This is a genomic window from Micromonospora arida (genome assembly GCF_042873195.1).
In the GTDB taxonomy this organism is placed as follows: domain Bacteria; phylum Actinomycetota; class Actinomycetes; order Mycobacteriales; family Micromonosporaceae; genus Micromonospora; species Micromonospora arida.
In genome coordinates this window covers 693,844-748,968 of the sequence record NZ_JBIALC010000002.1, presented here as the reverse complement: position 1 = coordinate 748,968, position 55,125 = coordinate 693,844, and the positions used below count along the sequence as shown (strand labels likewise).

Annotated in this window: 56 protein-coding genes, 1 tRNA gene and 2 pseudogenes (1 of these 59 only partly in view); 35 read left to right on the top strand and 24 right to left on the bottom strand. The window is 71.1% G+C overall.

Annotated elements, in window-relative coordinates:
• Nucleotides 1–395, bottom strand: partial view of a D-arabinono-1,4-lactone oxidase gene (locus ACFYP0_RS10180; protein WP_386995352.1) — the 5' end (the start) only. Its footprint begins 922 nt before the window's first position; only the first 395 of its 1,317 coding nucleotides appear in the window; its start codon is at nt 393–395; its stop codon lies off the left edge, out of view.
• A 226-nt stretch (nt 396–621) separates the two neighbouring features.
• Between ACFYP0_RS10180 and ACFYP0_RS10175 the strand changes: the two genes are divergently transcribed.
• Nucleotides 622–1,227: a TetR family transcriptional regulator gene (locus ACFYP0_RS10175; protein WP_386995349.1), complete on the top strand. Its 606-nt coding sequence runs from the start codon at nt 622–624 to the stop codon at nt 1,225–1,227.
• 49 nt (nt 1,228–1,276) lie between these two features.
• On the opposite strand, the gene ACFYP0_RS10170 is transcribed toward ACFYP0_RS10175, so the two are convergent.
• On the bottom strand, nt 1,277–2,485 hold the full coding sequence (locus tag ACFYP0_RS10170) for an amino acid deaminase/aldolase (protein ID WP_386995347.1): 1,209 nt from the start codon (nt 2,483–2,485) through the stop codon (nt 1,277–1,279).
• Between the two features lie 316 nt (nt 2,486–2,801).
• Between ACFYP0_RS10170 and tmk the strand changes: the two genes are divergently transcribed.
• The 6 genes from tmk to ACFYP0_RS10140 all read left to right on the top strand — a co-directional run bounded on the left by tmk (nt 2,802) and on the right by ACFYP0_RS10140 (nt 8,811).
• On the top strand, nt 2,802–4,892 hold the full coding sequence (tmk, locus tag ACFYP0_RS10165) for a dTMP kinase (RefSeq protein WP_355501547.1): 2,091 nt from the start codon (nt 2,802–2,804) through the stop codon (nt 4,890–4,892).
• The gene (locus ACFYP0_RS10160) at nt 4,892–6,154 is read left to right on the top strand and encodes a DNA polymerase III subunit delta' (protein ID WP_355501436.1); all 1,263 of its coding nucleotides are present in this window, start codon (nt 4,892–4,894) and stop codon (nt 6,152–6,154) included. Before tmk ends, ACFYP0_RS10160 begins: the two co-directional genes overlap by 1 nt.
• Nucleotides 6,155–6,276: 122 nt before the next feature.
• Nucleotides 6,277–6,606 carry a YbaB/EbfC family nucleoid-associated protein gene (locus ACFYP0_RS10155; protein WP_007454690.1) on the top strand — a complete coding sequence of 110 codons (330 nt, stop codon included), beginning with the start codon at nt 6,277–6,279 and terminating at the stop codon, nt 6,604–6,606.
• A gap of 1 nt (nt 6,607) precedes the next feature.
• Nucleotides 6,608–6,913, top strand: coding sequence for a type VII secretion target (locus tag ACFYP0_RS10150; protein ID WP_124854206.1), 306 nt, complete (start codon nt 6,608–6,610; stop codon nt 6,911–6,913).
• Complete coding sequence (locus ACFYP0_RS10145; protein WP_124854205.1) at nt 6,913–7,593, top strand: hypothetical protein; 681 nt, start codon at nt 6,913–6,915, stop codon at nt 7,591–7,593. Before ACFYP0_RS10150 ends, ACFYP0_RS10145 begins: the two co-directional genes overlap by 1 nt.
• A 378-nt stretch (nt 7,594–7,971) precedes the next feature.
• Nucleotides 7,972–8,811, top strand: coding sequence for a PSP1 domain-containing protein (locus ACFYP0_RS10140; protein ID WP_124854204.1), 840 nt, complete (start codon nt 7,972–7,974; stop codon nt 8,809–8,811).
• Nucleotides 8,812–8,966: 155 nt separating this feature from the next.
• Here ACFYP0_RS10140 and ACFYP0_RS10135 read toward each other — a convergent pair whose 3' ends face one another.
• Complete coding sequence (locus tag ACFYP0_RS10135) at nt 8,967–10,709, bottom strand: metallophosphoesterase family protein (protein WP_355502419.1); 1,743 nt, start codon at nt 10,707–10,709, stop codon at nt 8,967–8,969.
• A gap of 144 nt (nt 10,710–10,853) precedes the next feature.
• Here ACFYP0_RS10135 and ACFYP0_RS10130 point away from each other — a divergent pair.
• Nucleotides 10,854–10,927: transfer RNA gene (locus ACFYP0_RS10130), tRNA-Thr, on the top strand.
• A 17-nt stretch (nt 10,928–10,944) separates the two neighbouring features.
• Here the strand turns inward: ACFYP0_RS10130 and ACFYP0_RS10125 are convergent.
• Nucleotides 10,945–11,106, bottom strand: coding sequence for a hypothetical protein (locus ACFYP0_RS10125; protein WP_208741167.1), 162 nt, complete (start codon nt 11,104–11,106; stop codon nt 10,945–10,947).
• A 175-nt stretch (nt 11,107–11,281) separates the two neighbouring features.
• Here ACFYP0_RS10125 and ACFYP0_RS10120 point away from each other — a divergent pair, with 175 nt between their 5' ends.
• The 7 genes from ACFYP0_RS10120 to ACFYP0_RS10090 all read left to right on the top strand — a co-directional run bounded on the left by ACFYP0_RS10120 (nt 11,282) and on the right by ACFYP0_RS10090 (nt 17,684).
• The gene (locus ACFYP0_RS10120; RefSeq protein WP_355502422.1) at nt 11,282–11,656 is read left to right on the top strand and encodes a PadR family transcriptional regulator; all 375 of its coding nucleotides are present in this window, start codon (nt 11,282–11,284) and stop codon (nt 11,654–11,656) included.
• 92 nt (nt 11,657–11,748) lie between these two features.
• Entirely contained in the window at nt 11,749–12,588 is an 840-nt protein-coding gene (locus ACFYP0_RS10115; protein ID WP_355502425.1) for a hypothetical protein, read from the top strand.
• A gap of 445 nt (nt 12,589–13,033) precedes the next feature.
• Nucleotides 13,034–13,408 (top strand): hypothetical protein, encoded by a 375-nt coding sequence (locus ACFYP0_RS10110; protein ID WP_355502427.1) that lies wholly within the window; start codon nt 13,034–13,036, stop codon nt 13,406–13,408.
• Nucleotides 13,409–13,855: 447 nt separating this feature from the next.
• Entirely contained in the window at nt 13,856–14,599 is a 744-nt protein-coding gene (locus ACFYP0_RS10105; RefSeq protein WP_355502430.1) for a hypothetical protein, read from the top strand.
• Nucleotides 14,596–15,813 (top strand): hypothetical protein, encoded by a 1,218-nt coding sequence (locus ACFYP0_RS10100; RefSeq protein WP_355502433.1) that lies wholly within the window; start codon nt 14,596–14,598, stop codon nt 15,811–15,813. The genes ACFYP0_RS10105 and ACFYP0_RS10100 overlap by 4 nt, the downstream gene beginning before the upstream one ends.
• A gap of 4 nt (nt 15,814–15,817) precedes the next feature.
• On the top strand, nt 15,818–16,474 hold the full coding sequence (locus ACFYP0_RS10095) for an ABC transporter ATP-binding protein (RefSeq protein ID WP_355502435.1): 657 nt from the start codon (nt 15,818–15,820) through the stop codon (nt 16,472–16,474).
• Nucleotides 16,461–17,684, top strand: a complete 1,224-nt coding sequence (locus tag ACFYP0_RS10090) for an ABC transporter permease (RefSeq protein WP_355502438.1) — start codon at nt 16,461–16,463, stop codon at nt 17,682–17,684. The genes ACFYP0_RS10095 and ACFYP0_RS10090 overlap by 14 nt, the downstream gene beginning before the upstream one ends.
• A 133-nt stretch (nt 17,685–17,817) precedes the next feature.
• On the opposite strand, the gene ACFYP0_RS10085 is transcribed toward ACFYP0_RS10090, so the two are convergent.
• The gene (locus ACFYP0_RS10085; RefSeq protein ID WP_355502441.1) at nt 17,818–18,693 is read right to left on the bottom strand and encodes a patatin-like phospholipase family protein; all 876 of its coding nucleotides are present in this window, start codon (nt 18,691–18,693) and stop codon (nt 17,818–17,820) included.
• Nucleotides 18,694–18,759: 66 nt separating this feature from the next.
• Nucleotides 18,760–19,381 (bottom strand): annotated as a pseudogene (locus tag ACFYP0_RS10080) (class I SAM-dependent DNA methyltransferase).
• An 86-nt stretch (nt 19,382–19,467) separates the two neighbouring features.
• On the opposite strand from ACFYP0_RS10080, the gene ACFYP0_RS10075 reads away from it, so the two are divergent.
• Nucleotides 19,468–19,860 (top strand): VOC family protein, encoded by a 393-nt coding sequence (locus ACFYP0_RS10075; protein WP_386995337.1) that lies wholly within the window; start codon nt 19,468–19,470, stop codon nt 19,858–19,860.
• Nucleotides 19,861–19,891: 31 nt separating this feature from the next.
• Nucleotides 19,892–20,440 carry a DUF4240 domain-containing protein gene (locus tag ACFYP0_RS10070; protein ID WP_355502446.1) on the top strand — a complete coding sequence of 183 codons (549 nt, stop codon included), beginning with the start codon at nt 19,892–19,894 and terminating at the stop codon, nt 20,438–20,440.
• Between the two features lie 90 nt (nt 20,441–20,530).
• Here the strand turns inward: ACFYP0_RS10070 and ACFYP0_RS10065 are convergent, their stop codons facing one another.
• Both ACFYP0_RS10065 and ACFYP0_RS10060 read right to left on the bottom strand, forming a co-directional pair.
• Nucleotides 20,531–21,253, bottom strand: a complete 723-nt coding sequence (locus ACFYP0_RS10065) for a methyltransferase domain-containing protein (RefSeq protein WP_355502449.1) — start codon at nt 21,251–21,253, stop codon at nt 20,531–20,533.
• Between the two features lie 52 nt (nt 21,254–21,305).
• A complete protein-coding gene (locus ACFYP0_RS10060) occupies nt 21,306–21,956 on the bottom strand; it encodes a pyridoxamine 5'-phosphate oxidase family protein (protein WP_355502452.1) in 651 nt (216 codons plus the stop codon).
• Nucleotides 21,957–22,122: 166 nt separating this feature from the next.
• Here ACFYP0_RS10060 and ACFYP0_RS10055 point away from each other — a divergent pair, with 166 nt between their 5' ends.
• The 3 genes from ACFYP0_RS10055 to ACFYP0_RS10045 are packed head-to-tail and all read left to right on the top strand — an operon-like array spanning nt 22,123 to nt 24,292.
• A complete protein-coding gene (locus ACFYP0_RS10055; protein ID WP_355502455.1) occupies nt 22,123–22,626 on the top strand; it encodes a DUF2231 domain-containing protein in 504 nt (167 codons plus the stop codon).
• Nucleotides 22,626–23,177: an Hsp20/alpha crystallin family protein gene (locus ACFYP0_RS10050; protein WP_124857537.1), complete on the top strand. Its 552-nt coding sequence runs from the start codon at nt 22,626–22,628 to the stop codon at nt 23,175–23,177. The genes ACFYP0_RS10055 and ACFYP0_RS10050 overlap by 1 nt, the downstream gene beginning before the upstream one ends.
• Before the next feature lie 8 nt (nt 23,178–23,185).
• Entirely contained in the window at nt 23,186–24,292 is a 1,107-nt protein-coding gene (locus ACFYP0_RS10045) for a glycosyltransferase family 9 protein (protein ID WP_124857535.1), read from the top strand.
• 1 nt (nt 24,293) lies between these two features.
• Here ACFYP0_RS10045 and ACFYP0_RS10040 read toward each other — a convergent pair whose 3' ends face one another.
• Both ACFYP0_RS10040 and rfaE2 read right to left on the bottom strand, forming a co-directional pair.
• Nucleotides 24,294–25,172 (bottom strand): glycosyltransferase family 2 protein, encoded by an 879-nt coding sequence (locus tag ACFYP0_RS10040; RefSeq protein ID WP_355502458.1) that lies wholly within the window; start codon nt 25,170–25,172, stop codon nt 24,294–24,296.
• Complete coding sequence (gene rfaE2 / locus ACFYP0_RS10035; RefSeq protein ID WP_355502461.1) at nt 25,169–27,037, bottom strand: D-glycero-beta-D-manno-heptose 1-phosphate adenylyltransferase; 1,869 nt, start codon at nt 27,035–27,037, stop codon at nt 25,169–25,171. Before rfaE2 ends, ACFYP0_RS10040 begins: the two co-directional genes overlap by 4 nt.
• A 170-nt stretch (nt 27,038–27,207) precedes the next feature.
• Between rfaE2 and ACFYP0_RS10030 the strand changes: the two genes are divergently transcribed.
• Both ACFYP0_RS10030 and ACFYP0_RS10025 read left to right on the top strand, forming a co-directional pair.
• Nucleotides 27,208–27,750: a type 1 glutamine amidotransferase domain-containing protein gene (locus ACFYP0_RS10030; protein WP_355502464.1), complete on the top strand. Its 543-nt coding sequence runs from the start codon at nt 27,208–27,210 to the stop codon at nt 27,748–27,750.
• A 155-nt stretch (nt 27,751–27,905) separates the two neighbouring features.
• Nucleotides 27,906–29,582, top strand: a complete 1,677-nt coding sequence (locus tag ACFYP0_RS10025; protein WP_355502467.1) for an MDR family MFS transporter — start codon at nt 27,906–27,908, stop codon at nt 29,580–29,582.
• 63 nt (nt 29,583–29,645) lie between these two features.
• Here the strand turns inward: ACFYP0_RS10025 and ACFYP0_RS10020 are convergent, their stop codons facing one another.
• Nucleotides 29,646–30,278 carry a TetR/AcrR family transcriptional regulator gene (locus ACFYP0_RS10020; RefSeq protein ID WP_355502470.1) on the bottom strand — a complete coding sequence of 211 codons (633 nt, stop codon included), beginning with the start codon at nt 30,276–30,278 and terminating at the stop codon, nt 29,646–29,648.
• 125 nt (nt 30,279–30,403) lie between these two features.
• On the opposite strand from ACFYP0_RS10020, the gene ACFYP0_RS10015 reads away from it, so the two are divergent.
• A complete protein-coding gene (locus ACFYP0_RS10015; RefSeq protein WP_355502473.1) occupies nt 30,404–31,438 on the top strand; it encodes an aldo/keto reductase in 1,035 nt (344 codons plus the stop codon).
• Nucleotides 31,439–31,472: 34 nt separating this feature from the next.
• Here the strand turns inward: ACFYP0_RS10015 and ACFYP0_RS10010 are convergent, their stop codons facing one another.
• On the bottom strand, nt 31,473–31,964 hold the full coding sequence (locus ACFYP0_RS10010; RefSeq protein WP_030334282.1) for an NUDIX domain-containing protein: 492 nt from the start codon (nt 31,962–31,964) through the stop codon (nt 31,473–31,475).
• Between the two features lie 71 nt (nt 31,965–32,035).
• Here ACFYP0_RS10010 and ACFYP0_RS10005 point away from each other — a divergent pair, with 71 nt between their 5' ends.
• The gene (locus tag ACFYP0_RS10005; RefSeq protein ID WP_386995510.1) at nt 32,036–33,670 is read left to right on the top strand and encodes a fatty acid--CoA ligase; all 1,635 of its coding nucleotides are present in this window, start codon (nt 32,036–32,038) and stop codon (nt 33,668–33,670) included.
• Between the two features lie 184 nt (nt 33,671–33,854).
• Here the strand turns inward: ACFYP0_RS10005 and ACFYP0_RS10000 are convergent, their stop codons facing one another.
• The 6 genes from ACFYP0_RS10000 to ku form a co-directional block, all read right to left on the bottom strand.
• A complete protein-coding gene (locus ACFYP0_RS10000; protein WP_355502476.1) occupies nt 33,855–34,865 on the bottom strand; it encodes an NADPH:quinone reductase in 1,011 nt (336 codons plus the stop codon).
• A gap of 28 nt (nt 34,866–34,893) precedes the next feature.
• On the bottom strand, nt 34,894–35,547 hold the full coding sequence (locus ACFYP0_RS09995; protein WP_355502479.1) for an HAD family hydrolase: 654 nt from the start codon (nt 35,545–35,547) through the stop codon (nt 34,894–34,896).
• Between the two features lie 32 nt (nt 35,548–35,579).
• Nucleotides 35,580–36,404 (bottom strand): SCO6745 family protein, encoded by an 825-nt coding sequence (locus ACFYP0_RS09990; protein ID WP_355502517.1) that lies wholly within the window; start codon nt 36,402–36,404, stop codon nt 35,580–35,582.
• A gap of 189 nt (nt 36,405–36,593) precedes the next feature.
• A complete protein-coding gene (locus tag ACFYP0_RS09985; protein ID WP_355502482.1) occupies nt 36,594–37,265 on the bottom strand; it encodes an FKBP-type peptidyl-prolyl cis-trans isomerase in 672 nt (223 codons plus the stop codon).
• A gap of 146 nt (nt 37,266–37,411) precedes the next feature.
• Nucleotides 37,412–38,050: a DUF4241 domain-containing protein gene (locus ACFYP0_RS09980; RefSeq protein ID WP_355502484.1), complete on the bottom strand. Its 639-nt coding sequence runs from the start codon at nt 38,048–38,050 to the stop codon at nt 37,412–37,414.
• A gap of 73 nt (nt 38,051–38,123) precedes the next feature.
• Nucleotides 38,124–39,152 carry a non-homologous end joining protein Ku gene (ku, locus tag ACFYP0_RS09975; protein WP_355502487.1) on the bottom strand — a complete coding sequence of 343 codons (1,029 nt, stop codon included), beginning with the start codon at nt 39,150–39,152 and terminating at the stop codon, nt 38,124–38,126.
• A gap of 85 nt (nt 39,153–39,237) precedes the next feature.
• Between ku and ligD (ACFYP0_RS09970) the strand changes: the two genes are divergently transcribed.
• Both ligD (ACFYP0_RS09970) and ligD (ACFYP0_RS09965) read left to right on the top strand, forming a co-directional pair.
• The gene (gene ligD, locus ACFYP0_RS09970) at nt 39,238–40,179 is read left to right on the top strand and encodes a non-homologous end-joining DNA ligase (protein WP_355502490.1); all 942 of its coding nucleotides are present in this window, start codon (nt 39,238–39,240) and stop codon (nt 40,177–40,179) included.
• Entirely contained in the window at nt 40,169–41,083 is a 915-nt protein-coding gene (ligD, locus tag ACFYP0_RS09965; protein ID WP_355502493.1) for a non-homologous end-joining DNA ligase, read from the top strand. The genes ligD (ACFYP0_RS09970) and ligD (ACFYP0_RS09965) overlap by 11 nt, the downstream gene beginning before the upstream one ends.
• 418 nt (nt 41,084–41,501) lie before the next feature.
• On the opposite strand, the gene ACFYP0_RS09960 is transcribed toward ligD (ACFYP0_RS09965), so the two are convergent.
• The gene (locus ACFYP0_RS09960) at nt 41,502–42,593 is read right to left on the bottom strand and encodes a hypothetical protein (protein WP_355502496.1); all 1,092 of its coding nucleotides are present in this window, start codon (nt 42,591–42,593) and stop codon (nt 41,502–41,504) included.
• 141 nt (nt 42,594–42,734) lie between these two features.
• Here ACFYP0_RS09960 and ACFYP0_RS09955 point away from each other — a divergent pair, with 141 nt between their 5' ends.
• From ACFYP0_RS09955 to ACFYP0_RS09945, 3 genes and pseudogenes are all read left to right on the top strand, one after another.
• On the top strand, nt 42,735–43,487 hold the full coding sequence (locus ACFYP0_RS09955) for a TIGR03089 family protein (protein WP_355502499.1): 753 nt from the start codon (nt 42,735–42,737) through the stop codon (nt 43,485–43,487).
• Between the two features lie 152 nt (nt 43,488–43,639).
• Nucleotides 43,640–43,861 (top strand): annotated as a pseudogene (locus ACFYP0_RS09950) (M43 family zinc metalloprotease); the annotation flags it as partial.
• A 159-nt stretch (nt 43,862–44,020) separates the two neighbouring features.
• The gene (locus ACFYP0_RS09945; protein WP_355502502.1) at nt 44,021–44,734 is read left to right on the top strand and encodes a hypothetical protein; all 714 of its coding nucleotides are present in this window, start codon (nt 44,021–44,023) and stop codon (nt 44,732–44,734) included.
• A gap of 162 nt (nt 44,735–44,896) precedes the next feature.
• Here the strand turns inward: ACFYP0_RS09945 and ACFYP0_RS09940 are convergent, their stop codons facing one another.
• Nucleotides 44,897–45,268, bottom strand: a complete 372-nt coding sequence (locus tag ACFYP0_RS09940; protein WP_355502505.1) for a DUF4267 domain-containing protein — start codon at nt 45,266–45,268, stop codon at nt 44,897–44,899.
• Between the two features lie 89 nt (nt 45,269–45,357).
• Here ACFYP0_RS09940 and ACFYP0_RS09935 point away from each other — a divergent pair, with 89 nt between their 5' ends.
• Nucleotides 45,358–45,930 carry a TetR/AcrR family transcriptional regulator gene (locus ACFYP0_RS09935; protein ID WP_355502508.1) on the top strand — a complete coding sequence of 191 codons (573 nt, stop codon included), beginning with the start codon at nt 45,358–45,360 and terminating at the stop codon, nt 45,928–45,930.
• A 32-nt stretch (nt 45,931–45,962) separates the two neighbouring features.
• Here ACFYP0_RS09935 and ACFYP0_RS09930 read toward each other — a convergent pair whose 3' ends face one another.
• On the bottom strand, nt 45,963–46,229 hold the full coding sequence (locus tag ACFYP0_RS09930) for a hypothetical protein (protein WP_355502511.1): 267 nt from the start codon (nt 46,227–46,229) through the stop codon (nt 45,963–45,965).
• Between the two features lie 476 nt (nt 46,230–46,705).
• Between ACFYP0_RS09930 and ACFYP0_RS09925 the strand changes: the two genes are divergently transcribed.
• On the top strand, nt 46,706–46,933 hold the full coding sequence (locus ACFYP0_RS09925) for a winged helix-turn-helix domain-containing protein (protein ID WP_181545459.1): 228 nt from the start codon (nt 46,706–46,708) through the stop codon (nt 46,931–46,933).
• A gap of 339 nt (nt 46,934–47,272) precedes the next feature.
• Here the strand turns inward: ACFYP0_RS09925 and ACFYP0_RS09920 are convergent, their stop codons facing one another.
• Entirely contained in the window at nt 47,273–48,952 is a 1,680-nt protein-coding gene (locus tag ACFYP0_RS09920; RefSeq protein WP_124854244.1) for a DNA repair helicase XPB, read from the bottom strand.
• Nucleotides 48,953–49,124: 172 nt separating this feature from the next.
• Between ACFYP0_RS09920 and ACFYP0_RS09915 the strand changes: the two genes are divergently transcribed.
• The gene (locus tag ACFYP0_RS09915) at nt 49,125–50,003 is read left to right on the top strand and encodes a L,D-transpeptidase family protein (protein ID WP_355493666.1); all 879 of its coding nucleotides are present in this window, start codon (nt 49,125–49,127) and stop codon (nt 50,001–50,003) included.
• A 97-nt stretch (nt 50,004–50,100) separates the two neighbouring features.
• Nucleotides 50,101–50,337, top strand: coding sequence for a hypothetical protein (locus ACFYP0_RS09910; RefSeq protein ID WP_091395293.1), 237 nt, complete (start codon nt 50,101–50,103; stop codon nt 50,335–50,337).
• Nucleotides 50,338–50,367: 30 nt separating this feature from the next.
• On the opposite strand, the gene ACFYP0_RS09905 is transcribed toward ACFYP0_RS09910, so the two are convergent.
• Nucleotides 50,368–52,851 (bottom strand): helicase-associated domain-containing protein, encoded by a 2,484-nt coding sequence (locus tag ACFYP0_RS09905; RefSeq protein ID WP_355493667.1) that lies wholly within the window; start codon nt 52,849–52,851, stop codon nt 50,368–50,370.
• A gap of 83 nt (nt 52,852–52,934) precedes the next feature.
• On the opposite strand from ACFYP0_RS09905, the gene ACFYP0_RS09900 reads away from it, so the two are divergent.
• Together ACFYP0_RS09900 and ACFYP0_RS09895 are read left to right on the top strand one after the other, a co-directional pair.
• Nucleotides 52,935–53,558, top strand: a complete 624-nt coding sequence (locus ACFYP0_RS09900) for an HAD family hydrolase (protein ID WP_091395288.1) — start codon at nt 52,935–52,937, stop codon at nt 53,556–53,558.
• A gap of 27 nt (nt 53,559–53,585) precedes the next feature.
• Nucleotides 53,586–53,972, top strand: a complete 387-nt coding sequence (locus tag ACFYP0_RS09895; RefSeq protein WP_074316242.1) for a cold-shock protein — start codon at nt 53,586–53,588, stop codon at nt 53,970–53,972.
• Here ACFYP0_RS09895 and ACFYP0_RS09890 read toward each other — a convergent pair.
• Nucleotides 53,933–54,781 carry a 1,4-dihydroxy-6-naphthoate synthase gene (locus ACFYP0_RS09890; RefSeq protein ID WP_124853393.1) on the bottom strand — a complete coding sequence of 283 codons (849 nt, stop codon included), beginning with the start codon at nt 54,779–54,781 and terminating at the stop codon, nt 53,933–53,935. The genes ACFYP0_RS09895 and ACFYP0_RS09890 overlap by 40 nt on opposite strands.
• Nucleotides 54,782–55,125 lie beyond the last annotated feature (344 nt).

Below are 55,125 nucleotides of genomic sequence, written 5' to 3'. Positions count from 1 at the left end.
GCTCCGGTGCCGTGGGTGCCGGTGGAGATCGCCCCGGCGACGGTCTGCGCGTCGATGTCACCGAGGTTGGGCAGCGCGAGGCCGTGCCGGGCGAGCAGGCCGTTGAGCGCGTGCAGGGTCATTCCCGCAGGCACGGTGACCAGTCGGTGTGCGACGTCCACGCTGACCAAGGTGTCCAGGTCGGACAGATCCATCCGACGGTCGTCGGCGAGCGCGACGGCGGTGAACGAGTGGCCGCTGCCCGTCACCCGGATCCGACCGCCGTCGGCGGCGGCAGATCTGACGGCTTCTGCGACGTCGGTCGGCGAGCCTGGGCGCAGGATCGCGCTGGCGCTGCCACGCTGGTTCCCGGCCCAGTTGGACCATCCAGCCCCGAGCGGTGCGGTGCGGACCATGCGCGCTCCTCATTCATGAATATGAACTGACTTCATATCAGGAACGTTCTAGCTGGTAAATACCGCAATTGCGATCCGCTCGTTGTACCGGTAGTCACGGACTCGTGACGTGGAGATATGTTCATCCGTCGAAGGGGGGTGGCGCAGAGTGTCCACACCAGCCGCCACGACCGGGCCGCTGCGCCGCGTACCGGTGCAAGGTCGAAGTGTCGCGCGGGTACAGCGCATGTTGGATGCCTGCGCCGAACTCGTCGACGAGGTGGGGTACGAGGGGCTGACCACCACCCTGCTCGCCGAGCGGGCCGAGGTGGCGATCGGGTCGGTCTACCAGTTCTTTCCGGACAAGCGGGCGATCGTGCAGGCGTTGACCCTGCGGACCATGGAGTCCTACCTCCAGCGCCTCGACGAGCGGTTCGCCTCCGACGAGATGACCCACTGGTGGGACGGCGTCGACGCGGGCATCGACGAGTACATCACGATGCACCGCACCGTCCCCGGCTTCCGTACCCTGCACTTCGGCGACGTGGTGGACCTGCACCTGCTCGACGAGCAGCGGGACAACAACGGCGTGATCGCCGACCAGTTGGCCCGGGTGCTCACCGAGCGTTTCGGGCTCACCGACGTGCCCAAGCTGCGCTTCGTGCTGGAGATCGCGGTCGAGGCGGCGGACGCGCTGATCAAGCTCGCGTTCCGCCGGAAGCCCGAGGGCGACGAGCGGGTGCTGCTGGAGGCGAAGGCGTTGATCCGGGAGTACCTGCACCGCCAGGTGGACGGCCCGGACAACGGCCGGTCCACCGTCGGCAACCATGCTGAGGCGCCCCAACCGGCCTGAGTCGACGTGGGCGCGGGCCCCGACCGGCGGTGAGGGCGGCTGTCCGGTCTCAGAGGAAGGCCTGCCCCTCACCCCGGTAGGTGGGGACCGTCGCCACCACCGCGTCCCCCTCGATCAGGTGCAGCTCGTTGATCCGTTCACACAGCTCACCTGCCTTGGCGTGCCGGAACCACACCCGGTCGCCGACGTTCAGCCCGGCCGCCGCCGCTCCGGACAGCGGAGTCTGCACCTCGCCGGCGCCCTCGGTGCCGACAAGCTTCAGCCCCGCCGGTAGCCACGGCCGGGGCAGTCGACTGTCGGCGGCCGGGCCGGAGGCGATCCAGCCACCGCCGAGCACCGTCGCCAGCTCCGGCGTCGGTCGGCGGACCACCGTGCAGGCGAAGAACGCCGCAGGGGTGGGCCGCCAGGCGCGGTACGCGTCGAACAGGGTCGGCCCGTACAGGCCCGATCCCGCGGTGACCTCGGTGACCGCGGGATCGGCGCTGGTCGCGGCCACGCTGCCGGTGCCGCCGCCGTTGACAAACTCCAGGTCGGCGTGCTCGCGTACCGCGGCGACCGCCGCACCACGGCGGGCCAGCAACTCGCGGTACGACCCGCGCTGGGCCAGCCTGATCGCGCCGGCCAGCAGCGTCTGCCCCGGCGGCGCGTCGCCCAGGCCGGCGATCTGCGCCTCGTACGACATCAGCCCGACCAGCCGGACGCCGGGCCGACCGGCGACGGCGGCGGCGAGCGCGCCGGCCGCCCGAGCGCTGTGCACCGGTGAGCGGCGGACGCCGACGTGCACCCGACCGCGCAGCGGTCGCCAGGAGGCGTCCAGATCCAGGCAGAGCCGTAGATCGGCGCGCTGCCCCGGTGCCGTGATGGCGTCGATGAGGTCGAGCTGGCCGGTGCCGTCGATCATCAGGGTGATCGCGGCGGCGAGCGTCGGGTCGGCGCCCAGCTCGGCGAGGGCGGCCCGGTCCGCGCTCGGGTACGCGACCAGCACGTCGTCGCTGACGCCGGCGCGGACCAGCCAGATCGCCTCGGGCACTGTGAACGCCATCACGCCCTGCCAGCCGGGCCGCGCGAGAGCTCGACTGATCAACTCCCGGCTGCGGACCGACTTGCTGGCGAGGCGGACCGGTTTTCCCGCGGCGCGCTCGGCCAGGGCGACCGAATTGGCGTCGAAGGCAGTGAGGTCGACCACCGCGTACGGGGGGTCGAGGTGGGCAGTCGCCCGATCCAGGCGCTCGCGAAGTTTGTCGCTTTCGATGGCCACGTCTGCACGCTAACTGTCCGACGGAGAATGCGAAATACCCTCGCGTACGTCCGGGCTGCGGTCGGTGCCTTCGGCGGCCTAGGCTCAGCGAGCAGGAGAATGTCGCCCGGGGGGTGGCCCCCACCGGGTCTAGAGTGTTGCACCGGAGGTGCCCAGCGATGGGCCGGCACGTGGAGGTACGGCCATCGAAAGCCAGAACAGCGGCGAGTCGCCCGGCGTGTCGCGCTCGGGTGACCAGTCGGGCAACGCCGCCAAGCAGCCCAACGGCGGGCAGGTTGATCCGTCCGGTTATGCCGCGATCCGGTCCGTCCTGCGCATCCGGCCGTTCCGCCGGCTCTGGATCGTGCTCGGCGCCGCCTCCTTCGGTGACTGGCTCGGCCTGCTGGCCACCGCACTCTTCGCCGCCTCGCAGGTGCAGGGCAGCACCGCCCAGGGCGCCGCGTTCGGCGGGGTCACCGCGATCCGGCTGCTGCCCGCGCTGGTGCTCGGCCCGGTGGCCGGCGTCTTCGCCGACCGGTTCGACCGGCGCTGGACGATGGTCATCTGTGACCTGCTGCGCTTCGTGCTCTTCGCCTCCATTCCGCTCTACGCCCTCAGCGGCGCCGCGGGCGGCCTGGTGGTCGGCTGGGCGCTGATCGCCACCTTCCTGATCGAGTCGCTCACCCTGCTCTGGATCCCGGCCAAGGAGGCCGCGGTCCCGAACCTGATCCCGCGGGCCCGGCTGGAGGCGGCCAACCAGCTCACCCTGATCACCACCTACGGCCTCACTCCGGTCGCCGCCGCCATCGGCCTCGCCGTGCTCGACCGTGGCGTCCGTGGTGCCGCCGGCGGCGACCTGCCCTCCTGGGCCGAGCCGGCCCAGCTCGCACTCTGGTTCAACGCCTTATCCCGGCTCGCCACCGCACTGGTGGTGGCATTCGGGATCAAGGAGATCAGCGAGGCGCAGCGCGGCGAGGCGGAGCGTGCCGAGCAGAGCATGTTCCGGCAGTTCTCCGAAGGCTGGAAGTACATCGGCCAGACCCCGCTCGTCCGCGGCCTGGTGCTGGGCATCTTCGGCGCGTTCGCCGGGGGCGGCATCGTGGTCGGCACTGCCAAGTTCTTCGCCAACTCACTGGGCGCCGGTGATGCCGCGTTCTCGCTGCTCTTCGGCGCGATCTTCGTCGGTCTGGCGCTCGGCATCGGGCTCGGCCCGATGGTCGTCAAGGAGATGTCCCGGCGTCGCTGGTTCGGCATGAGCATCGTGCTGGCCAGCGCCGCCGTGATGACCCTCGCCTTCGCCATCCACCTGTCCATGGCGATCGTCGGCGCGGTGCTGGTCGGCGCCGGTGCCGGGATGGCCTTCCTGGCCGGCACCACGCTGCTGGGCGGGGAGGTGGCCGACGAGGTGCGCGGCCGGGTCTTCGCGGTGGTGCAGATCGGCACCCGACTGGTGCTGATCCTGGCCATCGGGCTGAGCAGCGTGTTGGTCGGCGTCGGTGGCTCGCGCAAGCTGGAGATCGCCGACCTCGGCATCTCCGTCTCCTCCACCCGACTGCTGCTGCTCGCCGCCGGTGCCGCCGGCATCTTCGCCGGGATCAGCGCGTTCGGCCAGATGGACGACAAGAAGGGCGTCCCGGTCCTCGCCGACCTGTGGGGCTCCATCCGGGGCCGTCCGCTGATGCCCGCCGAGCCGTTCGTCTCCGCCGGGCTCTTCGTGGTCTTCGAGGGCGGCGAGGGCGCGGGGAAGTCCACCCAGCTCAGCGCGCTCTCCGAGCGGCTGCGCGGTCACGGCCGAGAGGTAGTGGTCACCCGCGAGCCGGGGGCCACCGGCGTCGGCCGGCGAATCCGGTCGCTGGTGCTGGACACCTCCGGCGACGACGCACCCTCCCCCCGGGCCGAGGCGCTGCTCTACGCCGCCGACCGGGCGCACCACGTGGCAACCGTCGTCCGGCCCGCGCTGGTCCGGGGCGGCGTGGTGATCAGCGACCGGTACGTCGACTCGTCCCTGGCGTACCAGGGCGCCGGCCGGACACTGCCCGTCGACGAGGTCTCCTGGCTCTCCTCCTGGGCGACCGGTGGGCTCAAGCCCGATCTGGTGGTGCTGCTGGACGTCGAGCCGCGCACCGGCCTGTCCCGGGTGGCCTCGCGCAACACCGGCACCGACCGGCTGGAGGCCGAGTCGATCGCCTTCCACGAGCGCGTCCGGTACGCGTTCCTCGACCTCGCCGCCGCCGACCCGAAGCGCTACCTGGTGCTCGACGCGTCCCGGCCGGCCGACGAGATCACCGGGCTGGTGGTCCGGCGGGTCGAGGAGATGCTAGGCAAGCCGGGCGGCATCGTGCACCCGCGGCCGGCGCAGGGCCCGGACACCTCGGTGCAGCCTGAGTTATCCGACGCGGAGCTGGTGACGATGGAGCACAAGACCTGATGCCGGACGTCTTCGCCGACCTGGTCGGTCAGGACGAGGCGGTGGTCGAGCTGCGGCGCGCCGCCGCCGCGGCAGCCGCCGTGCTGCGTGCTGGCGCGGCCGCGTTGGTCCCCGCCGGCCCGGCCAGTGGTAACGGGTCCGCGGCCGACGACGCCGCGACCGGCGGGCTCGACCCGGCCGCCGGGATGACGCACGCGTGGATCTTCACCGGGCCACCCGGCTCCGGCCGCTCGGTCGCCGCACGGGCGTTCGCCGCCGCACTCCAGTGCGTGCACGGCACCGGCTGCGGTGAGTGCCCCGGTTGCCACACGACAATGGGCGGCAGCCACGCCGACGTGCGGATGGTGGTGCCGGAAGGGCTCTCCATCGGCGTCGGCGAGATGCGCGCGCTGGTGCTCCGCGCGGCCAGCACCCCGTCCGGCGGGCGCTGGCAGGTGGTGGTCATCGAGGACGCCGACCGGCTCACCGAGGCCGCCGGCAACGCGCTGCTCAAGGCGATCGAGGAACCCCCACCGCGGACGGTCTTCCTGCTCTGCGCCCCGTCCACCCACCCGGACGACATCTCGGTGACCATCCGGTCGCGCTGTCGGGTCGTACCCCTGCGGCAGCCGCCGGCCGCCGCGGTGGCCGAGGTGCTGGTTCGTCGGGACGGCATCGCCCCCGACGTGGCGCAGTGGGCGGCAGCGGCCGCGCAGGGCCACGTGGGTCGGGCCCGCAGGCTGGCCCGCGACCCGGAGGCCCGCAAACGACGCGAGGCGGTGCTCGGGGTGCCCCGCCGATTGACCGGGGTCGGCGCGGCGTTCGACGCGGCGTCGGCGCTGATCGAGGCGGCCGAGGCGGAGGCCGACGCGTCGGTCACCGAGGCCGACACGACCGAGCGGGCGGCACTGGAGACCGCGCTCGGCGCGGGCGGCACCGGCCGGGGCGCGGCCGGCGCCATGCGAGGCGCTGCCGGGCAGCTCAAGGAGCTGGAGAAGCGGCAGAAGTCCCGGGCCACCCGGGCCCAGCGGGACGCACTGGACCGGGCGCTGGTCGACCTCGCGGGCTTCTACCGGGACGCGCTCACCATGGCGCTGCGCGCACCCGTCGCCCCGGTGCACACCGACACGGCCGCGCTGGCCGGCGCCGGCGCGCAGAAGTGGGACGCCGAGGGGGCGCTGCGCCGGTTGGAGGCCGTGCTCGCCTGCCGTGCGGCGATCGAGGCGAACGTCAAGCCGCGGATCGCGGTCGAGGCGATGATGCTCGCCCTCTGGAAGGGCTGACCCGCGCTTCCCGGCCGTTGTCCACAGGCATCGACAGGTCCGATTGCGGTGCGGTACGGTCCGTGTGCCGTGGTAACGGTGGCACCACACTGAGTGACGGATCACCCGGGAGGAGTCGGCCGATGCCGCGGGGGGAGATCGACGAAGCCTGGATCGAGGAGGCGGTGCGACGCTACCGCCGGATCGAGTCCCTCCAGGCCGAGTTCGACCAGGCGGTGTCGACCGTCGAGGTGACCGTCCGCTCGCCGGACGGTCTGGTCGAGGTGGTGGTCACCGCCGGTGGACGGATCACCGACGTCCGGTTCCTCGGGCCGCTGCACACCCGCAGCCCCCGCGACGTGGCCGGTTCCGTGCAGGCCGCGGTCACCGCGGCGGCCGACGCCGCCGAATGGGCCCGGGAAAAGCTGCACAACGAGACGTTCGCCGCCTACCGACCGCTCGCGGGGGCCTGAAATGGACACACTGCGCGCGCTCTCCGCCCGACTGGACGAGGCGAGCGCCACGCTCACCGTCGTTTCGCACACCGTCACCGCCAGCGATCCCGCCCATGCCGCGTTCGGCGCCGACGCACCGGGCCGCCCGGGCGAGATCGGTCGGGCGCTGCACCGGCAGTGGACCACCGCCACCGACGACCGGGCCCGGGAGGCCCGCGCCGCTGCCGGTCGACTGGCCGCCGCCGCGGCCGCCGTGCGGGAGGCCGCCGACCGCTACGCCGAGGTCGACCGGGCGGCCCGCCGCCGGCTCATCGGGGAACCGTGATGGACGCGCTGGACCGGCTCGCCGAGCCCGGCCTCGACCTGCTCCGCCGGGTGGACAGGCTGATCGCGGCCGGCGTCCCCGAGGGGCACCGGGTCTGGCCGCTGCTGCGCCGCATGCAGGTGCTGCCGGGCGACGCGGTTCGCGGCTTCCTCGACCTGCACCCGGTGCCGCTCGCCAGCGCCGGCCACGCGGTGCGCCGGCTCGTCCGGGGGTACGACGACGTCTCCGCCGCGCTCACCGACTCGGTGCTCTGGTCCGGTGCGGCCGCCACGGCGTACGGGCAACAGCGGGCGGCGCTGCTGCGCCACCTCGACGAGGGGCCGGACAGCCTGGTCGGGCGACTCGAATCCACCGCCGGTTACGCCGACGCCCTCGCCGACTGGGTGGAGGGCAGCCGACTCGCACTGGCCCGCACCCTGGCCGACGTGCTCCGCTCGGCCGAAGCGGTCGCCGTGGTCGCCGCCACCGCCACCGGTCCGTCGACGCGCCCCGGGCCGGTCGGGCCCGGTGTGGCCGACGCCGCCGAGATCGCCGCACGGGTGCTGGCGGTGCTCTGCGTCGCGTACGACGGTGCGGAAACGCTGCTGCGTCAGTGGGCGCCGAGTCTGGCCGAGACCGCGTGGCGTCCGCCGACGGACGGGCGGCCTCGCTACGACCAGCCCACCCGGGTCGGCTGGTAACCGAACCCGGCCCTCCGGCCGTGGCGGTGTTGCCCCGGACCTCGGTCCACCGGCCGTGGCGCTGTGGCCCCCGGATCCCGGTCCTCTGGCTGCGGCGGTGTTGCCCCGGACAGGCCACGGCGTCGCTCGCGGGCGCCTGACCTGAGCCGGCGTCCACGGCGACGCCGTGGTCTTCCCCCTGCACCCCCCGCAGGTCTGCCTCCACTCAACGCCGCCGAGGCCCGTCTTGTCTCCTGCCCGGCCCCGGATTCAACCGTCCGGGCGAGCAGCAACGGCACGACGGGACGCCCTGCAATAGGTCAAGTCGACGGTCATGAATGGCAGCGGGGCGTAGCCGGCCGGTGCGCCTTGCACCGTAACCCGTCGTAGGGTGGGGGGATGGGCATGCTCTGCGCGGTCAGCTTCAACCGGTACGGGCGGCTCTACTACCTCGACCCGGGCGAGTTGCGTCCGCAGGTGGGCGACCGGGTGCTGGTGCCCACCGATGACGGGCCCGAGGTGGCGGAGTGCGTGTGGGCCGCGCAGTGGGTTACCGAGGAGACCGACGGGTTCCCCCGCCTGGTCGGGCTGGCCGGTGACGACGACCTCCTCCGGGACGAGGCGTTGCGTCGGCGCAAGGCCGAGGCGAAAGTGGCCGCGAAACGGCTGATCCGCGCGCACGGCCTGCCGATGAAGGTGGTGGCGGTCGACCATGTGCTGGGCTCCGCCGAGAGCGGCGGTGAGCGCAGCACCGTGTACTTCACCGCCCCGCACCGGGTGGACTTCCGGTCCCTGGTCCGCGACCTGGGCGCGACCCTGCACTGTCGGGTGGAGCTGCGTCAGCTCTCCGCACGCGACTCCGCACGGGTGCAGGGCGGCATCGGCTCCTGCGGTCGGGACCTGTGCTGCGCCACGTTCCTCACCGACTTCGAGCCGGTGACCATCCGGATGGCGAAGGACCAGGACCTACCGCTCAACCCGTTGCGCATCTCCGGCGCGTGCGGTCGGCTGATGTGCTGCCTCAAGTACGAGCACCCGCTTTACCAGCGCTTTCAGGAGACCGCCCCGGCGGTCGGCAGTCGGGTCTCCACCCCTGAGGGTGACGGCCGGGTCGTTGGCCACAGCGTCCCGAGGGACGCGGTGACGGTACGCCTGGACGCCGACGGCTCCCGCTGCTCCTGCTCCCGAGCCTCCGTCTGCGCCCCCCGCCAGGCCCACGACCAGCACTACACCCCCTAACCCCGCCCAGCCCCCAAGGGCTCCCCGCCGCCCCCCGCCCAGCCCGGTTGATCAAGAGGTTTGCGTCAGGAATCGGGTCCGTCGTGACGCAAACCTCTTGATCAACTTGGTCGTGGGTGGGTGGGTGGGTGGGTGGGTGGGGTGGGGTGGGTGGGTTAGTTGAGGACTGTGGGGGGTTCGGTCAGGTGGGGGGTCAGGGGGGACTTGGGGATCAGCCAACTTTGGGTGGGGGACTGGTCGGGGTTCACCTGCCAGTCGCGGGAGACCCGGTCCACCCCCAGCGGGTAGATGGTCAACGTGCCGTCCGGGTCGATGCGCAGTCGTAGGAACGACTTCGAGTCCTCGATGCCCTGGCCGGCGAAGAGTTCGTTGACGTTCACGCCGAAAGAGCCCGCCACCAGCAGGTACGCCGCGACCAGCTGGCTGGCGACCAGACCGATCACCGGGCCGTAGAGCACCGCCGCAGCGACCGCAGGCAGCGGCCACGGCCAGTCGTAGAACGGCAGCGCCAACCAGACCCAGGTGCCGGCCGCCGCCAGAGCCACCTGCGCCACGCCGTGGCCCACGCCGAGGATCCAGTGCCGAGCGTGGCGTTTGCCGCTCGCGCTCGGCGGCTTGGCGAACAGGGCCGCCGCGATCACCGTCACGAGCACCATCACCACCAGCGGGACGCTGAACAGCCGCTGGTTGGTGCTGTCGGCCCAGTTCGCCGTCGCACCGGCCATGGCCAGCATCAGCAGGGTGTGCAGGGTGCCGAGCAACGTGGTGAAGCCGGGATTGCGCAACGGCAACCGGGGGAAGATGCCCCAGCCGTAGCGGCGCGACCGCGCGGCGTCCGGGTAACGGGCCACCAGGTCGTACGGCTGGGCGGAGCTGGCCTTGCGGGTCAGCGTGTCCCGCGGTGGCACCTCGATGCGCTCCGGCAGCTTGTGTGTGGGGTAGAGGTACGCGCCGCCACCACCGCAGGTGATCAGCTCCCGGTCCGGCCCGGAGTAGCGGGCGTAGTGGTGCAGGTCGCCCGAGAGCAGCAGTCGCACCCGCGCCCCGGTCGGGTCGATGATCGTGCGAATGAAGTAGTCGATCGAGTCGTACGCCGTGGGGTTGTCGGCGGCCTTGACCCAGGTCGGCGCAGGCGCCGCGATGATCACCTTGGACTCCGGCCCGAGCTGTCGGGCCACCTCGTCGAAGTAGGCCAGCTGCGGGTCGTCCAGGTACGAGCCCGACTGGTCGTCCACGCCGAGCAACCACCAGTCGGCCGGCAACTCCACAGCGAAGTACGACCGGGACTGCCCGGTGCCCCAGCCCGCGAAGTTGCGGTCCCGGGAGCGGACGAACAACCGCAGGAAAGCGGTGAGACCGTCGTACCAGTCGTGGTTGCCCGGCACCGCGAAGAGCGTCGGCTTCTCGGCCGGCGCCACCGGCAGGGCGGCCTGGTAGGGGCCCTTGCACCGGTCCTCGTACGCCTCGTAGGCCGCCGACGGGTACACCTGGTCGCCGCCCATCACCAGGGTCTGTGCCCGGGGCAGGCGGTGCCCGTCGACGGTCAGCTCGGGCTGCGCCAGCAGGTACGCCACCGAGTAGGTGGCGTTGAAGCCGTCACCGAGGTCGGCCACGTAGTCGAGCCACAGCCCGCCGTCCGGCCCGACCTGGCGGAAGACGCCGTCGCCGAACGCGTTCTGCAACTCGCGCTTGTCGAGGTACGCCCCGAAGAGCACCGCCAGCAGCGTCCGGATGCCGGTGCTGATCAACAGGAACGGCGCCAGCCACGGCACCGGCTTGCGCGGCGTGAAGCCCAGCTCCAGCGGGTCGGTGCTGCGCGGCCGATGGGCGGCGCGTTCACCGGCCGGCGCACGGTCAGGACGCTCCGGGTGGGGGGAATCGTCGCGTTCGTCGCTCACCCGCCGCAGCGTAGTCCCGGACCCGATCATCCGCTGTCCGGTAAGCGTCTAGATGGCGGCCGATGTCCGGTTGGTGCTGGCGGGCGCGACGGGGGTATCCCGTTCGGTCGGTGCCGCCGGGGTGCCGTACACTTGCTGATCGTTGCCGCCTTAGCTCAGTCGGCTAGAGCGACGCACTCGTAATGCGTAGGTCGACGGTTCGATTCCGTCAGGCGGCTCGGTACAGAAGCCCAGGTCATCGGCCTGGGCTTCGCCGTTTCCCGAGGTCGACGACACCGCCACCGGCCGTGCCGGTCCGCAAATAGTCCGCATCCCGCGCCGCGACCGCCTCGTCCAGCCGGTTGGCGACCGCGTCCAGGTCGTCACCGAACAGCCCCGCGTACACGTCCAACGTCATCGACGCCGAAGCGTGCCCGAGCATCCGCTGAACCGCCTTGACGTTCGCACCCGCCGCCGAGTCAGCTGTCGCAGCGCGGTCAGTAACGCCTGCCGGTCGTCCGGCCCCGATGGCACCAGCCAGCCGACCCAATATCTTCGTTGCGAAGATATCCTCCCGCGGATAAGGTCGGTGCATGAAGACACCGCTACAGGAGCCCACATTCCTGATCCTGACCGCCCTGGCGGACGGGCCCATGCACGGTTACGGGCTGATCCTGACGGTGACCGAGTTGTCGCAGGGTCGGTTGTCGCTCCGGCCCGGCACGCTGTACGGCTCCCTTGACCGGCTGGCCGACGACGGGCTGGTGACAGTGGACCGGAACGAGATCGTCGATGGCCGCGCCCGCAAGTACTACCGCCTCACCAAGGAGGGGTTCTCATTGCTGCGCGCGGAGACGGAACGCATGCGCCGGGCCGTCGAGGCGGCAACCAGCCGCCTCAATGGTCGTGCGGCCGCGCAACCCCTGACCGCACCGCTCCGTCCGAACCTCGCCGGTGGTGTCGCGTGACGTCCGTGTTGCGTCATCGCTACACCAAACTCCTGTGCTGGTACCCCGCCGCCGACCGAGGCGACCGGGGCGTCGAGATTGTGGAGACGTACATGGAACTGTCATCTGCCGGCCAGCGTCGGCCGCGTCCCGGTGATGTCGCCGACCTGGTCGCTGGTGGCCTGCGCCAACGCCTCCGGGCTCGCAACGCCGGCGGCCTCGTCGACGCCCTGCCGCTCACCGGCACCATCGCTCTGGTCACGGCCATGACGATGGCCACCGTGGGATTGATCCTCACGGAGGTGTTCCCGGATCCTGATCAGTACGGTGTCGGGGCCCCGATGCTGGGGCCGTTCCACACTCTCGGCGCGCTGGCGTGGATCGCCTGGATGCTCGTCCTGCCGGCCGGGCTCGCCGGGTTAGGCCGATGGGCGGTCGCGGTCGCGACCGTCGTGACGATCGGCGTGGCCGTGGTCGTCGCGGTGGTCCCGGCAACAGAGTTGACCTCACTTCACAAGCCGGGCCTGTTCGTGCTCGTGCCGCAGATCGCGCTCGGCCTGTTCGCGCTGGCGATGCCCCCCCGACACGGCTACCGAAGCACCGCGGTCACCGCTTCCGTCATCGCGGCTGCGGCGACGGTGGTGCTGGTCGGCTCGCGATACGGCCTTCGGTACGACGTACTTCTCGGCATGATGCTGCTCCTGGCGCTCATCGTCACCGGGGTGGTCCTCGCCGCCCGGCGCGACCGGCGTGCCTGGTGGCCTGCCATGCTGCTACTCGGGCCAGTGCTGCTGCTCGGGCCGAAGATCGGTCTGGAGGCCATGGACGACAGCAGGCGCGGGGCACTCGGATGGGCCGCGATGTCACTGTTGGTGGCGGTGGCCGCGCTGCTGGTCGCGGTGATCTGGCAGACCCAGCGCGCCCGGCGGCGGGCGGCGCAGATCGAGCAGTAGAACCACCGGTACGCCTCGGCCCGACGTCGGCGGGCGGGTCGCGAGTAGGGGCCGTCCGCGAGAGCGACCGACCACTCGCCCCCGGCTTCCTCCCCGCAGCGCCTTTTGCCAGGTTCTGCCCGGCCGTGTCCCGGGCTCCCGTGGTGCACCTATTTAAACGAGCGGCCCGACACCAAGACGTGACCAATATCACAAGTGAATCGGCTTATATTGGACTTTTCAGTGCTGCCAATCTTTGCGAAGAGGACATCCGAGCATTATCGGTCGACCTGACGGGGCAGCGCGGAAAGTTTACGAACGCTAATCTCGCATTGCTTCAAGAAAGCGATTCACTTAGTCGGTCTGTCGATGGCGCGCCGCGCCGGATCAGTAATGGCGTCTGCCACCCTGCTGGCCGCTCGCGCGACTCGAGATCGATGGGCTCTGTCACGGGGAGGTAATGCAAATGAAGGTAGTGCGATCCGTGGTCCTCGGGGCCTTGGCGGCCGCATTTGTGACGGTCGGGGTGGCCTCGCCGGCGATGGCGGTGGACCGGACCTGCTATGACGGCTATTTCTGCGTGTACAAGGATCTGAACTTCAGCACCGGCAACTCGATGTACCGATTCAACTACTCCGATAACGACTGGAGCAGTGGTGAGTCGGCGATCTACCACGCTGACAGCTCCTGGCGGAACTTCTACTCGCGGACAGCCAACGTGTGCGATTACGGCAGCTTCGGCCTCCACAAGACGATGGCCGTGCTGGGTGACGGATGGGAGCTGAGCTACAGCTCGAGCTGGAACGACAAGGGCGAGGGGCACAAGTGGAGCACTTGCTGATTCGCGGCAAGTGGCGGCCTCCGTTCTGTTGAGGTTCTGTCATGTCACGTTGATGGCGTGGTCGAGCTCCGTGCTTTGCCTTGCGTCCCCGGCGTTGCCGGAGACCTGTTTCACCTTTCACTTTGATCGCCTTCCGTGCGTCCGATAGCTGGCGCTTGCGGTTCGGGAAGCTGTCCCGGCGTCCCGCTTCCGCGGGATAGACTCCGCGGAAGCGGGACGCCGTCCTGTCGGACAATGGTCAGTAAGGAATGTCGGGTAATCGCGATGGGACGACGTCGAGCGCTCTGTGTGGCAGCAATGCTTTTGGTGGGTCTAAATGGATGTGGTGGTGACCCCGCCTCTCCGGATACGAAGGCGGCCGCGACTCGGGCGCAGATGGCCTGGGATTCTGCTCAACAGCAGTCCAAAGAGGTCGAGGACATCGAGCGTAGGCTTGTTCGGCGATGCTTGACCAAGAAGGGTTTCAAGATTTTTCCGCCGGATGCTCCGGAGGAGAATGAGCCGAAGGAGCGGCAGCAGCCGGTTTCGCCCGATCCCGCCGATGCTGCTCGCGTGGGATACGGGCTCGACCCCCGCCTGCTACCGGAGCCTCCGGGGGCGGCCGACGAATCGGCCTATGCGCGGACGCCGGACTCGTACAAGGGCAGCCTCACCACCGCCAAGTACGGTCCGGAGGGGGACAAGGTCTCTTTCAACGCCCCGGACGGCGCCAAGGTGTCGATCCCCCGCGCGGGTTGTCTCGGCGAGGTCCGCTTGGGCTTGTTCGGTGACCTCAACGAGTACCTGCGGCTGTCGTTCACGGCGGCGAACCTCGTCCGACAGGGCACGGCGAGTGAGGTCGATAGTGACCCGAAGGTCTTGGCGGCCTTGGACCGCTGGAGAGCATGCGTAGAGAAGGCGGGCTACCCGGGTATCAACAAATTCGGGGAGATGATGAACAAGGCGCGGCAGCTCTACAGAGGCATCGACCCCGCCAACAGCAAGGCGCTCGACGCTGCGGTGGCGGACGAGATCAAGATCGCGACAGCTGAGGCGACGTGCACCAGGTCCACAGGCCTTGACGAAGCGGTCGCGGTCGCTCGGGCCGGGGGATCGGTGGAAACGCTGGCCAAGTACGAGGCCGATGTGGTCGCGTGGAACGCGATGGTGCGGGAGGCGCTGAAAAAGGGTCAGGAGATGTTGAAGTCATGACGGTCGGGCACCGCAATGCGGTCACCACGGCCGCGATCATGGTTGCGGTCGTCGCGGCGACACTGTCCGTCTGGGCCGTCGCATCCCGCGCACGGACGCCCGCCCAGCGAGCGGCGGAGGCGGCACCGCCTCCGCCGTCGGTGCTGACCGCCGTCGTGGAAGAGGGGCCGCTGTCCGACGAGTTCACCCTGGACGGCACCCTGACCCGCCAGTCGAGGGCCTCCGTGCAGGGACCCGTTGTGGCCACCGGCAGGTCGGTGGTGACGGACCTGCCGGTGAAGGAGGGCAGCCGGGTAGGTAACCGCCAACTGATCGCCGTGGTGTCCGGCAGGCCCCTCATCGCGCTTCAGGGACGGTTCGCCAGCTACCGGGATCTGCGCCTCGGCGACGAGGGGCCCGACGTCCGGCAGCTGCGCCTGGCCCTCGGTCTGCGCAGTGACGACGTCTACGACCGCGCCACCGCAGCCAGCGTGGCCCGTCTCTACCGGGACGTCGGATACCCGGCGCCCCTTGCCACGACGCCGACCGAATCAGCGCCTGCCGACTCGGCGCCTGCTGACTCGACGCCCGCAACTGCAAAGCCCGGAGCCCCGACGCCCGCTGAGCCGAAACCTCCCGCGGCGGTGCGCGGCGGGCTGCTCCCCATGGGCGAGGTCGCATTTCTCCCCACGCTTCCCGCGACGGTGGTCGACGTTACGGCCGGGGTCGGGGACAAGGGTGACAAGTCCCTCCTCACGCTGGCCTCGGGCGGATGGCAGGTGGTGGCGACGCTCAGCGAGGATGATCGCGCGAACCTCAGGGGCCTCCCTCCTGGCACCAGCATGTCGATCAGTGAGGGGCCCGCGGAGGGCAAGAAGATCACCCTTGCCGGGGTGAAGGAGGTCAAGGCGGACGAGGAGGGTAAGCCGGCTTATGCGGCGACCTTCAAGATCAGCGCCACGTCCGGAGCGGACCTGACCGACGGCATTCCGGTGTCGGTACGCATCGTTCGGCGGCAGAGCCCTCGCGAAGCCGTTGTCGTTCCGGTGTCGGCGCTGTGGACCAAAGTGGGCGGGCAGACCGAGGTTCACATCGACTCCGACGGCCGTCGGACGGTGGTCCCGGTAGAGGTCCTTTTCGTCGTGGACGGGCGCGCCGCCGTGACTGGTCCGGCGGAACTCACGGGCGGCGTAGAGGTAACGGTCGGCTCCCGCAACGGCGGTTCCATTGGATGACGCCGTGGTGCGGTTGATCGACATCGCCAAGACCTTTCCGGGACCGGTGGCCGTATCGGCTCTGAAGGGTGTGAACCTCGAGATCCGCCGAGGCGAGATGACGGCGATCATCGGACCGTCGGGCGCGGGAAAGTCCACCCTGCTCAACATCCTGGGGTTGCTCGACGTGCCGACGTCCGGCCGGTACCTGCTGGACGGCCATGACACCTCCGGGCTCGGCGAGCGGCGGTTGACCTCCCTCCGAGCTGTCACCCTCGGCTTCGTTTTCCAAGCCTTCCACCTCGTCCCACACCTGAACTGTGTGGGCAACGTGATGCTGCCGCTCGCCCATCAAGGGTGGCCTCGCCGGGAGCGGGCAAGACTGGCGACGGACGCCCTCGTCCAGGTGGGACTAGGCCACCGACTGGACGCACGGCCCGCGACGTTGTCGGGCGGAGAACGGCAGCGGGTCGCGGTGGCGCGGGCCATCGTGCACTCACCGTCGGTGATTCTGTGTGACGAACCGACGGGCAACCTCGACCAGCAGAATTCGCTGCACGTCATGGACCTGCTCCGGCAGTTGGTCACCCCGGATCGGTCACTGATCGTGGTTACCCACGACGACACCGTGTCGGCGTGCGCCGATCGGATCGTTAAGGTGGTCGACGGTGCCGTCAGCTGAACACCGGCGGCCCCGCCGGGCCGCGACGTCGATCCGGGACGTCGTCGCGCAGGCCCTGCAGGCAATGGCGGGACGGCGGGGGCGTGCCGCGCTCACCGCGTCGGGCGTCGCGTTCGGCATCTGCGCCGCGGTGGCCACGCTGGGGATCACCGCAAGCGCCTCGCAGGCGGTCACCGCCAAGTTCGACGAGCTGACCGCCACCGAGGTACGGGTGAAGTACCCGATCTTCGAATCTGGTGACCACGTTGCCCGACCTGACGTCGGGCAACGCCTGCCAGTGCGAAGGCTCAACGGTGTCCGAGAAGCGGGCCTGTTGGCCCAGGCCGACGGGCATCCCACGATCTCGAACATCCGTGACGACGACGCGCCGTGGAGCGAGGCGACGGTGCTGGCCGTCCAGGACGGTGGGCTGGCGGCCAGCGGAGCGACGATGGTCAGCGGACGCATGTTCGATGCAGGTCACGAAAGCCGGCACGACCGGGTGGCCCTGCTGGACTCGGTAGCTGCGACGTGGCTCTTCGGCAGGGCCGAGGAGGGGCCGGGCGCGATGGTGTACGTGGCCGGTATGCCGTACTCGGTGCTGGGCGTCTATCAGGCGCCCTCGGGCAACACGGCCATGACGGGCGCGGTGGCGCTGCCGTACTGGACCATCTCCGGGCAACCCGGACTGCGCTTCCCGAGCTCGGAAATGGTCGTCAGAACTCGGCTGGGCGCAGCGGACCAGGTGGCCCGTGAGGTGCCGTACGCCATCGCCCCGCAGGCGCCCGATGACCTGGCGGTACTGGTGCCGCCGGACCTGCGATCCCTGCGCGCAGGCGTCGAGCGGGAGACGCAGGCGCTCTTTCTGGGCCTCGCGCTCGTCTCGTTGGTGATCGGTGCACTGGGTGTCAGCAACGTTTCGTACGTGTCGGTGCTGGAGCGACGAGCCGAGATCGGCCTCAGGCGTGCCGTGGGTGCGTCCCGCCGTGCCGTCGCCGCACAGTTCTGCCTGGAGACTGCCGGCCTCGGGCTCATCGGCGGGGTGGCGGGGACCATCGCCGGAGTTCACGTCACGGCTGCGACCAGCCTCGTGAAATCCTGGCTCGTCATCCTCGATCCGGTGGTACTCGTTGGGGGACCACTGGTCGGCTTGGTCACCGGGCTGGCGGCGGGCGTGTTCCCGGCGACCGCGGCGGCCCGCGTACAACCGGCAGAAGCTCTGCGCTCTTGACCGGAGGACCGTCGGAACTGAACTGTTCGTGGAGTGGCTGCTCGCAGAACGGAACTGGCCGTTGCTCGAGCCGCTGCGGTGGAGAGGGCGATGGGTGTCGTGTACGGAACGACGGCATGCGAAGGCCTGGGGGTCAGCCTCGCGCTTCCCGTCCCGGCGTTGTCTCCGCAAGCGCGGCGGCCACCCGGGGCGCCTCGCGTCGGCCCTGCTCGCGGGCTGCGGCCACGAGCGCGGGCACGACGGAGCGGTCCATCACTGTGGTCCCCTGCGCTCGTTTGGAGGCCGTGTCCCGGAGCAGCAACTCCACCCGGCGACCCGCTCCCAGCGCGGCGCGCTGCTTGTCGATGCGCGCCCAGGGCCCGATCGCGGCGGTGCTCGGCGCGAGGGCGATGACCGGGCCGTTTCCGGGGGCGAGGTCGAGGTTGAGGGTCGACCGCATGCCGCCGTCCATGTAGCGGCGGTCGCCGATGCTGACCGGGGCCGCGGAGATCGGCATGGCGCAGCTCGCGGCGACGGCGTCCACCAGGGGGACGCCGTCGTGCCGGGTGATGGTGCGGCTGTAGCCGGTCCCGGTGTCGACGACCACGATGCGAAGGTCCACGTCGTCCGGCCAGGCGTGGTTGGGCAGGCGGGCCTCGGCTGTCCGGCGCTGCCGGGACGGGTCGTCGATGCGCGCGGCGAGGGCGAGTCGACCGAGGCGGCGAGCGGCCTGCTCGGGGCTGCGCGCGAACAGTTGGGCCCGCGCGAGCCGAAGCAGGTGGAGCAGGCCGAGTGCGGGTGAGGTTTCGTGCGCAACGCCCCTGCGCTGGCGCTCGAAGAGTTCCGCGAGTGGGGTGCCACTGGTGAGCTGGGCGCTCACCACGGCACCAGAGCTGGTGCCGATGAGGGTGGCCTCCGGGGTCACGGTCACTCCCTCGTCCGCGAGCCCGGTGAGGATGCCGACCTCCCAGGCGATGCCGGCCACTCCACCGCCACCGAGCACCCAGACGGGTCGCGCGTCGTCCGTCATCAGTCCCCCACTCGGGTCGATACTGCTAACGCAGTTCGCAGTTAGGCTAGCAGGGATGACGGTGGATCAGGGCTGTCGTCGTCCGAGGATGATCCCGCCGAACCGGCTCTCCGCCGAGGTGACAGTGGTCTGCGAGTCGACGGTGAAGCCGCGCTCGCGCAGCCAGGCCGCCACCTCGGCTGGCTGTCGACGATGGACGTGCACGTTCATCGGGTGCCCGCCGTAGCCCTCGGTCTTGAGGGTCGTTTCGTCGCCCACGTGGAAGCCGAGCAGCAGGGGGCCACCGGGGCGCACCACCCGCCGGAAGTGCGCGAACACGACGGCGATCTGGTCGTCGGGGATGTGGATGAGGGAGTACCAGGCGACCAGGCCGGCGACCGAGCCGTCGGCCAGATCGAGGTCGGTCATCGAGCCGACCTCGAACCTCAGCTCAGGGTGGTCACGGCGGGCCACGGCGATCATCCCGGGCGACGCCGAGCGTGTGCAGGTGGGCGGTGATTCGCCCCGTCCCGCAGCCCACATCCGCGACCGGCCCGCCGCCGGCACCCTGCACGAGCTCGGCGAACGATGCCAGGGCGGCTCGTTCGTACGGTGCCTCCGCCAGGAGGTCACGGACCAGGTGCGCGTAGCTGACCGCGACGGTGTCGTAGGAAGTGCGGGTCGCTGTCAACCACTCGTCTACGGTCACGAGTCCAACGCTAATTCAGCGACATACTGTTGCCTGACCTTGCCGGACCGACAGTTTGGAGGCGTCCACCCGTGACTTCCGCACCGGTGATCGTGAGTCTGCCCATCTCCGACCGGGCTACCTCCTACCGCTTCTATCGCGACGGACTCGGCCTGGACGCCGTGGGCGAGTTGGCAGACGATGGCATCCCGGAGCCGTTGCAGTTCGTGGTCAACGACGGGCTGCGGCTGATGCTCATCCCGACCGGCGGCTTCAGTTGGGTTATCGGCCAGCACGAGGTCGCCCCGAGGGGCCAGAGCGAATGCCTGCTCAACCTTGGTGTCGCTGCCCCGACCGAAGTGGACGCGCTCGTCGAGCGGGCGCGCGCTGCCGGAGCCGAGATCATCACCGAGACGGCAGACCAACCCTGGGCGTACGCGGGCGTCTTCGCAGACCCTGACGGCCACTTGTGGATGGTGTCCGCCGATTCGGGGTCCTGAAACCGTCGGTGGTGGTGGTTACGGTCCGGCGGTGACCGTGACCACCGATGCCCCTGGGACGCTGCCCACCCCCGCCGACGAGGCCCGGCTGTGGGCACTCATCGAGGCGGCCTGGGCCGAGTTGGGCGCCGAGCCCTTGGTGCTGCGGCAGGCCCTCGTCGAGCGCGACCCCGCCGACGACGGCGACGACGACGGTCCGTCCTACGCGATCGACGCCTGGCTCGGTGCCTTCCTGGACCACCTCGGGCAGTTGACCGTCGAGCTGACCGGGCAGGAGTTGACGGATCTCGACCGGGTGGTGGAGCGCAAGCTGCACGACATCGATCGGGAGGACATCCACGAGGTGACCGACGGGTCGGACGACGGCTTCCTCTACGCGCGAGGCTTCATCGTGGCCCTGGGGCGGTCGTACTACGAGGCGGTTCTCGCCGACCCCGCGATGGCGTTGCTGGACGCCGACTGCGAAGGCATGTGCTACTTCTTCGCGCACCTGCACAACGACCGGTTCGGTTCCTGGCCGGAGACCGGCTCCGGGATCTCCCGGGAGTCGTTCGGCAACCCGGCCGGCTGGTCGGCCTGACCGGTGCCCGGTGAATCAGTCAGGGTCGTGCTGCGCGGCGGGGCTGCCTCCGTCGCCGGCCCACCCCGCCCCAGGTGATCGGCCGTAACCTCACGCCTTCTCAAGCACGATCAAGTGGTACTCCAGCCACCGCCGTGACAATCCAGCCTGCAACGCTGAACCGCCGATCATGTTGGCCCAGAATGGCATCTCGACAAGACGGTTGCGCAGCCGTGGAAGTAGGGCTGTGGCGCCGACAGCCAGCTTGATCACGCGGTCGCGGGGCCGTCCGAGGTGCAGGTACGGGGTGAGATCCAGGTCCTCGACCAGGCGCAAGCCGGCGCGCTCAGACATGGCGACCAGCTCGGCCACGGTATGCAAGCTTCCGACACGCCAGCCGGCGCGGAACTGGTCGAGACAACGCTCCCCAGCGGCGAGCCCGCGATCCTTCTCGGTCGCCCAGTCGTCGCACAGGATGAGGCGACCTCCAGGGCGCAACCGGTCCACCAGGGACGGGATCAGGTTCTCCAGCGACGGCGAGTGAACGACCGCCTCCACCGCGACCATCGCGTCGTAGTGCGGTTCCGCGGGCAGCTCGGCGAAGTCGGCACAGATCACGTCACAGCGGTCGGTCAGTCCTTCGCGGTCGAACCGCTTCGCTGCGATCTCGGCCTGCACTCGGCTGATGGTCACCCCGGAGACGAACCCGTCCACCTCGCGGGCCAGGCGAACCATCGTCCCGCCGACACCACAGCCAAGGTCAAGCACCCTTGCGCTTCCCGCAGGGACGTGCCCGCGCAAACGCTCGATCATGAGGCGGTTGACGGTGTCCATGGCCGCTGCCGTGTTCGCCACGTCCGGCGTCCACACGCCACGATGGATGGCGTCACTGCCTGGGCTCTCGGCAACCAGGAGGAACCGAGACGTAGATCTTGGTGGCGTACGTCGGGCCGTAGTGCCGTTCCAGGTCTTCGAGGCTCTCCGTCGGGGCCTCGACCTCCTTGATCAGGCGTGCCCGGGACGGCAGTGCCTCGGGCTGCCACGTCTCCGGCCGCCACAGCGCGGACCGCAGGAACGCCTTCGCGCAGTGGTAGAAGATCTGCTCGATCTCCACCACCACGGCGAGCACCGGCCGGTGCCCCTTGACCACCATGTCGTCGAACCAGGGCGCGTCGCTGACCAGGCGGGCCCGCCCGTTGATGCGCAGCGTGTCGGTCCGCCCGGGGATCAGGAAGAGCAACCCGATGTGCGGGTTGTCGAGGATGTTGCGGTAGCCGTCGGCCCGCCTGTTGCCGGGGCGCTCGGGCAGCGCGATGGTCGTGTCGTCCAGCACCAGGGCGAACCCGGCCGGGTCGCCCTTCGGTGAGACGTCGCAGCTGCCGTCCGCCCCGGCCGTGGCCATCAGACAGAACGGCGAGGCGCCGAGCCACTCGCGGTCCCGTGCGTGCAGCCGGGTGCGTTCCTTGCTGGCGGCCCGCGCGTTCGGCACGCCGAGAAGCTCGCGCAACTCCTCGTGCGATGTGATCTCCACCGTCACGTTGATCCTCCCTCAGCCGTTGACCTGGTGGCGGGCACCACCGTCGTCAGCCTAGGCCGCAGTGACCAGCGCGAGGTTTGTGCCTGGTCTCCGTGGGTACGGCCTCACCCGACGCGCTCGCCGTACGAGACCGTTCCGCAGGACGCCGACCAGTGGAGGCCGGGAGATGGAGAGCCGACTCAAGGTACTGGGTCACCCAGTCCACCCGATGCTGGTCATGTTCCCGGTCGCACTGCTGGTCACGGCGGTGCTGTTCGACGTGGTGGACACCGTCGGCGGTCCCGATTTCCTCGGCGAGGTCGCGTACTGGAACATCACCGTCGGCCTGATCGGCGGCCTGCTCGCCGCGGCGGCCGGCTCGTTCGACCTGCTGGCGATCCCGACCGGGACCCGCGCCAAGCGGGTGGGTCTGCTGCACGCGGGCGCCAACGTCGCCGTGATCCTGCTCTTCGCCGCCGTGTGGGCGGTACGGCTCAACGCGGATTCCCGGGCCGCCGGTGGGGCGTTGATCGCCATCGAGGTGGTCGCGGTGGCGATTCTCGGCATCAGCGCCTGGCTCGGTGGTGAGCTGGTCGACCGGCTCGGTGTGGGAGTCGACCGTGACGCCGGCCTGGACGCGCCCAGCTCGCTACGGCCATCCGCGGCCGCCAAGCGGATCGGAGAGGTGTGATGAGCGAGCAGCAGTTTGGCGGCTTCGGCCGGGGGTGGCGCGGCGGCCGGCAGCAGGGCTGGGACCCGATGGGGGAGTTGCAGTCGCTGCGCTCCGAGTTGAGTCGCCTGGTCGGTGGTCGCGGCGGGGCGTCCGACGTCGAGTTGACCGAGACCTCGGACGGCTGGGAGGTCGTCGTCCGGTTGCCCGGGGTGGCGCCGGAGGAGGTGGCCGTCGAGTTGGACGACCGCGAGTTGTGCGTGCGGGCCCGCTCGGAGGCGGAGGTCAACGCCGACCACGGCATCCCCGGGGGCTTCGAGACGCGCGGCTTCGAATACCGGGTCAACCTGCCGGCGCGGGTCGACCCCGACACCATCGACGCGGTGATGGACCACGGCCTGCTCCGGGTGCGGCTGCCGCGGGCGACCCGGCCCGCGCCGCGCACCATCACCGTCGGCCGCACCGGGCCGCGCTCCGGTGACCTCTCCGGGGGTACGCCGATGCCAGCCGATCCCGCAGCGGACCGGGAGCTGCACCGCCCGGACACCGCCGGCGAGATCGACCGGCCGTAGCGGGTCGGGTGGTCACCCCGTCCGTGCTCGGTCCGACCGCCGAGCGCCTTCCCGACGTGCGGCGGATCGCCGTGCTGCGCGCCAACGCGCTCGGTGACTTCATCTTCGCCCTGCCGGCGCTGGACGCGCTGCGCAGCGCGTACCCCTCGGCGGAGATCGTGCTGCTCGGGGCGCCGTGGCACGCGAAGCTCTGGCGCGACCGGCCCGGCCCGGTGGATCGGGTGCTGGTGGTGCCGCCGGCACCCGGCATCCGTACGCCGGAGCCGGGTGAGCCGGAGTCGTCGATGGACGACTTCGTGGCCGCTGCCGCCGGTGCGGAATTCGACGTGGCGGTGCAGATCCACGGCGGGGGTGCCAACTCCAACCCGCTGATCAGTCGGCTCGGTGCCCGGTTGACCGTCGGCCTGCGCGCCGACGACGCGCCCCCGCTGGACCGGTGGCTGCGCTACGTCTACTACCAGCACGAGGTGATCCGCTACCTGGAGGTGGTGGCGCTGGCGGGAGCGCCGGCCACCACCATCACGCCGACGCTGGCGGTGACCGACGCCGACCGGGCCGAGGCCGCCGAGGTGCTCGGCCCGGCAGGCCGTCCCCGGGTGGCGTTGCACCCGGGTGCCACCGACACCCGCCGCCGCTGGCCCGCCGAGCGCTTCGCCGAGGTGGCCCGTGCGCTGCACGAGGACGGCTACGAGGTGCTGGTCACCGGCACGCCCTCCGAGCAGGAGGTGGTGGACCGGGTCGTCGCTGCGGCGCAGGTGCCGGTGCGTCCACAGGTGGGCACGCTCAGCCTGGGTGGGCTGGTCGGCTGCTACGCCGACTGCGCGTTGGTCGTCTCGAACGACACCGGCCCGCTGCACCTGGCCGCCGCGGTGGGCGCGCCCACGGTGGGCATCTTCTGGGTCGGCAACCTGATCAACGGTGCCAGCCCGCTGCGGGGTCGGCACCGGCCGATCAGCTCGTGGACGGTGCACTGCCCGGTCTGCGGGGTCGACTGCACACCGGGGATCTATCCGCATCGGCCCGGCGACGGTGAGTGCCCGCACCGGGACTCGTTCGTGACCGACGTACCGGTGATCGAGGTGCTGGAAGCCGCCCGGGAGTTACTCACCCCGTAGGTCAGGCCGGCTGTGGGGTGTCCTCGTCGGCGAGGACGACCTCCCACGCCTCGACGTCCCGGTCGGTGACCGTGGTGGGGGACTCCAGGTGGTACGCGCCGCTGGGCAGGATGCCCGCGCCGCCGTAGCGGGACAACACGGCAAGCTGCGCGGCCACATCCTCGCCCTGGTGCTTCTCCTGCACCCGACGCCAGAAGTCGAAGCCGCCAGCGTCGACGAGCTTGGCCCGGTCGTAGAGCACACACCCGCCGATCCAGGACACCTTGTACGCCCGCCACGCGCCCGGCGGCAGCGCCAACTGTTCGGTGATGTGCAGCAGGTTCGCGGCCGAGTGGATCCGGGCGCGGTCCCACTCCGGGGTGGCGGGTCGGATCCGCTCCGGTGTGGGCGGGCCGGCCCACTCCTCGTAGTGGCCGTGCGATTCCGGCCGTACGTCGTCGGTATACGAGAGCCCGTGCACGCCGTTGCCGACGAACCCGCAGCCCAGCTCACCGATCGCGGTGACCAGTCGGTGCAGCGCACCCGGTTCCAGCCAGATGTCGTCGTCGAGGCTGAGGACGTACCGGGCGGCCGAGGCGGCGAGCAGGTACGCCCGGTGTTCGGCCAACCCCCGTCGGGGCAGCCGGCGGGTCAGCAGCACCGGGTGGCCCCGGTGACGCAGCGCCCGGACCATGGTGGCCGCGGCGGGATGCGTGTACGCCGGGTCCCCGTCGGACTGATCGCTGACGACCACGCCGAAGCCGGGTACCCCGTCCTGGGCGGCGAGCCCGCCCAGGGTGACGGCCAGCTCGGCGGGTCGGTTCCGGGTCGGAATCAGCACGTCCACCAGCCGGTCGGCGCGGAACTTCGCCGGGGTGCCGAGGTCGAGGGGGCGGTTCACGACGCCTGGGTGCGGGTGCGCAGCGACGGGTCGGGCTCCCGGTCGTCGATGTGCGGCGACGGGTCGGGCTCCCGGTCCTCGACGTGTGGCGACGGGTCCTGGCTGTGCGACCGGATCCGCTCGATGATCGCGGAGGTGGACCGGTCCGGCACGTACCCCAGGGTGCGCACCTGGCCGCCCAGTCGGCGCACCAGCGGCGCCTCCGGCACCAGCTCCGGCGGATAGTCGCCGCCCTTGACGTACACGTCTGGTCGGACCGCCTCGATCAGCGCGGCCGGTGAGTCCTCCTCGAAGACCACCACGTGGTCCACGCAGGCGAGTGCGGCGAGCAGGGCACCCCGGTCCTCGACCGGGTTGACCGGCCGGTCCGGGCCCTTCAGCCGTCGTACGCTGCCGTCCGAGTTGACCGCCACGATGAGCAGATCGCCCAACGCGCGGGCCTGCTCCAGGTAGCGCACATGCCCGCGATGCAGCACGTCGAAGCAGCCGTTGGTGAAGACCACCGACCGTCCCGCCTCGCGGTACTCGGCGACGATCGCGTCCAACTCGTCGCCGCTGACCAGCGCGGGGTGGCTCGTGCTGTCGGTTGGCTGGTCCAGCGCGGCGAGCAGGTCGTCCCGTCGGCAGACGCAGGTGCCGGTGTCCGAGACGGTGATGGTGGCCGCGAGTTGGGCGAGTTGGGCAGCGGTGGGCAGGGGAGCGTCGGCGGCCAGGGCCAACGTCATCGCCGCCAGGTACGCGTCGCCGGCACCCACGGCGTGGCTTGCCGGCACCGGAGTGCTGTGGCTGCGTCGTGGCTCCCCGTCGGCGCCGCCGACCACCGCGCCCTCGGTGTCCAGGGTCACCGCGACCACGTCGGCACCGGTGTGCGCGCGCAGTTCGGCCAGCCGCGACCTGGCCAGGACGGCCCGGTCGACGCCCTCTCCGGCCCTGGTGTTCACTGTGACGCCGGTGCCGGTGACGCTGAGCCCGTCACCGGTGAGGGCGACCCGTCCCTCGCCCGGGGTGGGCTCGCCGACCGGCCCCGGACGGTCGGCCCGGGTCAACTCGGCGGCGGTGTCGTCGGCGCGTACCGCCCCCGGGGCCGCGCCGACGGTCATCTCGGACGGCCCGTCGACGGGGTCGCCGTCGGGGTGTTCCAGGTGCAGTTCGGTCCCGCCCGTCGGTCGGGTCGTACCGCCCGCGCGGGCCAACAGCCGGGTCGCCTCGGCGAAGCTGGGGGTGACCACGGTCGGCGCGAGGCCCCGCCAGTCGGCCAGGTCGTGGGCGTCCAGCGCGACTGTGGCGTACCGCTGGCGGTTCTCGACCAGCCACGCCCGGACCGGCGCGGGCAGCGCGCCCAGGCCGTAGTCGCAGACCACCAGGGTCGGCGCCTCTCCACCGGCGGCGGCGCGCAACTCCTCGGTGGCGCAGCTCAGGGCGGTGAGCAGCCGGCTCACCCCTTCGTGGTCCAGCGCGTCCTCCGGGTCGCCGGAGTCCTCACGCAGCAGGATCTGGTTGCCGGCCAACATCCGCCGCTTGACGGGGGTGGGTCGCCCGGGCTGGTTGACAGTGCGGTCCCAGACACTCGCGCGGTCCAGGCAGTCGTGCAGTTCGTCCCCGGCGACGTCGGCGCCGACCGGTGCCACCAGCACCGCCCGGCCGCCGAGGGCGGCGACGTTGACGGCGGTGTTCGCGGCCCCACCGGCGGCGGAGATTCGCCGGCGCAGGGTGAGGACCGGGGCGGGCGCCTCCCGGCAGAGTCTGTCGGAGTCGGCGAACCGCCATTCGTCCAACATGGCGTCACCGACGATCAGGACCGGGCGTCCGAGCCAGCTCTCCACGACGGTGGCGAACCGGCGCTGCTCCGCTGCTGCTCCTGCCATGCCTCCCCGGGTCCCCAGCGGCCTGGCGGACAAACCTGCGCGCCGACCGGTCCCGCCGCTGGTCAGGCGGCTCCTGACCGGTCCTCACCGGTCCGAACCTGTCCGACCTGTTTCGGGCGTTCGAGGGCGGGAAGGGGATTGCGGTACCCCCGGAAAGGAGATGTACCGAGATGGCATCGACATTGCAGGGCAAGCGGATCGCCTTCCTGGCCGCCGACGGCGTCGAGGAGATCGAGTACGTCCAGCCACGCGAGGCGGTCGAGAACGCCGGCGCGACGGCCGAGCTGGTCTCGCTGAAGTCCGGTTCCATCCAGTCCTTCAACCACCTGGACCACTCCAAGACGTACGACGTGGACGTCACCGTCGACAAGGCCGACGCCGCCGGCTACGACGCGTTGGTGCTGCCCGGAGGGGTGGCGAACCCGGACTTCCTGCGGGGCGACCCGGACGCGGTGCGGTTCGTGAAGGCGTTCTTCGACGCGGGCAAGCCCGTCGGGGTGATCTGTCACGGCCCATGGACGCTGATCGAGGCGGACGTGGTGCGCGGCCGGCGGATCACCTCCTGGCCGACCCTGCGTACCGACCTGACCAACGCCGGAGCCACCTGGGTGGACGAGGAGTGCGTCACCGACGGCAACCTGACCAGCAGCCGCAAACCCGACGATCTCCCCGCCTTCTGCGCGGCAATCACCAAAACTTTCACCACCCCCTAACGGCCCCTCCCCTTTCGCCCGGTGATCAAGAGGTTCGCGTCAGGAATGCGGTGCGTCATGACGCAAACCTCTTGATCACCGCCAGGGTGCGTGAGAGGGGGTTGGTTTTTTGGTGGTTCGGCGCATGTTCTGCGGCTCGCGGGATAGAAGGCCACATGACCACCGAAGCCTCAGATGCGCCGGTGCTGAACCGTCAGCAGATCCGGCTGCTCATGTTGGGTCTGATGACCGGCATGCTGCTGGCCGCACTCGACCAGACCATCGTTGGTACGGCGCTGCCGACAATCGTTGGCGAGCTGGGCGGGATCAACCACTACTCCTGGGTGGTCACCGCGTACCTGCTCGCCTCGACCGCGTCGACGCCGCTCTACGGCAAGATGGCCGACCTGTACGGGCGTCGGCCGGTCTTCCTCTTCTCGATCGGCACGTTCCTGCTCGGGTCGTTGCTGGCCGGTCTGTCGCAGAACATGACCCAGCTGATCGTCACCCGGGGTATCCAGGGTCTCGGTGCCGGTGGTCTGCTGACGCTCGCGTTCACCATCATCTCGGACGTGGTGTCACCCCGGGAGCGTGGGCGGTACCAGGGCCTGTTCGGCGCGGTCTTCGGGATCTCGTCGGTCGCCGGGCCGCTGGTGGGCGGTTACTTCGCGGAGACCGACTGGCGGTGGATCTTCTACATCAACGTGCCGCTGGCGATCCTGGCCATCGTCGTCTGCTACCACGTGATGCGGTTGATCCCGTTCGAACGTCGGGACCACTCGATCGACTGGCTCGGCGCCGGCCTGCTGGTGGCCGGGGTGAGTTCGCTGCTGCTCGCGCTGAGCTGGGGTGGCAACGAGTACGCCTGGGGCTCCGGCGTGATCATCGGGCTCTTCGTGGCCGGCGTGGTGCTGGGGGTGCTCTTCGTCCTCCAGGAGGCCCGGGTGGCCGAGCCGATCCTGCCGCTGCGGCTGTTCCGCAGCGCCACCTTCGCGTTGGCCAACTCGGCCCTGCTCATCATCGGTCTGGTGATGTTCGGTTCGATCATCTTCATCCCGCTGTACCTGCAGATCGTGAAGGGCGCCTCGCCGACCCGTAGCGGTCTGCTGATGCTGCCGATGATGGCCGGCATCATCATCACCTCGATCCTGACCGGCCGCGCGATGACCCGGATCGGCCGCTACAAGTGGTTCCCGGTGGCCGGTTCGGCGACCCTCCTGGTCGGCATGTTCCTCTTCACCCAGTTGGAGGTGGCCACCTCGCTCTGGGTGGCGTTCGGGTACATGGTGGTGATCGGTGTCGGGCTGGGTCTGTGTATGCAGTCGCTGATCCTGGCGGTACAGAACGCGGTCTCGATACGCGACCTGGGTGCCGGCACATCCTCGGCGACCTTCTTCCGGTCGCTGGGCGGTTCGTTCGGGGTGGCGATCCTCGGCACGGTGCTCTCGTCCCGGCTGACCAGCGGACTCGCCGACCGGTTGCCCGGCGCGATCGCGCAGCTCCCGCCCCAGGAGCAGGCCGCTGTGGCGGCGAGTGGCGGCGCCAACATCTCGATCAACGATCCGGCCACCATCCTGGCCCTGCCGGGGCCGGTGCGCGCGGCCATCCAGGGCGCCTTCGTCGACGCGCTGGACATGGTCTTCCTGACCGCCGGCCTGATCGCGATCGTGGCGGTGGTGGTCACCCTGACGCTTCCCAACACGCAGCTTCGGGGTGCCGGCCCGAAGGGTGCCACCGGTGGCGCCGACCCGCTCGGCGGAGAGGCCCCGGCTCCGGGCGGCAAGCCGTTGACCCGCGAGTCGAAGGAGGAGGCCGCCGCCGACATGGAGGCCAAGTCCCAGACGATGATCTGAGTGTCTCGACACCGACCGCCCCGGACCGCTCCGGGGCGGTCGGTGTCAGTCGGGCCCAGGTGGTCAGGCGGGGCGGCGGTAGGCGCCGTACCACCAGGTCGCGGCCAACTCCCGGGCCGCTGCCGCGTCGGTCTCGGGGTCGGCCGAGGTCGTGCCGACGTGGTCGGCGAGGAAGCGGTCGCCGCCGATCACGATCAGCCGGCTGGCCGTCGTCACGTCCAGGTCGGCGGGGGTACGCCCGGCCTGCTGCTCGATCCGGAGCGCGTCGATGGTGCGGGCCACGAACTGCTCCAGCCCGGCCGCCCAGTACTCCCGGACCGCCTCGTCGTACGCGGCGACCTCGCTGATCGCGGCCAGCACCGGGGCGTACGTCCGGTATATCCGGATCACGTCGGCGAAGACCTCGGTCAGTCGCGCGAGCGGGTCGCCGGGGCCGCCCGGGTCCCATTCGCCGGTGCGGTCGAACGAACTCTCCCGCATGGTGCCGGCGAGGCGCATGAGCAACTCGGTCTTGTCCCGGAAGTGGGTGTAGAAGGTCGACCGCGCCACGCCGGCCTCGGCGGCGATCCGCTGCACGCCGAGGTCGGTGAACCGGATCCCCTCCTTCAGGAGCCGTTCGGTGGCCCCCAGCACCCGCGCTTCGACGGCAGCGCGTCCGTCGGGGTTGCGCGGGCGGCGGCGGGTGATCGAGGGCATAGCCGGAATCCTAGGTGGCCGGGGGTCGGCTCGGCGACGTACGCTCGTTGCCGGACACAGTGTCCGACATAGTGACCACGGAGTGCCTGACCTCGGCCTCCGACCCACCACGAGGAGCAACACACGTGAAGTACCGACTGCTGGGCACCACCGGGGTGTACGTCTCGGAGATCTCGCTCGGCGCGATGACCTTCGGCGGCAGCGGGCACCCGCTCTGGGGCACCCTGGGTGGGCTGGCGCTGCCCGAGGTGCAGCGGCTGGTGGACACCGCGCTGGACGCGGGCGTCAACTTCGTCGACACCGCCGACGGCTACAGCGACGGCGAGAGCGAGGAACTGCTCGGCAAGGCGCTCGGCAAGCGGCGTCGCGACGTCGTACTGGCGACGAAGGTGCACTCCCGGACGGGCCCCGGCCCGAACGACGTCGGCACCTCCCGGCTGCACATCATGCAGAACCTGGAGGACAGCCTGCGCCGACTGGGCACCGATCACATCGACCTGTACCAGATCCACAACTTCGACCAGATCACTCCCATGGAGGAGATGCTGCGCGCGCTCGACGACGCGGTCCGGCAGGGCAAGGTCCGCTACATCGGCGCCGCCAACTTCGCCGCCTGGCAGATCTCCAAGGCGCTGGGAATCTCCGCCCGGGAGAAGTTGGCCGGGTTCGTCTCGGTGCAGGAGTACTACTCCCTGCTGGGCCGGGACGTGGAGCGCGACGTGGTGCCGATGGCGCTCAACGAGGGTGTCGGGATGACCGTCTGGAGCCCCCTCGCCGGTGGTTTCCTCTCCGGCAAGGTCAGCCGGGACGGTGCCGTCGCCGACAGTGGCGCGCGTAGCGCCCAGCCCGGGTACGCCAGCTTCACCCCGTTCGACCCGGAGCACGCCTTCGGCGTGGTCGACGTGCTCAAGGGTGTCGCCGAGCGGCACGAGGTGAGCCCGGCCCGGGTGGCGGTCGCCTGGCTGCTGTCCCGACCCGCCGTGACCAGCGTGATCGTCGGTGCCCGCAAGCACGAGCAGTTGGTCGACAACATCGCCGCCTCGGATCTCACGCTGACCGAGCAGGACCTCACCGAGCTGGACGAGGCCACCAAGCTGCCGGTCGCGTACCCGAACTGGATCCAGGAAGGGTTCTTCGCCGGGCTCCGCCTGCCGCAGTGAGGCACGGCCCGGGGTCGGAGGCTCCGGGGCCGCCCTACTTGAGGATGAGCCGGTTGGTCTGCTCGAAGACGTCCAGGTCGGCAAGTGTCTCGATGACCGAGGTGGAGAGTGGGGCGGGAAACCGGTCGCGGGCGAAGAAGCCGGCGTCGGTGGTCTCGTCGGTGACCCGGGCCAACTGCCCGTCCCACTCCTCCACCTTGAACGCCGTCGTGAACACCTGGTACGTGTGCCCGTACATGTTGGTGCTCGTCCGGTCCGGGCCGGTGTAGAGGGCGAACGCGCAGACCCGCAGCGCGCGCAGCCCGGTCTCCTCACGGACCTCGCGTACGGCGCAGTCGGCGATCGACTCGCCCAGCTCCATCGCGCCGGCGGGCATGGCCCACTGGCCGTTGTCCGAGCGTTTGATCAGCAGAATGCGCCCGGCGTCGTCGTTCACCACGGCACGGGCGCCGACGAACATCAGCGTCCGGTCCCCGGCGAGCGCGCGCAACTGCCCCACGTATGAGTCGGCCCAGGAGATGCTCACCTGCGACAACTTACGGGGGTTCCCAACGTGTGACCGCCGACACTAGCTTGTTACCCATGCGTAGCACGATGATGGACGCCCCTCTGCAGATCTCCCGGATCCTCGACCACGGTGCACTGGTGCACGGCACGGCCGAGGTGGTCACCTGGACGGGCGCCGAACCCCGCCGGATGACGTACGCCGAGGTGGGCCGCGCCGCCGCCCGGCTGGCACACGGGCTGCGCGACGAGTGTGGGGTGACCGGCGACGAGCGGGTCGCGACCTTCATGTGGAACAACAACGAGCACCTGGTCGCCTACTTCGCGGTGCCGAGCATGGGCGCGGTGCTGCACACGCTCAACATCCGGCTCTTTCCCGACCAGGTCGTCTACATCGCCAATCACGCCGAGGACCGGGTGGTCCTCGTCGACAGCACGCTGATCCCGCTGCTGGCCCGGGTGATCGGTGAACTGACCACCGTGCGGCACGTCGTGGTGGTCGGCGGTGGTGACCCGGCGCCGCTGGTGGGCGCGGCCGGCGACCGGATCACTGTGCACCACTGGGACACGTTGCTCGCCGACCGGCCCGACACGTACGACTGGCCCGAGGTGGACGAGCGCGACGCCGCAGCGCTCTGCTACACCTCGGGCACCACCGGCAACCCGAAGGGCGTGGCCTACTCGCACCGGTCGATCTATCTGCACTCGTTGCAGGTCTGCATGCCGGAGGGTTTCGGCCTCGGCCCGACCGACCGCGAGTTGGCCATCGTGCCGATGTTCCACGCCATGTCCTGGGGCCTGCCCTACGCGGCCTTCCTCTCCGGCGCGTCGCTGATCATGCCGGACCGGTTCCTCCAGGCCGCGCCGATCGCCGAGATGATCGCCGCCGAGCGGCCCACCCTGGCCGGCGCGGTGCCGACCATCTGGACCGACCTGCTGGCCTACCTGGACACCCACGACGTGGACACGTCCTCGCTCGGTGAGGTGATCGTCGGCGGGTCGGCGTGCCCGCCGGCGCTGATGCACGCGTTCGACGAGCGGCACGGAATCGACGTCATCCACGCCTGGGGGATGACCGAGATGTCGCCGCTGGGGTCGGTCTCGCATCCACCCGCCGGTGCGACCGGTGAGCAGGCCTGGCGCTACCGCTACAGCCAGGGGCGGGTGCCGGCGGGCGTGCAGGCGCGGATCGTCGGCCCGTCGGGCGACCCGATGCCCGCCGACGGCACGGCCGTGGGTGAGCTGGAGGTCCGAGGGCCGTGGGTGACCGCCCGGTACGTCGGTGACGACGCCCCGGACGAGGAGAAGTTCCGCGACGGCTGGCTGCGTACCGGCGACGTGGGCACCCTCTCGCCGGACGGGTACATCAACCTGACCGACCGCGCCAAGGACGTGATCAAGTCCGGTGGTGAGTGGATCTCGTCGGTGGAGTTGGAGAACGCGCTGATGGCCCACCCGGCGGTGCTGGAGGCGTGCGTGGTGGGGGTCCCGGACGAGCGCTGGGACGAACGTCCGCTGGCAACGGTGGTGGTCCGGGAGGGCGCTTCGGTGACCGCCGAGGAGTTGCGGGACTTCCTGGCCGGGTCGGTGGCGCGCTGGCAGTTGCCCGAGCGCTGGGCGTTCATCGACACGGTGCCGAAGACGAGTGTCGGCAAGTTCGACAAGAAGGTCGTCCGTTCGCGGTACGCCGGGGGCGAGCTGAGTGTCCGGGAGCTGACAGCCCCGTAACGTTTTCCCGGGCACTGTCGCCTGTTGGGGCGGGAGTACTCCTGAACCCTCCCCAGGGGCGGCCCCGGCGTTCGCACCGCGCCGGGGCCGCCCGCTCCACACGGGGTGACCCGCACCGTCATTGTTGCGAAAGTTGTTCGCCTCTGTCCTGCTGACGGGGAAATCGGGTGGTCAGCGACCCCGATCAGGCGTCGCTGGTGGTGATGAGCACCTTGCCCACAGTCGAGTCCTCCACCGCCTGGTGGGCTGCGGCCGCCTCCGCCAGCGGGTAGTAGTGCAGCGGCAGACCGGCGTCCGCGCCGACCCGGATGCCGCCCTGGCTGGCCGCCGCCGCCACGTCCTTCACGCCCTGCGCCTTGGCCGCCTTCGGCTCGGTGTAGACCAGGACGAACTGCCAGCGGGCGTTCGGCGCCATCATCGCCCGGATCGGGATGCTCACCTCGTCCCCGCCGTTGTCGGCGTACATGCAGACCGCGCCGCCGTGCCGCAGCACCCGTACGTCGACCGAGGCGTTGCGGGCGGGGGAGACCTCCACGATCGTGTGGACCCCGTCGGGGGCGATCTTGTGGACCTCCTCGACCACGTCCTGCTCCCGATAGTTGATCACGAAGGAGGCGCCGGCCGAGGCCGCGAGCTGGGCCTTCTCCGCGCTGCTCACCGTGGCGATCACCGTGGCGTCGGCCCACCGGGCGAGCTGGATCGCGGCGTTGCCGACCGCGCCCGCGCCGCCCTGCACCAGCACCGTGTGATCCGCCAGCGCGCCGGCCCGCAGCGTGTCCGGCATGAACTCGCCAGCGGTCAGACAGCGGTGCGCGGTGAGGAACGGGATGCCCAGGGCGGCACCCAGCTCGAACGGAGCGGGGCCGAGACGCACCGCCTGCCGGACCGGCACCAGCGTGTACTCCGCCGTCGTGCCCCACGGTCGCTGCCAGGCGGCCTCCCAGACCCACACCCGCTCGCCGATCAGGTCGGGGTCGACCCCCTCGCCGACCGCCTCGACCACCCCCGCGCCGTCCTGCCCGGGGATCTGCCACCCGTTCGGCGGGGCGTTGCGGCGGGACTTCCAGTCGGTCGGGTTCACCCCGGAGACCGCCATCCGCACCAGGACCTCGCCCGCATCCGGCTCGGGCACCGGCCGGTCGACCAGATCGAGCACCGAAGGGTCGCCGTTGCGCTCGTACACGATGGCCTTCATCCGTGGTCTCTACCCGGCTCGACCCGGGTCAACCCAGCTCGTCCACCAGCTCCGGGGTCAGCTCACCGATCGCGTTCAGCGTCGCCACCGCCAGCCCGGCGGCGTCCGGATCGAGCGGGTACGAGCCATGCGGCACCGCCACCACCCGCATCCCCGCCGCCGCGGCGGAACGCACCCCGTTGGACGAGTCCTCCACCGCCGCACAGCGGGTCGGGTCGACGCCGAGGCGCTGCGCCACGCTCAGGTACACGTCCGGTGCGGGCTTGCCCCGCTCGGTCTGTTCGGTGGAGAGGGTCGCGCCGAACGCGTCGGTCAGGCCGGTCGCCGCCAGCGCCGCCTCGATCAGCCGCGTCGGTGACGAACTGGCCAACCCGAGCGGCCACCGCGCGGCCAGCCGGCGGACGACCTGGTCGGCGCCGTCGATGAGGGGTACGTGGTCCCGGTAGCGGCGGGTCATCTCCTCGACCACCTCGACGGCGACCTGCTCGGCGGTGCGGTCGACGCCCAGCTCACCGCTGAGGTAGTGGGCCCACTCGCCGGTGCTCATCCCCATGAGCCGGCGTTGCGTGTCCGGTTGCCACGTCCCGCCGTGCGCCGCCACGTACGCCCGGCGGACCTCCTCCCACACCGGCTCGGAATCCACGATCACGCCGTCCAGGTCGAAGACCACCGCATCCGTCACGGGCCCATCCTGCCCGACGGGTGGGTGCCCGGTCAGGCCGGCAGCGCGGGCAGCCCGATCGGGCTGCCCTCCGGAATCAGCGTGTGGCAGGCCCGGGCCATCGGCTCCAGCAGCTCCCGCAGCCGATCCGTGTCGTCCCGGCCGAGCGCCTCCCACGGGTGCGCGGCGGCCCGGTCGGTGGCGTCTTCGACGGCCTGGAACGCGGCTCGGCTGTGGTCGGTGGCCGCGCCGTCGGAGGTCAGCCAGCCCCGCTGCACCAGCCGCTCGCGGGCGGCCACCCACTGCTCCTCGGACCAGCCCCGACCGAACAGATTCACCGGCGACATGCCCTCGGCGACCCGCCAGGCCAGCGTCTCCACCGGGTCCAGGCCTGCGGCCACCAGCGCCGCCACGTGCCCGTCGCCCCGGTGCTCCCGCAGGGTGGTGGCGGCCTGCCAGAGCCGAGCCAGCGGGTACTCCCCGACCGGCAGCGCCGCGTTGACCGCGCCGAGCACCCGGCCGGCCGTCTGCACCGACGAGGCGGCCCGTGTCAGCAGGTCGGCGGCCTGCGTCAGATGCGTCTCCGGCAGTTCGTAGGTCAGCTCCGCGAGCGCCTGCACGGCACCGGTCAGACGGGCGCGCAGCGCCTCCTGCGGGGTGGCCAACCGCCACACCGCCGGCAGCGCCCGGGTAACCATCGGCGGTGCGAAGCTGAAGAACGTGGCGATCACCGGAGCCGCCTCGGTGGCACCCAGCGGCGCGGCCCGGCCGGCGAAGTAACCCCGCCAGTAACCGCGCAGCCCGACCGCCTCGAACGCGGCCCGGGCCCGGGGGTGGAAGTAGGTGACCGCGTGCACCGGCTCGAAGTGCGTCCACATCAACCGGGCGGTCCGCCCAGGCTCGTCCAGCGCCGTCACATGCACCTCCGCGTCCCGGTTCCGGATGCTCACCCCGGGCGGCGAACCGCCCGGGGTGACGCCGAACCTACTGCCGCAGGGTGACGGGCCGGAAGCCCCATGTGAACAACTCCATCGCGTCCCGGCGACAACCGGGACGACCCGGACAGGTCACTGGGCGGCGAGCACGTCCACCACGAAGCGCAGCGGACCGGTGGGACGTCCACCGGCGGCGGCCTCGTCGTTGCCGTACGCCAGCTCGCCCGGGATGTCGAGCTGCACCCGGCTGCCGACGGTCACCCCGACCAGACCCTGGTCCCAGCCCGGAATGACCTGGCCGACGCCGATCGGGAAGGTGGCCGGCTGCCCGGCCTTCCACGAGGAGTCGAACTCCTTGCCGTCCTTGAAGAACACCCCCACGTAGTTGGTGGTGATGTTCTGGCCCTTCTGCACGGCCGGGCCCTTGCCCTTGATCAGCGGGGTGACGGTGAGCTTCTTGAGCTCGCCAGTGCCCGGGGTCACCGCCGGCTTGGTGCCCAGCGCCGGGTCGGCGCCCTCGGGCAGCTGCGGAGCGGGGGGTGCGCCGGCCTCGTCGGGGGCCGGGGCGGAGGCCGACGGGGTCGAGTCGGCCTGGGTCTTGGGCTTGTCGTCGCCCCCGCCGATCGTCACGAAGACGCCGATCAGCACCCCGACCACGGCGACGGCGGCGAGACCGCTGGCCCACGCGTTGCGCTTGCGCCTCGCGTCGGCGGCCTTCTTCTCCGCCAACTGGGCGGCCAGGCGGCGCCCCGACTTGGTTGCCGGGCTCTGGTCCGGGCCCGTCTGCTGCGTCCGCTCGCTCACGTCGTCGACTCCCTGCTGCGAAGTGTGGCCGGCACCCGGTGCCGGGGGGAAAGCCGACGCACACGGTACCCGCACCGCGGCCCACCGTGCCCGCCGCGGACGCCTCGGATCGCCCAGCGCGACAGTTCCGGGTCTTTCCCGGGCGGTTATTCCGGGACGACCATGAAGTCGGTCACGAACGAGGTGACCCGCCCGTCGGCGGCACGGCCGATCCAGGTGCCGTAGCAGCCGTCGCCCCAACCGGTGGCCACTGTGACGACGTTGGCACCGCTGGCCTCGTCCAACACGGCGGTGATCAGCCCTGGGACCGGGGACGAGGGCAGCTCGGCCGGGATGAAGACCTCCTCGACCCGGTCGGAGTCCCAGCCCTCCAGGACGGCGAGGGCGGTCGGATCGGCGAGGGTGCCGACGCCGGCATCCACCCCGTAGCCGAAGTAGTCGTCGCCTCCGAGCGTGGCGACGTCCTGGTCACCCGCGACGGCCGGCTCCCAGCGGATCGTCGGTTCCGCCGAGACGACCAGCTCCAGCGCGGCGACCCGGCGGTCCACCTCGGCGTCCTCCCGGAGCACCACCGCCACCCAGGCGCGGGCGGCATACCGCCCCGGCGGCACCGTGACCGTGAACGGCTCGGCCTCCGGGCAGACCAGCGGGTCACACCCGACCACCTGGCCGGTGGGCAGCACGATGTCGCCCACCGGGTGAACCTCGATCAGGTAACCGCCGTGCTGGTCGGTGAAGCGGGAGCCGGGCGTCAACAACCGGTCCAGATCAGGGGTGTACGGCATGGGGGCTCCTCCGGTCGCCAGCGGCCGGCGGAGCGTACCCGGCGAGGCGGACACCGCCGCCGCTGCCGTACGGTCAGGCGCTCTTGCGGGGTGCGGTCTTGCGGGCGGCGGTCTTCTTCGCCGGCTCCGCCTTCTTCGCGGTGGTCTTCTTCGCGGCGGTCTTCTTCGCCGGCTCGGACGCCTTCTTCTCGGCCGTCTTCTTCGCCGCGGTCTTCTTCGCGGGTGCCTTGGCCGCCTTCTTCTCGGCTGCCTTCTGCGCCGACCGCGCCGACGAGATGGGCGTCGGCTCGCCACCGCCGCCACCGCGACCGGCCGGCTGCTCGCCGCGAGCCGCCTTGGCCCGCTCCACCGAGGCCTTCAACGCCGCCATCAGGTCCACCGCCGCGGCCGGGGCCTCCTCGACCTCCTCGGGCTGGACGACCTCCCGACCCTCCACCTTGGCGTCGATGACCTCCTGCAACGCGGCCCGGTAGTCGTCAGTGAAGACGTCCGGCTCGAACTCGCCGGTCATCGAGTCGATCAGTGAGCTGGCCATGGCCAGCTCCGGCGGGCGCACCTTGAGGTCCTCGTCGAGGAAACCGAAGTCCGGGGTACGGATCTCGTCCGGCCAGAGCATGGTGTTGAGCAGCAGCACACCCTCGCGGACCCGCAGCGTGGCCAGTTGCTCCCGCTGGCGCAGCGCCACCTTGACGATGGCCACCCGCTCCGAGTCGATGAGCGCGTCGCGCAGCAACACGTACGGCTTGGTCGCCGCGCCCTCCGGCTCGAGAAAGTACGCCTTGTTGTAGAGGATCGGGTCGACCTGCTCGGCCGGCACGAACTCCAGCACGTCGATGGCGCGGGAGCTGGTAAGCGGCAGGTCGGCAAAGTCCTCGTCGGTGAGGATCACCATTTCGCCGCCGCCGATGTCGTAGCCCTTGGCGATGTCGTCGTAGGTGACCTCTTCGCCGCAGACCGAGCAGGTGCGCTTGTAGCGGATCCGCCCACCGTCCTCGCGGTGCACCTGGTGGAACCGAATGTCCTTCTCCTCGGTCGCGGAGTAGAGCTTCACCCCGATCGAGACGAGCCCGAACGACACGGCTCCCTTCCAGATGGCACGCATCCTGCGCTCCCTTCCCCGGTATCGACCATGCTCGCATCCGAAAGAACCGGACGCGAGGTGTTCGGGCTGCTACTACAGTCGGGTCGTGCCCGGCGCGCCGCTCAAGCCGATGCTCGCGATGACCGGGCCGCTCCCGGCGGGTGACGGCTGGGCCTACGAGTTCAAGTGGGACGGCGTGCGCGCCCTGGCCGACATCTCAGGTGGCGGTCAGCACCTGTATGCCCGTTCCGGCGTGGAGATCACCGCCGCGTACCCGGAGTTGGCCACCCTGCCCGAGCAGGTCGACGACGCGCTGCTCGACGGCGAGGTGGTGCTGCTCGGCCAGGGCGGGCAGCCGTCGTTCACCGCGCTGGCCGAGCGGATGCACGTCCGGGACCGGGCCAAGGCGGCCCGGTTGGCCACGGTCATGCCGGTGACGTACATGATCTTCGACCTGCTCCGGCTGAACGGCGACGACCTGACCGGCTGGCCGTACGAGCGCCGCCGGGATGCGCTGGAGGCGCTCGCGCTCGGCGGCCTCCGATGGGCGGTGCCGCCGATGTTCGCCGACGGGCCGGCCACCTACGAGGCGGCCGGAGAGCACGGCCTGGAGGGTGTGATGGCCAAGCGGGTCGGGGCCGTCTACCGCCCGGGGGTGCGCTCGCCGGACTGGGTGAAGGTCAAGCTGGAGGTGACCGGCGACTTCGTCATCGGCGGTTGGCGACCTGGCGCGCGCCGGATCGGCGGGCTGCTGGTCGGGGTGCCTGGCCCGGACGGTCGACTGATCTACCGGGGTCGGGTCGGCGGTGGGATCGGCGCGGCCATCGAGCGGCAGCTCCTCGCCGAGCTGGAGCCGCTGCGCTCCGGCGTGTCACCGTTCGCGCCGGGTGTGCCGCGCGAGGATGCGCGGGGCGCCATCTGGGTAACACCCCAGGTGGTGGTGGAGGTGAAGTACGGCCAGCGCACCCCCGACGGCCGGCTGCGCTTCCCCCGGGTGCTGCGGTTGCGCCCGGACAAGCCTCCGGAGGAGGTCGACGATGCCGGCTGAGCGGCTACGGGTGGACGTCGAGGGCCGCGCGCTGGAGTTGTCCAACCTGGACAAGGTGCTCTACCCGGCGGCCGGGTTCACCAAGGGTGAGGTGATCGACTACTACACCCGGATCTCCCCGGTGCTGCTGCCGCACCTGCGGGACCGGCCGGTCACCCGGATCCGCTTCCCCAACGGGGTGGACGACAAGTCGTTCTTCGAGAAGAACACGCCGGCCGCGACGCCGGACTGGGTGCGGGTGGAGAACCTGCCCGCGCCCGGGTCGACGAAGGGCCGGGAGACCATCGACTACGTGGTCGCCGACGACCTGCCCACCCTGGTCTGGCTGGCCAACCTGGCCGCGTTGGAGCTGCACACACCGCAGTGGAAGGTGGGTGAACACCCGGACATGATGGTCGTCGACCTGGACCCGGGGCCGCCGGCCGGGCTCGCCGAGTGTTGCCCGGTGGCGGTCCTGATGCGCGACCGTCTCGCCGACGACGGCATCGAGTCGTACCCGAAGACGTCCGGAAAGAAGGGCATGCAGCTCTGCTGCCCGATCGCCGGCACCCAGTCGTCCGACCTCGTCTCCGACTACGCCCGACGGATCGCCCAGGAGTTGGAGAAGGCCCACCCGAAGCTGGTCGTGTCGAAGATGGCGAAGAACCTGCGACCGGGCAAGGTCTTCATCGACTGGAGCCAGAACAACGCGGCGAAGACCACAGTCGCGCCGTACTCGCTGCGGGCCCAGTCGGTGCCGTCGGTGTCGACGCCGCTGACCTGGGACGAGGTCGAGGCCGGCGTGCGCGGCCGGAAACCGGCCGTCCGCCAGTTCACCGCCGCCGAGGTCCTGGCCCGGGTCGAGGAGTACGACGACCTGCTCGCCCCCCTGCTCGACGGCGGCCCGGAACTGCCCACCCGCTGACTGCCAGGTGACGATGAGTGCCCGGATGGGCGGGGGCGGTACCCGCAACAGCGTGTAACTGGCCTCGGGGTCCCGCCCGAGCCTCGCCCCACCTTTGCTCTGCTTACCTATATGCGACACTGCGTTGAGCTGGGACTTCATGACGGCCGCGCGGTTGAAAGGGGGGAACTTTCCTCGCGGAGAGTGCGTGTCGCGTATAGGTAAGCAGAGCAAAGGCTCTGAGCGGGGGGCGGTGGCCAGCACCGGGGGTCACCTGATGTGATCGGCCGACGTCACCGCGAGGGTGGACGTCGGCCGAGGGGGAACGGGCGGTGGGTCAGTTGCGGCCGAAGACCCTGCGGCCGAAGCCCCTGCCGGCTGGAGCCCAGCCGCAGCAGCACCGCCGCCGCACCGGGCAGCTGACGCCCGGTGGGGAGCATCAGCTTACGGCGACGTGAACAGCCGGCGAAGCACGGCGCAGCCGCCACCAGGCGCCACCGACCAGGGCGACGGTGATGACGGTGACCGCGATGTCGCCGGCCAGGGCCGCCGCCGGGCTCGCCGGGGAGTACGGCGGCACCAGGTATGCGAACGCGGCGGCCATGACCAGGCCCGCCGTGCCGGCAACGAGCACGTGCCGCTGCCCCCAGCCGTTGCCCGACGACCAGTACGCGATCAGCCCGCCGACGGTGGCGGCGAGTCCCAATGCGATGGCCACCCCCGTCCAGCCGGGTGCCAGGTCGCTGCCGAGGCGGACGAGGACGACCGGTAGACCGACCCAGAGCGGGTACGGCGCCCGGCGGGTCCGGCGCGGGTGGGGGCGGCGCCAGCGGGGCAGCAGGGCGGTCGCGACCAGGGCGAGGACCACCACGGCGGCGAAGGCCAGCTGGAGTGGGCTGGCCAGGAAGCCCTTGTCGTCGTTGATGTCCGAGAAGATGAACAGACTGCCGAGCAGATAGATCAGGCCGACGACGAGGAGACCGGGCCGGCCCAGCCACGGCCGCAGCCGCCGTTCCGGCCCGAGGAACGACTCGATGAGCACGATAGGCGCGCAGATCGTCAGCACGATGTGGTTGCCCACGTAGTCGAACGCCTGCCGAAGGCTGAATTCGAGCCCCGGCACCAGCGTCGCCTCGGCAGCGGCCCGGGTGTCGGCGTACTGGGTGTCGTCGAGGAAGTCGGGATTGAACAGTGACTGGTCGACCAGCCCGGCCTGGAGTACGCCGAACGCGGCGGCGAGCAGCACGATGGTCGGCCAGCCCGCCCCGAGGTGCCGGGCGGTCTCCCGGATGAGGATCGCCGCGCCGCCGTACATCGGGCCCAGGAAGATCAGCACCGGCAGGAAGTCGTCGATGGCGAAGCCGCCCCACGAGCACTCGGCCGCCCACGGCGCGAGCAGCAGCAAGACGATCACCGGCAGCAGCCGCCGACGCAGCGGCAGCCGATCAGCGTCGACAGGGCGATCAGCGGCGACAGGGCGGCCGGCGGTGACGGGATGGTCGGCGGCGACGGGGTCGGATTCGGTCGGCATCGGCGCTCCTCGACGGCGTCTCGGGGGTCACCTGCACCTTGCGCGGGCCACCCGGTCACCCGATACGGCCATCGGCCGACGACCGGTGCGACCAAAGTCGTTGAGTACTGTGGTGCCGACGTCGACCCGGGGAGCGTGGAGATGCAGCCAACCGTCACGGCCGATCTGCCGGCCCGGCCCGTCGAGGCCGAGCGTCCGCTGCTCAGCTACCGCGACGAGGCGACCGGCGAGCGCGTCGACCTGACCGCACAGCAGGTCGGCCAGTGGGCGGCGCGGAGCGCGGGCCTGCTGCGGGACGGCTGCGGTCTCGGCCCCGGCAGCCGCGTAGCGGTCCTGCTGCCGCCGCACTGGCGTACCGCAGCGGTGTTGTTGGGCGCCTGGGCCTCCGGCCTGGCGGTGTCGTTCCGACCGCGCGCCACCGCGGGCCTGGCGGTGCTCGAACCGGGCGGCGACCGGCCGTTCGATGCGGTCTTCGTGACGCCGGAGCGGCAGGACGACTGGCTGGAGGACGTGCCGGACGCGCCGCACCGTTATCTCGTCGGCGCCGGGCCGGGGCGGCTGGACGACGTGCCGTTGGGCTGGTTGGACTGGTCCGCCGAGGTGCTCCGGCACGGCGACGGCGCGCCCGACCACACCGCCATCCACCCGTCGGACCCGGCCACGGCGGACGGCACCACCTACGGTCAGTGGGGTGCGCTCGCCCAGGAGTTCGCCACGATGCTGGACCTGCGCGCCGGCGACCGCCTGCTGGTCGACGCCGCCGAGACCGAGCAGCCGCTCAAGTGGTTGCTCGCACCGCTCTCGGCCGGCGCGTCCGTGGTGATCAGCGCCAACCTCGACCCGGCGCGGCGGGACGCGGTCGTCGCCGCCGAACAGGTGACCCGGGTTCTCTGACTCCCGCCGGACCGGCCAAACAGCGCTGGCCGGTCCGGTTCCGTTACATCGCCATCTGCCCTGCTCAGAGGGTCTTTTGTCGATGCCGTCGGCGTGTTCTCATACCCGAACAGCGACGTCATCGACCCCGCACCGCCACCCTCATCGCGCACGGCTGCTCCGCGTCCGGCGACTTCGTCGCGGACACCCCCCGCGAGGCGGCGCCGCAGTTCGACTGCCCGGTGGGCGCGGACTCCTGCACCGCGCCCGGGCTCGACCCGATCCACAACTTCATGGACTACACGCAGGACTCCTGCATGAACATGTTCACCGCCGGCCAGGCCGACCGGATGAGCGACGCCTGGGTGGCGTTCCGCGCCGGCGGGGCCGGATAGCCCACTGGAGGTCGGGGGCCGGCGAATCGCTCTGCGGCGAATCGCCGGCCCCGATCGCCTCACCCTTCCGGTGGAGCCCGCTCGTTCCGTCCATCCTCACGTTCTGCCTGCTCCTACGCTTCGCCGAAAGCATCTGGCACTTTCATCGGCGGAGGACACATGGCGTCGGGGCGCACACGTCGGACACTGGTGTCGGTGGTCGCCGGTGGACTGTTCGCCCTCGGTGTGGTCGCGCCCGGTCCGGCGGCGGCGCCGCTGCCCCGCTCGGCCCAGGCCGACGGCCCGACCGTTCCCGAGCCGCGCCCACCGCTGCTCCCCGCCGACTTTCAGGGCACCGGCCGGTACATCGTGCGGGACCTCGGCATCGACGTGCCGTTCTCCTGGCAGGGCCGCGACGGCAACAGCCAGATGACCGCCGGCGGCCCGGAGCACCCGATCTGGTTCACGAACCTGATCTACGAGAACACCCTCTACACGCTCACCTACAGGTGGCCGAACATCCCGCTGTTCCCGCCCCGCGCGTGCAGCAAGGTGCCGGGGTTCTTCAACCGCCAGATCTTCAACGACAAGCTGAAGACCGCCCGCTACGTGGGGCCGGAGATCCTCCAGGGTGAGAAGGACCGGCACGTGGACCACTGGCGGGTCGGGGTCGTCGGCGGTTCCACAGTGCCGGGGGAGTTCTTCCGGTTCCCGATCGCGCTCGGCGACATCTACGTCGACCAGCACGACCCGAGCCGGTGGTGGCAGGTGTTGCAGTTCGGCCTGCAGAACCTCTTCGACCCGGAGTTGGACGAATGGTTCACCATGGACACCTTCGACCACCGCCCCGGCGAGGTCACCCTCCCCGACCGCTGCCCACCCCCCACGTCGTAGCGCGTCCAGTGCGTCTCGACTGCGTCTCGACTGCGTCTCAACTGCGTCTCGACTGCGTTGATCAAGAGGTTTGCGTCATCATCAGGCCCATCGATGACGCGAACCTCTTGATCAACACGGGCAGGGTCAGGGTGGGGGGTCGAGGGTGGGTCCGGGTGGGGGTTACAGGGCGAACAGCAGGGCGGCGTCCAGGAGGACGACCAGTGCGGTGGCGAAGTGGATGCCGAAGGCGACAGCCTTCGTTCCGCCGTTCCGTAGCACGATGAGGGTGTCGCCCAGCGGGACGAGCGCGACGACCAGCATGAACCACGCGACCGCGTCGGCGGTCGTGAAGGCGATCAGGGCGAGGCCGAGCAGCCCGAAGGTGAGGTCTTTCAGCCCTTTGACCGTCAGGTAGGCGGGATCGCCGTCCGGTCTGGCCGGTACGCCGTACCCGGCGGCCGCGGCCTGCGGCACCAGCAGGAACCGCGCGCCGATGAAGGCGACGAAGAGGCTGAGTACGAAGGCGAGCCCGTAGGCGAGGGGTGCCAGCATGAGTCTACTCCAATTCCTAGCGCTGCTAGATGTGAGAGCGACGCTAGCAGAGCGTAGACAGGAACGCTAGCAGTGCTAGGGTTGCTGTCATGTCGACACAGGCGCGCCGGGAGCGTGAGCGGGCTGAACGGGAGCAGGCGATCATCACCGCGGCACGGGACCTGGCGTTGGCCGAAGGCTGGGACGCGGTGACCACCCGACGGCTCGCCGCCGAGATCGAGTACAGCCAGCCCGTCCTCTACAGCCACTTCAAGGGCAAGGACGCCATCATGGCGGCGGTCGCCGTCGAGGGCTTCGCCGAGCTGGCAACCGCACTGGTCTCGGCCCGGGCCTCCGCCCCCGACCCCCGGCAGGCGGTCGCCGACGTGGCAGCCGCGTACGTCGCGTTCGCCCAGCAGCGGCCCGCGATCTACGACGCGATGTTCACCCTCGCGGTGGACCTGCCGTTCGCCAGCCAGGACGTGCCAACCGACCTGGCCCGGGGCTTCGCCGAACTGTCCGAGACAGTGCGCCCGGTCGCGGTGGACGACGACCTGGAGACGGTCACCGAAACCTTCTGGGCCGGCCTGCACGGGCTGGTCACACTGATGCGCAGCGGCCGGCTCCGCCGCGCCGACCACGACCGCCGGCTCGCGGTCCTGGTGGACCGCTTCTCCCGTTGAGCGATGCCGTCAGGGCCGGGCGCGCGCTGAGGTCACCGACCGCCGGGCAGGAGCGTGCGTCGGGCGCAGGGCGACAGGTGGTCGGTGGGCAGGGCGCACCGCGCGCCGCCGGGCAGTGGCCGATCACAGAAGACCCAATGTCGTACGCCCTGCTGGTCCTCCGCCGAGACGGTCACCCCGCCCGGCTCGACCAGCGCGCTGAGCCGGACCAACACCCGAGCGGCGGTACGCGCGAAGATCCGGGCGCGCAGCAGATCAGGCGCGGTGATCGGCAGGTGGATCACCCAACGGTCGCTCATCAGTAGCGGCACTGTTCGGGGAGCTGCCAGGGCTGCGGCGACTCGTGGCGCCTTCTCGTCGGAGGTGGCTCGTCGCGCCGGCTCGCCGGCCGACTGGTCTGGTTGCGCACGTGGCTGCCCTTCGTCGGATGGGATCGACGTAAAGGGGCGGTCTCCGCCGGTTGCGCTCGGCGGAGACCGCCCGCCCGCGGCCGTCCGGGGGGTACGGCAGCGGGACCGCGCCGGGGGAGCGCGGCGGGTGGGGTCTCGGCGGTTCGGATCTCGGCGGGATGCGAGGCCGTTACGAGAGGCGCCAACCGACCGCAGCAGCACCGCATCACCGAGAGCGACGCTACCGATACCTCTCACCTCTGTCAACGCTCTCCTATCTAGCAAATCTTGCTGCTGGGGTTGCTGTTGCTTCCCTTCCAGTTGTTGCCGCTCTTTCATCCGGTGCTCGATACTGGGCGGGCCAACCGACTGCAAGGGGCCTCCGCGTGCCGATTCCCCCGACGATGAGCGAGTTGATCGATGATCTGCTGAGGCGGATCAAGGTGGGCGAGTTCCCGCCCGGGTCGCAGATACCGTCTACCCAGCAGCTGTCCGACCACTACGACGTGTCGGTGTCGACCATTCACCGTGCGGTGGCGAAGTTGCGGAAAGAGGGCGTGCTCGTTGGCCGTCCGGGGCGCGGGGTCTTCGTCGCGGAGTCCCGTAAGCGCTGACGCTCGTTGACTGCCTGGCACGCGCCGGAGCGCGAGGTCGTCGAGATCTTGGACAGTTTCCGTTCAGACGGGACGGAAACTGTCCAAGATCTAGAGTGACGGACTGGCGGCACGGATCAGGGTGGCGCGCGCGAGAGTTACCGCGTGCTGCTGGCGGCCCCACGCCGGGCGACTGATTCGTCTACGACATCAGCTCCATAGCGAGCGCGAGAGACATCCCGCGCCCGCGCCGCGCCCTCGCCTACCGCGCTGATCGACTCGGTTTCCAGGAAACCGGGGCATCACAACACCCCGGACACCGCGACTTCCGGAAAACCGAGTCGATCAAGGCCGCGCGGGTCAGTCGACCGTGGGGAGCTTCGGGCCGAGGACATCGTCGGCGTCGACGATCGTGTACGCGTACCCCTGCTCGGCGAGGAAGCGCTGCCGGTGTGCCGCGTACTCCGTGTCGATCGTGTCCCGGGACACCACAGTGTAGAAGTGCGCCTGCCGGCCGTCGGCCTTCGGCCGCAGCACCCGACCGAGCCGCTGCGCCTCCTCCTGGCGTGACCCGAACGTCCCGGACACCTGGATCGCCACCGCCGCCTCGGGCAGGTCGATCGAGAAGTTGCCGACCTTCGAGATGACCAAGGTTCGCAGCGAGCCGGACCGGAACGCGTCGAACAGCCGCTCCCGCTCCTTGTTGGTGGTCGAACCCTGGATGATCGGCGCGTCGAGGTACTCGCCGAGCTGGTGCAGCTGGTCGATGTACGCGCCGATCACCAGCACCTGGTCGTCCGGGTGCCGGTCGACCAGCGCCTTGACCACCGGCAGCTTGGTGCGGGCGGTCGCCGCCATCCGGTAGCGCTCCTCCGCCTCCGCCGTCGCGTACGACATCCGCTCCGCGTCGGTCAGCGTCACCCGGACCTCGGTGCACTCGGCCGGTGCGATCCAGCCCTGCGACTCGATGTCCTTCCACGGCGCGTCGTACCGCTTGGGCCCGATCAGGCTGAACACGTCACCCTCGCGGCCGTCCTCGCGTACCAGAGTCGCGGTGAGGCCCAGCCGGCGGCGGGCCTGGAGGTCCGCGGTGAACCGGAAGATCGGCGCGGGCAGCAGGTGCACCTCGTCGTAGACGACCAGGCCCCAGTCGCGGGCCCCGAACAGGTCCAGGTGAGTGAACGCGCCGCCGCGCCGCGAGGTGAGCACCTGGTACGTGGCGATGGTGACCGGCCGGATCTCCTTACGCTCGCCGGAGTACTCGCCGATCTCCTCCTCGGTCAGCGAGGTGCGGGCGATCAGCTCCCGCTTCCACTGCCGGCCGGCGACCGTGTTGGTGACCAGGATCAGGGTGGTCGCCTTCGCCTCGGCCATCGCCGCCGCGCCGACCAGGGTCTTGCCGGCGCCGCAGGGCAGCACCACCACCCCCGACCCGCCGGCCCAGAACGCCTCGACGGCCTCCCGCTGGTACGAGCGCAGCGTCCAGGGCTTGCGCCCGTCCTTGCCGGCCTCGGCCAGCTCGATCGGGTGCGCCTCGCCGTCGACGTAACCGGCCAGGTCCTCCGCCGGCCAACCCAGCTTGAGCAGTGCCTGCTTGAGCCGGCCACGCTCGGACGGGTGCACCCGGATGGTGTCGTCGTCTATCTTGTCGCCGAGCATCCCGGCGAGCTTCTTGCTCTTGGCCACCTCGATCAGCACCAGCCGGTCCAGTGCGCGCAGCACCAGCCCGTACGCCGGGTCGTTGGCGAGCTGGAGCCGGCCGTACCGGTCCATCGTCTCGGCCACGTCCACCAGCAGCGCGTGCGGCACCGGGTAGCGGGAGTACTTGAGCAGCGAATCCACGACACCCTCGGCGTCGTGCCCCGCCGCGCGGGCGTTCCACAGACCCAGCGGGGTCAGCCGGTAGGTGTGCACGTGCTCCGGCGAGCGTTCCAGCTCCGCGAACGGCGCGATCGCCATTCGGCAGGCCTGCGCGTCGGGGTGGTCGATCTCCAGCAGCAGGGTCTTGTCCGACTGCACGATCAGTGGTCCACCGCTCACGCCAGCGTCCTCTCCTCGGTTGGCCGACCGGCCGAAACGGGTCGCATACCCGCTGCTGGTCGACCATCCAGTGTTGCACGATGCGGGACGGCGGAAGAAAGATGCTCACCGGGCGCAACCGTGACGGCACTCACGAACGTCTAGTAAAGGGACGACTGTCTGGGGAGGGCCCATGAAGCATGTCCGGATCACTTCCCGGCTGGTTGCCCTTGTGGTGGTCGTGCTGGTCGGCGCGGGAGCGTGCGCGTTCGATCCGCAGTCCGGCGGGAGCGGTGGCGGGGGAGCCGCCCCAGCCGGTGCGGCGGAACAGGCAACGGGGGCGGGCGACACACCCGGGCCCGACCAGCGCGGCCGGCCCACCCCGGCCGCGCCCACAGCGAAACCCACCCGGAAACCCACGCCGAAGCCGACCCACCCGGCACCCACCACGACCGCCGGCACCGGTACGCCGACCGTCGCCGGCTGCCCCCAGGGGCAGCACCAGCGGGCGGTGGAGACCTACCTGGCCCGGTTGGGCGGGTTCGGGGCGGTGACCGTGGACGGCCGGCAGTCCGCCGCCGACTGCGCGGCGATCAAGAAGTTCCAGAAGAGGTACGGCATTCGCCCCGTCGAGGGTCGCGCCGGACCAACCACTCTCGACGTGGCCCAGCGCCTCGCCACCACCGACACGACCCGCTGCAAGGCCGGCACCGGCACCACGTTCTGCGTGGACCTGACCCGGCAGACCGTCTGGGCGCTCCGCGGCGGCAAGGTGATCATGGCACCGACGGTGACCCGCACCGGCATGTCCGGCTACCGCACCCCGGCCGGCACGTACGCCGTCAACTACCGCAACCCCAAGGAATGGTCCAACCCGTACGAGGTGTGGCTGCCGTACTGGCAGCACTTCACCCAGGGGATGGGCTTCCACGAGACCACCACCTACCTGCACGACAAGTCGATCGGCTCGCACGGGTGCGTCAACCTGCTGCATGCCGACGCCGTCCGGATGTGGGAGCTCGGCAAGGTCGGCACCCGGGTGGTGCTGATCGGCCGACGCCCCGGCACCTGAGTGACACGCAGCGAATCGCGGCGACAACCCCCTGTCCGACCGGACCAACGAGTGTCACCCTTGGAGTCCAGGGCCGGACCGGGCGGGGAGGCTGGGGATGACGGTCGACCGTGACGTGATCGCGGAGCACGAGCACGCACCACCCGACGAGGTGTCCCGAGCGACGGTGATCGCGTACGCCGTCGCGGCGACGCTTCTCCTCGGGTGGTTCCTCTTCGGCTGGCTGGTGCTTCAGCAGGGCTTCGTCGACTCGGTCGGGGAATCCGCCGGCGCCGGCTTCGCGCTGCTGCTGATCATCTCGGTGGTCGGCACCGTACGCCGCAGCCGCCGCTGACCGACGGCGCCCGCGCGGTGGCGCCTCCGGTCAGTCCGCCACCACCGCCGCGGTGATCCGGTGCAGCGCGAACGTGTGCAGCATCTCGGTCCGTTCGTCCTCGGCCCGCAGGTAGCCGGCACCGATCGAGACCGGCTTGAGCAGGCGTGACGCCGTCGCCCCGTGCGCGTCGACGTAACCCACCCAGACCAGCGCCTTGTCCCGGACCGCCTGCTGGAGCACCGCCAGGGCCTCGCTGTGGGTGTGCGCCGGCACCGGGCCGCCGCCCAGCCCGGGCGCGCCGCCGCGCACCACCGCCGGCGCCCGTCGGGCGGCCCGCGCCGCCGCGTCGCCGCGCCGGATGTGCTCCACCACGCCAAGCAGCCGGGGCATGGGCAACTTCGGGGCGGCCAGCGGATCGATCGTCCGGGTGGTCACCGACACCCGGGGCGGGGCCCGCCGGATTCGTGGCCGGGCCAGCACCGTGCTGCCGGTGCCGTCCTCCTGCACCGGGGCGTACCCCGCGTCGCGCAGCGCACCCAGCAGCCGACCAACCTGGTACTGCGTACACAGCACCGTCGGCGCGAGCCGGCGCAGCGCCAACGACTCCAGCCGCCGGTCGGCCAGCACCTCGCTGATCAGCGTCTCGTCGTCGCTGCGCAGGTACGCCCCGGCCAGGCCGACCCGCAGCCCGCCGTGCTTACGGGCCACGTCGTCGATCAGGTAGGTGAGCCCCTGCGGCACCGGGGTACGCGAGCGACGTCGGAACACGTCGTGCAGGTCGTCGGCCGTGTAGCCGGAATCCAGGGCCCGCCGCACGCTCGCCGTGGTGACCCGGTGCACGCTGGCCCCGCCGGCCGACTCCAGCTCGGTCATCGCCTCCAACTCGACGGCGAGCGCCGGCTCGGGTGGGCCGGGCACCACAACGGTCAGGTCGGCCTGCACCAGGAAGTGGTCGACCGGTGCGGGCAGCAGGGCGTCCAGCGCCCGCGCGGCACTGGACGGGTCACCGCTCTCGACGTCGGCGTGCACGCCCAGCGGGTCGTCACCCCGCTCGTCGGTCGACGTCAGGTCCCCCAGCAGCAGCCGACCGTACGAGGTGAGCGCCCCCAGCCCCGTCACACCCAGCTGTGCGGCCTCGGCCAGCACCTCCCGGTGGGCGGCGTCCCGGCCCCGGCTGCGACGCGGTGCCCGCCAGTCCAGCAGCTCCTGCACCTCCTGCGGGGTGGGTGCCGTCGCCGGCTCCAGATCGGCGAGTACGCCGAGCACCGCCCGTCGGGTGGCCGGCACGCTGGCCCGCTCGGCCTCGGCGGAGAGCGCGGTGATCGGCCGGTCCCGGTCGTCACGGCGGCCCACCAACCCCACCTGCCGGGTCATGGTCAGCCACGCTCGGGTGAGCTGCTCCCACCGTTGGGCCAGCGAGGCGGCCCGCCACACCTCGTACCCGCCCGTCGGCAGCACCTGCTGATCCGCCCCGTACCGACCGGTGGTCGCACCGGGCATCTCCAGCTCACCGAGGAGCCCCGCCGCGTACGCCACCTCCAGCAGCAGCGCGGTGGTCGGTTCGTCCAGCCCGGCGGTACGCGCCAACCGGCGCAGGTCCCGTACACCGACGCCACCCGAACGCAGCACCGGCGCGGGCTCGTCGGCGAGCTGCTCCAGCAGGCCTTCGGTGTGTCGGACCACCTCCATGGTCTGCCCGGCCCCGGCCGAGTCGACCGCTTTCGGCTCGCGGGGCGCGGCGGCCACCGGCGGTGGGCTGGTACGCAGCGGCCCGAGAGGGCCGGTGTCGCGGCGCAGCAACAGGCCGACCTCGCGGGGCAGCTCCACCGTTCCGCTGGCCGTGGACGAGCCGGTCGTCACCGGGACCAGCAGTCGGTTGTCGACGAGCCACCGCACCGGGGAGCCGGTCGGCGCGCCACCGTTGGTCGGGTCGGAGAGGACCGGGTCCGCCGCGCCGAGCGGCGGCGCCTGCAACGCCCCCGGCGGCACGCTGCCCACCGGTGGGCCGGCCGCCAACCGGTCCAGGATCGCCCGGGCCGAGGGCGGGGCGGCGAGCACCGTCCGTCGGAGCTTCGCCGGGTCCGCGCAGAGCGCGGCCGTGCGCGGGTCCAGCTCCGCGGCCGGTCGGCCGAGCCCAGCGGGGTACGGGGAGACCTCGTCGACGGCGGGCAGCACCTGGAGCGCGTGCTCCGGGCCGTACAGCAGGAAGAGCGCACGCAGTCGGCCCACGGCGGCCCGGACGGCTGTCGGAGCCGGCGGTTGCGGCCCGGCGGTCGCCATCGCGAGCACGGTGTCGGTGGCCGTGGTGGCGTCGTCCGGGTTCCGGGTGAGACGGGCGGCGTCGAGGATCTGGAGGGTGAACTGGTCCAGACCGTCCAGCGCGCGGGCCACGGAGACCCGGGACTGGGCCCGGATGGCCAGGGCGGAGACGTCGGCCGGCACGGGCACGACGAGGTCGGGCCGCAGCTGGAGGAGCGCGGCCAGTGACTCGTCGGGCAGCGACCGCAGGTGGTCGGCGAGTGAGGTGGTCATCGTCTTTCCACGCTAGCCCGGCACCGGGCTTCCGCGCCCCTCGGACGTCCGGTCGACTGGGAGTAGCCGGTACGTTTCTCGACATGCCAGCACTGACCGTCGGATTCGACCTCGACATGACCCTGGTGGACTCCCGCCCCGGCATCGCCGCGGCGTACCGGGCGCTGACCGCGAGGACCGGTGTGCCGGTCGACGCCGAGCTGGCGGTGTCCCGGCTCGGGCCGCCGCTGCGTACCGAGATCGCGCACTGGTTCCCGCCGGAGCAGGTCGAGTCCGCCGTGCGGGTGTATCGCGAGCTCTACCCGGCGTACGCGATCACCCCGACGCTTCTGCTGCCCGGCGCGCGGGAAGCCATCGACGCGATCCGTGCGCGGGGTGGCCGGGTGTTGGTTGTCACTTCCAAGATCGGTCGGCTGGCCCGGTTGCACCTGGACCACCTCGGTCTCACGGTGGACGAGTTGGCCGGCGACCTGTTCGCCGAGCAGAAGGCGACCGCTCTGCGGGAGCACGGCGCGACCCACTACGTCGGTGATCATGTCGCGGACATGGTGGCGGCGGCAGCGGCCGGGGTGCCCGGCATCGGTGTGGCGACCGGCCCTTGCTCCTCCGACGAGCTGCGCGCGGCCGGCGCGGAAGTTGTGCTGGACGAGCTCACCGAATTCCCAGCGGCGCTCGACGGGATGATCCAGCTAGCCTTGGAGCAGTAGCGGCTCAAGTGAAGCAGGGGTTTTCAGGTGCCTACGGGTCGAGTGAAGTGGTACGACACGGCCAAGGGATACGGCTTCGTCACGAGTGACGAGGGCGGCGACGTGTTCCTGCCCAAGGGGGCGCTGCCGGCGGGTGTCACCGACCTCAAGGGTGGCCAGCGGGTCGACTTCAGCGTGGTGGACAGCCGCCGGGGCGCGCAGGCCATGGGGGTCAAGCTGCTGGACGCGCCGCCGTCGATGGCAGAGCTGCGCCGTCGGCCGGCCGAGGAGCTCCACGGCCTGGTCGAAGACATGATCAAGGTGCTGGAAGCGAAGGTCCAGCCGGACCTGCGCCGGGGTCGGTACCCGGACAAGAAGGCCGCGCAGAAGATCGCTCAGCTGGTCCACGCGGTGGCCCGCGAGCTGGAGGTCTGAGGCACCAGGCCGGCGGTGGCGGCCCGATCGAGCAGTGCCGCCACCGCGGCGAGACCGGCCTCGCCCAGGTCTGCGGTGAACTCGTTGACGTAGAGGCCGATGTGTCGGTCGACCACGTCGAGCTCCATCTCCTGGGCGTGCGCCAGCACGTACTCCCGGCTGGCCGCCGGGTCCGCCCAGGCCTGCCGGACCGACTCGCGGACCCAGCCGGCCGCGGCCTCCGGGTCGACCGCCCCGCGCCGGGCCAGGATCGCGCCGAGGGGGATGGGCAGACCCGTGTCGGCCTCCCACCATTCGCCGAGGTCGACCAGGGCGCTCAGGCCGTGCCGGTGGTAGGTGAACCGTGCCTCGTGGATGACCAGCCCAGCGTCGTAGCGCCCAGCCGCCACGCCCGGCATGATCTCGTGGAACGGCACCACCTCGATCCGGGCCGGCGGTCGCCCAGCCGACCAGAGCCGGAACAACAGGTACGCGGTGGTCCGGTCGCCCGGCACCGCCACCGTGGCACCGGTCAGGTCGGTGCGGTCCGGCCCGCCGTCACGGTCGCCCCGGGTGAGCACCAGCGGACCGCAACCGCGACCGAGGGCGCCGCCGCAGGGCAGCAGGTGGTAGTCGTCGAGCAGCCAGGGCAGCGCCGCGAAGCTCACCTTCACCAGGTCGAACGCGCCCCGCTCAGCCGCCGTGTTGGTGACGTCCACGTCGGCGTACGTCACCTCGACCGGCGGCGCGCCGGGCACCCGCCCGTGCACCAGCGCGTGGAAGACGAACGTGTCGTTGGGGCAGGGCGAGATCGCCAGGGAGAGCGCCACACCCTCACGGTAGTCCCGCCCTCCGCCCGGGGTCCGCGCCCACCCCACGACTGTGATCCGGGACCGTGACGCGCAGCTGTGATCCGGGGCTGTGATCTGGGGCTGTGACCTGCGTCAGAGCGCGGCGGCGGCACGAACTGCGGTGGGCGCCGCCGGGCGGAACAACGCGTGGAAACGACCGGCGCAGCAGGGTCGAGCACCCACCCCGGTCTCCCTTTGGAGCTGATGTCGTAAACGAATCGCCCAGACTCGGTGACCGTGATTCGGAGCAGGGCCAACGGTGCGAGCTCGCAGGCTAGGAGCCCGGCCCAGGCCCGGGTCGGCCCCGGCCCAGGCCCGGGTCG

Coding starts and splice junctions, on each gene's coding strand:
- ACFYP0_RS10175 (WP_386995349.1), top strand. CDS start 622: ATGTTGGATGCCTGCGCCGAACTCGTCGACGAGGTGGGGTACGAGGGG.
- ACFYP0_RS09900 (WP_091395288.1), top strand. CDS start 52,935: ATGCCAGCACTGACCGTCGGATTCGACCTCGACATGACCCTGGTGGAC.
- ACFYP0_RS09980 (WP_355502484.1), bottom strand. CDS start 38,050: ATGCCGTACACCCCTGATCTGGACCGGTTGTTGACGCCCGGCTCCCGC.
- ACFYP0_RS10050 (WP_124857537.1), top strand. CDS start 22,626: ATGAGCGAGCAGCAGTTTGGCGGCTTCGGCCGGGGGTGGCGCGGCGGC.
- ACFYP0_RS09915 (WP_355493666.1), top strand. CDS start 49,125: ATGAAGCATGTCCGGATCACTTCCCGGCTGGTTGCCCTTGTGGTGGTC.
- ligD (WP_355502493.1), top strand. CDS start 40,169: ATGCCGGCTGAGCGGCTACGGGTGGACGTCGAGGGCCGCGCGCTGGAG.
- ACFYP0_RS09945 (WP_355502502.1), top strand. CDS start 44,021: ATGGCGTCGGGGCGCACACGTCGGACACTGGTGTCGGTGGTCGCCGGT.
- ACFYP0_RS10030 (WP_355502464.1), top strand. CDS start 27,208: ATGGCATCGACATTGCAGGGCAAGCGGATCGCCTTCCTGGCCGCCGAC.
- ACFYP0_RS09960 (WP_355502496.1), bottom strand. CDS start 42,593: ATGCCGACCGAATCCGACCCCGTCGCCGCCGACCATCCCGTCACCGCC.
- ACFYP0_RS10160 (WP_355501436.1), top strand. CDS start 4,892: ATGCCGGACGTCTTCGCCGACCTGGTCGGTCAGGACGAGGCGGTGGTC.
- ACFYP0_RS10110 (WP_355502427.1), top strand. CDS start 13,034: ATGAAGGTAGTGCGATCCGTGGTCCTCGGGGCCTTGGCGGCCGCATTT.
- ACFYP0_RS10065 (WP_355502449.1), bottom strand. CDS start 21,253: ATGGACACCGTCAACCGCCTCATGATCGAGCGTTTGCGCGGGCACGTC.
- ACFYP0_RS10005 (WP_386995510.1), top strand. CDS start 32,036: ATGGACGCCCCTCTGCAGATCTCCCGGATCCTCGACCACGGTGCACTG.
- ACFYP0_RS09955 (WP_355502499.1), top strand. CDS start 42,735: ATGCAGCCAACCGTCACGGCCGATCTGCCGGCCCGGCCCGTCGAGGCC.
- ACFYP0_RS09935 (WP_355502508.1), top strand. CDS start 45,358: ATGTCGACACAGGCGCGCCGGGAGCGTGAGCGGGCTGAACGGGAGCAG.
- ACFYP0_RS10020 (WP_355502470.1), bottom strand. CDS start 30,278: ATGCCCTCGATCACCCGCCGCCGCCCGCGCAACCCCGACGGACGCGCT.
- rfaE2 (WP_355502461.1), bottom strand. CDS start 27,037: ATGGCAGGAGCAGCAGCGGAGCAGCGCCGGTTCGCCACCGTCGTGGAG.
- ACFYP0_RS10055 (WP_355502455.1), top strand. CDS start 22,123: ATGGAGAGCCGACTCAAGGTACTGGGTCACCCAGTCCACCCGATGCTG.
- ku (WP_355502487.1), bottom strand. CDS start 39,152: ATGCGTGCCATCTGGAAGGGAGCCGTGTCGTTCGGGCTCGTCTCGATC.
- ACFYP0_RS09990 (WP_355502517.1), bottom strand. CDS start 36,404: ATGTGGACGCACTTCGAGCCGGTGCACGCGGTCACCTACTTCCACCCC.
- ACFYP0_RS09910 (WP_091395293.1), top strand. CDS start 50,101: ATGACGGTCGACCGTGACGTGATCGCGGAGCACGAGCACGCACCACCC.
- ACFYP0_RS10125 (WP_208741167.1), bottom strand. CDS start 11,106: ATGACGTTGGACGTGTACGCGGGGCTGTTCGGTGACGACCTGGACGCG.
- ACFYP0_RS10100 (WP_355502433.1), top strand. CDS start 14,596: ATGACGGTCGGGCACCGCAATGCGGTCACCACGGCCGCGATCATGGTT.
- ACFYP0_RS10140 (WP_124854204.1), top strand. CDS start 7,972: ATGGGCATGCTCTGCGCGGTCAGCTTCAACCGGTACGGGCGGCTCTAC.
- ACFYP0_RS09930 (WP_355502511.1), bottom strand. CDS start 46,229: ATGAGCGACCGTTGGGTGATCCACCTGCCGATCACCGCGCCTGATCTG.
- ACFYP0_RS10150 (WP_124854206.1), top strand. CDS start 6,608: ATGGACACACTGCGCGCGCTCTCCGCCCGACTGGACGAGGCGAGCGCC.
- ACFYP0_RS10155 (WP_007454690.1), top strand. CDS start 6,277: ATGCCGCGGGGGGAGATCGACGAAGCCTGGATCGAGGAGGCGGTGCGA.
- ACFYP0_RS10145 (WP_124854205.1), top strand. CDS start 6,913: ATGGACGCGCTGGACCGGCTCGCCGAGCCCGGCCTCGACCTGCTCCGC.
- ACFYP0_RS10000 (WP_355502476.1), bottom strand. CDS start 34,865: ATGAAGGCCATCGTGTACGAGCGCAACGGCGACCCTTCGGTGCTCGAT.
- ACFYP0_RS09905 (WP_355493667.1), bottom strand. CDS start 52,851: ATGACCACCTCACTCGCCGACCACCTGCGGTCGCTGCCCGACGAGTCA.
- ACFYP0_RS10025 (WP_355502467.1), top strand. CDS start 27,906: ATGACCACCGAAGCCTCAGATGCGCCGGTGCTGAACCGTCAGCAGATC.
- ACFYP0_RS10115 (WP_355502425.1), top strand. CDS start 11,749: ATGGAACTGTCATCTGCCGGCCAGCGTCGGCCGCGTCCCGGTGATGTC.
- ACFYP0_RS10085 (WP_355502441.1), bottom strand. CDS start 18,693: ATGACGGACGACGCGCGACCCGTCTGGGTGCTCGGTGGCGGTGGAGTG.
- ACFYP0_RS10120 (WP_355502422.1), top strand. CDS start 11,282: ATGAAGACACCGCTACAGGAGCCCACATTCCTGATCCTGACCGCCCTG.
- ACFYP0_RS09940 (WP_355502505.1), bottom strand. CDS start 45,268: ATGCTGGCACCCCTCGCCTACGGGCTCGCCTTCGTACTCAGCCTCTTC.